The sequence below is a fragment of the Collinsella sp. TF11-5AC genome (assembly GCF_003436775.1).
GTDB lineage: Bacteria > Actinomycetota > Coriobacteriia > Coriobacteriales > Coriobacteriaceae > Collinsella.
The window spans coordinates 1-41,301 of sequence record NZ_QSQO01000023.1 but is presented as its reverse complement, the minus strand read 5'-3'; the positions used below and the strand labels follow the sequence as shown (position 1 = coordinate 41,301).

The 41,301-nt window shown below is 60.8% G+C and carries 35 protein-coding genes; 24 read left to right on the top strand and 11 right to left on the bottom strand.

Going from position 1 to position 41,301, the window contains the following annotated elements; translation table 11 throughout:
* Positions 1-415 precede the first annotated feature (415 nt).
* The 5 genes from DXD16_RS08905 to DXD16_RS08885 all read left to right on the top strand — a co-directional run bounded on the left by DXD16_RS08905 (position 416) and on the right by DXD16_RS08885 (position 8,891).
* Positions 416-1,939, top strand: coding sequence for a C69 family dipeptidase (locus DXD16_RS08905; RefSeq protein WP_117655842.1), 1,524 nt, complete (start codon positions 416-418; stop codon positions 1,937-1,939).
* Positions 1,940-2,038: 99 nt separating this feature from the next.
* The gene (locus tag DXD16_RS08900) at positions 2,039-2,455 is read left to right on the top strand and encodes a hypothetical protein (protein WP_117583986.1); all 417 of its coding nucleotides are present in this window, start codon (positions 2,039-2,041) and stop codon (positions 2,453-2,455) included.
* Between the two features lie 8 nt (positions 2,456-2,463).
* Positions 2,464-4,227, top strand: coding sequence for an AarF/ABC1/UbiB kinase family protein (locus tag DXD16_RS08895; protein ID WP_117655841.1), 1,764 nt, complete (start codon positions 2,464-2,466; stop codon positions 4,225-4,227).
* Between the two features lie 431 nt (positions 4,228-4,658).
* Positions 4,659-8,006 (top strand): DUF4430 domain-containing protein, encoded by a 3,348-nt coding sequence (locus tag DXD16_RS08890; protein WP_158606183.1) that lies wholly within the window; start codon positions 4,659-4,661, stop codon positions 8,004-8,006.
* A 9-nt stretch (positions 8,007-8,015) separates the two neighbouring features.
* Complete coding sequence (locus tag DXD16_RS08885) at positions 8,016-8,891, top strand: DUF4430 domain-containing protein (protein WP_233502691.1); 876 nt, start codon at positions 8,016-8,018, stop codon at positions 8,889-8,891.
* A gap of 160 nt (positions 8,892-9,051) precedes the next feature.
* On the opposite strand, the gene DXD16_RS08880 is transcribed toward DXD16_RS08885, so the two are convergent.
* The 3 genes from DXD16_RS08880 to DXD16_RS08870 form a co-directional block, all read right to left on the bottom strand.
* Complete coding sequence (locus DXD16_RS08880) at positions 9,052-9,459, bottom strand: GtrA family protein (RefSeq protein ID WP_055250894.1); 408 nt, start codon at positions 9,457-9,459, stop codon at positions 9,052-9,054.
* Positions 9,460-9,678: 219 nt separating this feature from the next.
* The gene (locus tag DXD16_RS08875) at positions 9,679-10,074 is read right to left on the bottom strand and encodes a GtrA family protein (protein WP_117655839.1); all 396 of its coding nucleotides are present in this window, start codon (positions 10,072-10,074) and stop codon (positions 9,679-9,681) included.
* A gap of 78 nt (positions 10,075-10,152) precedes the next feature.
* Positions 10,153-12,069: a fructose-1,6-bisphosphatase gene (locus tag DXD16_RS08870; protein WP_117655838.1), complete on the bottom strand. Its 1,917-nt coding sequence runs from the start codon at positions 12,067-12,069 to the stop codon at positions 10,153-10,155.
* Between the two features lie 320 nt (positions 12,070-12,389).
* Here DXD16_RS08870 and DXD16_RS08865 point away from each other — a divergent pair, with 320 nt between their 5' ends.
* A complete protein-coding gene (locus tag DXD16_RS08865) occupies positions 12,390-13,280 on the top strand; it encodes a DegV family protein (protein WP_117655837.1) in 891 nt (296 codons plus the stop codon).
* Positions 13,281-13,360: 80 nt separating this feature from the next.
* Here the strand turns inward: DXD16_RS08865 and DXD16_RS08860 are convergent, their stop codons facing one another.
* Entirely contained in the window at positions 13,361-14,452 is a 1,092-nt protein-coding gene (locus tag DXD16_RS08860) for a hypothetical protein (RefSeq protein WP_117655836.1), read from the bottom strand.
* 190 nt (positions 14,453-14,642) lie between these two features.
* Between DXD16_RS08860 and DXD16_RS10310 the strand changes: the two genes are divergently transcribed.
* A complete protein-coding gene (locus DXD16_RS10310) occupies positions 14,643-14,813 on the top strand; it encodes a hypothetical protein (RefSeq protein WP_156333777.1) in 171 nt (56 codons plus the stop codon).
* A 24-nt stretch (positions 14,814-14,837) separates the two neighbouring features.
* Here DXD16_RS10310 and DXD16_RS08855 read toward each other — a convergent pair whose 3' ends face one another.
* Positions 14,838-15,941: an RsmB/NOP family class I SAM-dependent RNA methyltransferase gene (locus DXD16_RS08855; protein ID WP_117655835.1), complete on the bottom strand. Its 1,104-nt coding sequence runs from the start codon at positions 15,939-15,941 to the stop codon at positions 14,838-14,840.
* 36 nt (positions 15,942-15,977) lie between these two features.
* A complete protein-coding gene (locus DXD16_RS08850; protein ID WP_117655834.1) occupies positions 15,978-18,128 on the bottom strand; it encodes a methionine--tRNA ligase in 2,151 nt (716 codons plus the stop codon).
* A 132-nt stretch (positions 18,129-18,260) separates the two neighbouring features.
* On the opposite strand from DXD16_RS08850, the gene DXD16_RS08845 reads away from it, so the two are divergent.
* From DXD16_RS08845 to queA, 3 genes are all read left to right on the top strand, one after another.
* Positions 18,261-18,830: a DUF3267 domain-containing protein gene (locus tag DXD16_RS08845; protein ID WP_089572110.1), complete on the top strand. Its 570-nt coding sequence runs from the start codon at positions 18,261-18,263 to the stop codon at positions 18,828-18,830.
* 62 nt (positions 18,831-18,892) lie between these two features.
* Positions 18,893-19,468, top strand: coding sequence for an epoxyqueuosine reductase QueH (locus DXD16_RS08840; RefSeq protein ID WP_089572108.1), 576 nt, complete (start codon positions 18,893-18,895; stop codon positions 19,466-19,468).
* A gap of 70 nt (positions 19,469-19,538) precedes the next feature.
* Complete coding sequence (gene queA / locus DXD16_RS08835; RefSeq protein WP_089572106.1) at positions 19,539-20,750, top strand: tRNA preQ1(34) S-adenosylmethionine ribosyltransferase-isomerase QueA; 1,212 nt, start codon at positions 19,539-19,541, stop codon at positions 20,748-20,750.
* Positions 20,751-21,083: 333 nt separating this feature from the next.
* Here the strand turns inward: queA and DXD16_RS08830 are convergent, their stop codons facing one another.
* On the bottom strand, positions 21,084-22,847 hold the full coding sequence (locus tag DXD16_RS08830) for a hypothetical protein (RefSeq protein ID WP_089572104.1): 1,764 nt from the start codon (positions 22,845-22,847) through the stop codon (positions 21,084-21,086).
* A gap of 294 nt (positions 22,848-23,141) precedes the next feature.
* On the opposite strand from DXD16_RS08830, the gene DXD16_RS08825 reads away from it, so the two are divergent.
* From DXD16_RS08825 to DXD16_RS08805, 5 genes are all read left to right on the top strand, one after another.
* The gene (locus DXD16_RS08825) at positions 23,142-23,942 is read left to right on the top strand and encodes an SDR family NAD(P)-dependent oxidoreductase (protein ID WP_006235414.1); all 801 of its coding nucleotides are present in this window, start codon (positions 23,142-23,144) and stop codon (positions 23,940-23,942) included.
* A gap of 454 nt (positions 23,943-24,396) precedes the next feature.
* Complete coding sequence (tgt, locus tag DXD16_RS08820; RefSeq protein WP_055250876.1) at positions 24,397-25,536, top strand: tRNA guanosine(34) transglycosylase Tgt; 1,140 nt, start codon at positions 24,397-24,399, stop codon at positions 25,534-25,536.
* A 213-nt stretch (positions 25,537-25,749) separates the two neighbouring features.
* A complete protein-coding gene (locus tag DXD16_RS08815) occupies positions 25,750-26,508 on the top strand; it encodes a TIGR00730 family Rossman fold protein (RefSeq protein ID WP_117655833.1) in 759 nt (252 codons plus the stop codon).
* A 113-nt stretch (positions 26,509-26,621) separates the two neighbouring features.
* A complete protein-coding gene (locus DXD16_RS08810; RefSeq protein WP_055250873.1) occupies positions 26,622-26,921 on the top strand; it encodes a type II toxin-antitoxin system RelB/DinJ family antitoxin in 300 nt (99 codons plus the stop codon).
* 2 nt (positions 26,922-26,923) lie between these two features.
* On the top strand, positions 26,924-27,232 hold the full coding sequence (locus DXD16_RS08805) for a type II toxin-antitoxin system YafQ family toxin (protein ID WP_055250871.1): 309 nt from the start codon (positions 26,924-26,926) through the stop codon (positions 27,230-27,232).
* Positions 27,233-27,325: 93 nt separating this feature from the next.
* Here the strand turns inward: DXD16_RS08805 and DXD16_RS08800 are convergent, their stop codons facing one another.
* Positions 27,326-28,186, bottom strand: coding sequence for a DegV family protein (locus DXD16_RS08800; RefSeq protein ID WP_089572101.1), 861 nt, complete (start codon positions 28,184-28,186; stop codon positions 27,326-27,328).
* 156 nt (positions 28,187-28,342) lie between these two features.
* On the opposite strand from DXD16_RS08800, the gene DXD16_RS08795 reads away from it, so the two are divergent.
* The 9 genes from DXD16_RS08795 (at position 28,343) to DXD16_RS08755 (ending at position 37,904) form a co-directional block, all read left to right on the top strand.
* A complete protein-coding gene (locus DXD16_RS08795; RefSeq protein ID WP_089572099.1) occupies positions 28,343-29,005 on the top strand; it encodes an HAD hydrolase-like protein in 663 nt (220 codons plus the stop codon).
* A gap of 54 nt (positions 29,006-29,059) precedes the next feature.
* Positions 29,060-30,496, top strand: coding sequence for a M20 family metallopeptidase (locus tag DXD16_RS08790; protein ID WP_089572097.1), 1,437 nt, complete (start codon positions 29,060-29,062; stop codon positions 30,494-30,496).
* A gap of 319 nt (positions 30,497-30,815) precedes the next feature.
* A complete protein-coding gene (locus DXD16_RS08785) occupies positions 30,816-31,754 on the top strand; it encodes a phosphate ABC transporter substrate-binding protein (protein ID WP_117655832.1) in 939 nt (312 codons plus the stop codon).
* A gap of 24 nt (positions 31,755-31,778) precedes the next feature.
* The gene (pstC, locus tag DXD16_RS08780) at positions 31,779-32,687 is read left to right on the top strand and encodes a phosphate ABC transporter permease subunit PstC (protein ID WP_117629066.1); all 909 of its coding nucleotides are present in this window, start codon (positions 31,779-31,781) and stop codon (positions 32,685-32,687) included.
* On the top strand, positions 32,680-33,606 hold the full coding sequence (gene pstA / locus DXD16_RS08775; protein WP_117564462.1) for a phosphate ABC transporter permease PstA: 927 nt from the start codon (positions 32,680-32,682) through the stop codon (positions 33,604-33,606). Before pstC ends, pstA begins: the two co-directional genes overlap by 8 nt.
* A complete protein-coding gene (gene pstB, locus DXD16_RS08770; RefSeq protein WP_117564461.1) occupies positions 33,603-34,478 on the top strand; it encodes a phosphate ABC transporter ATP-binding protein PstB in 876 nt (291 codons plus the stop codon). The genes pstA and pstB overlap by 4 nt, the downstream gene beginning before the upstream one ends.
* A 203-nt stretch (positions 34,479-34,681) precedes the next feature.
* Entirely contained in the window at positions 34,682-36,541 is a 1,860-nt protein-coding gene (locus tag DXD16_RS08765) for an ABC-F family ATP-binding cassette domain-containing protein (RefSeq protein ID WP_117655831.1), read from the top strand.
* A 6-nt stretch (positions 36,542-36,547) separates the two neighbouring features.
* Positions 36,548-37,318 carry a Cof-type HAD-IIB family hydrolase gene (locus DXD16_RS08760; RefSeq protein ID WP_117655830.1) on the top strand — a complete coding sequence of 257 codons (771 nt, stop codon included), beginning with the start codon at positions 36,548-36,550 and terminating at the stop codon, positions 37,316-37,318.
* Positions 37,319-37,526: 208 nt separating this feature from the next.
* On the top strand, positions 37,527-37,904 hold the full coding sequence (locus DXD16_RS08755) for a metal-dependent transcriptional regulator (protein ID WP_117639714.1): 378 nt from the start codon (positions 37,527-37,529) through the stop codon (positions 37,902-37,904).
* 225 nt (positions 37,905-38,129) lie between these two features.
* Here DXD16_RS08755 and DXD16_RS08750 read toward each other — a convergent pair whose 3' ends face one another.
* From DXD16_RS08750 to DXD16_RS08740, 3 genes are all read right to left on the bottom strand, one after another.
* Positions 38,130-40,082: a heavy metal translocating P-type ATPase gene (locus DXD16_RS08750; protein WP_199408198.1), complete on the bottom strand. Its 1,953-nt coding sequence runs from the start codon at positions 40,080-40,082 to the stop codon at positions 38,130-38,132.
* A 99-nt stretch (positions 40,083-40,181) separates the two neighbouring features.
* Positions 40,182-40,400 carry a cation transporter gene (locus tag DXD16_RS08745; RefSeq protein WP_089572082.1) on the bottom strand — a complete coding sequence of 73 codons (219 nt, stop codon included), beginning with the start codon at positions 40,398-40,400 and terminating at the stop codon, positions 40,182-40,184.
* 63 nt (positions 40,401-40,463) lie between these two features.
* Positions 40,464-40,829: a helix-turn-helix transcriptional regulator gene (locus DXD16_RS08740; RefSeq protein WP_055252065.1), complete on the bottom strand. Its 366-nt coding sequence runs from the start codon at positions 40,827-40,829 to the stop codon at positions 40,464-40,466.
* Positions 40,830-41,301: the final 472 nt, after the last annotated feature.

Sequence of the window (41,301 nt, the reverse complement as noted above, 5' to 3'; positions counted from 1 at the left end):
GGCATGCCCCGCCTCTTACACCACATCTCTGTGCGCTACCGCCGAGCGTGCATCGAAATAGGCGTTTTGGGCTGTTTGAGGGGTTAGCCATATACCACGTGGTCAAAAAATGCCAAATATGAGTACTGTTGCCAAGATAGTCACATATATTTTAGGTCAAATAGGCTCTCTAACGATATTTATTATCGATAGAGAGCTTATTTTATTGGACCTATGAGGAATTACATCATCTAATTTTTGAACAAATGTAGACTTTCGACACCCATACGTAGCAAAATTGCTGTTACTAAATTGGTGACAGTACTCATATTTGGCATTTTTTGACCACAGGGGTTGCCAGCGCCGCGGTTTCGCCCTTTCTGCGCCGAAGCGATACACTGTTATCGTTTGATTTCTTCGCTCAAGGAGGATGCGCATGCCGTGCACAACGATTTTGGTTGGTAAGAACGCGAGCTACGACGGGTCGACGTTGGTTGCTCGCAACGAGGACTCGTCCAACGGGGTGTTTGAGCCCAAGCGCATGCGCGTGGTGCATCCCGACGAGCAGCCGCGCGTCTACACGAGCGTCCTGAGTCACCTGACCGTTGAGCTGCCCGATAACCCCATGCGCTACACGAGCGTCCCCGATGTTGTCCCGGGCCACGGCATCTGGGCCGAGGCCGGTTTCAACGAGCTCAATGTGGGCATGTCCGCAACCGAGACGCTCACCACCAACGAGCGCGTTCGCGGCGCCGACCCGCTCGTCGACTACGTGCCCGCCAAGGGCAAGGAGGGCGAGGACGGCTATGTTCCGGCGCAGCCCGGCGGTCTGGGCGAGGAGGACATGGTGACCCTGGTGCTGCCATATGCCAAATCCGCCCGCGACGGCGTACGCATTCTGGGCGACCTGCTCGAGCGCTATGGTACCTACGAGAACAACGGCATCGCCTTTAGCGATGTGGACGAGATCTGGTGGCTCGAGACCATCGGCGGCCACCACTGGATCGCCAAGCGCGTGCCCGATGACGCCTATGTGACCATGCCCAACCAGCTGGGTATCGATAGCTTTGACCTGGATGACGCCGAGGGCGCCCAGGCCGATCACATGTGCTCCGCCGACCTGCGCGCTTGGATGGCCGAGTGGCATCTGGACTTGACGCTGGGCGTTGAGGGCGACGGTCCGGCCGCGGTCTTTAACCCGCGCGAGGCCTTTGGCTCGCACAGTGACAGCGACCACGTTTACAACACGCCGCGCGCCTGGTACATGCAGCGCTGCCTTAACCCCAGCGATGTGTGGGACGGTCCCGAAGCCGACTACACGCCCGAGAGCGACGATATCCCCTGGAGCCGCGTGCCCGAGCGCAAGGTGACCATCGAGGACATCAAGTACGTGCTTTCGAGCCACTACCAGGGCACGGAGTACGACTGCTACGGCAGCAAGGGCACGCCCGCTACGCGTGGCGCCTATCGCCCCATCGGCATCAACCGTAACAGCCAGCTCGCCGTGCTGCAGCTGCGCCCCTATGCGCAGCCGGCCTACCGCGCCGTGCAGTGGATGGCCTTTGGCTCCAACTCGTTTAACGCGCTGGTTCCGCTGTACGCCAACGTCGAGACCATGCCCGAGTATTATGCCGACACGCAGGCTCGCGTGACGTCCGAAAACTTCTACTGGGCCAACCGCCTGATCGGCGCGCTGGCCGACGTCCGCTTCCATGAGTGTGGCCGCGCTGTGGAGGACTATCAGGAGAAGGTCGGTGGCATGGGCCACAAGCAGATCCATGACGTCGATGCTGCCGTAGCCGCTCTGCCCGAGGCCGAGGTACCTGCCGAGCTTGCACGCGCCAACGAGGCCTTTGCCGAGCGTGTTCGCGTGGAAACCGATGCTCTACTGGGCAAGGTGCTCTACACCACGAGCTGCGCCATGAAGAACTCTTTCGCGATGAACGACAACGTGAGGTAGGGATTTCCCGGCGATCGAATAGCGCTAAAACGCTTTGTCGCTTTCACTCGATCTTGGGTACAAGAACGCCAATGCAGTTGTTTATGATTGGAGACAACCATGGTTATGAAACTCGATCAGCTTGTTAACGGCGCCATCAACGTTGGCTTTGGCGCTGCCGCCGTTGCCGTCGAAGGCGGCAAGAAGGTCCTCGACGACCTTAATACCAAGGGCGAACAGGTCCGCAAGGACACCGCCACCCCCGATATCGCCCGCAGTGTGTCCGACATGTTTGAGCAGGCCGGTGGCACCATCTCCGATCTGACCGAGCGCTTGGGCATGCAGGGCGAGACCGCGGCCCAGCGCGTGCTCGACGAGCTCATCCTTGCCCGCGTCCGCGTTATGACCGCCCCCGAGCGCACGGCCTTCCTGGCCCATGTGCGCGACATCGTCGATTCAGTCGAGGACAACGTGACCTCGGTGCCCGTCGAGTCCGTTGAGCCCGACGATGCGAAGGATACCGAAGAGGCCGAGTAGCAGCGCAGATGGCAGATTCCACCACCGATTACAACAATCTAGATCCTCTGGGCGACGAGGCGGCGGTTGTCGATGAGGTCGATGCCGCCGTCTCGGGCGCTCGCAAGAAGCCGCGTGCTGTCGATATGGTGCCCGAGGAGCCCGACGCGATGGCGCCGGACGAGGAATACCAGCTCACGCCGGCGGGTCGTCGCGAACGCATCGGGCAGATTGTTCGTCTGGTCAAAAAGTACCGCGTGTGGGATAACCTCACGCCGGTTCGTTTGCGCCGCCTGCTCGAGGAACTCGGCCCCATGTTCGTCAAGATGGGGCAGATTCTGGCCAACCGGTCCGAGATTCTGCCGCAACGCTTTTGCGACGAGCTGCGTCGTCTGCGCTCCGACGTGGAGCCTGTGCCGTACGAGGTCGTACTCAGTTGTCTGGAAGAAGAATACGGCCTGCGCCTGGGGGAGATGTTCGATGCGATCGACCCCAATCCGCTCGGTAGCGCGTCGCTCGCGCAAGTGCACCGCGCTCGTCTGGTGACGGGCGAGGACGTGGCCGTCAAGGTGCAGCGCCCCGGTGCGCAGCAGGTTATGGCGCAGGACATCGATATCATCCGCTCGGTGGTGCGTATCGTTTCCAAGTTCGTCAACACCGATCAATTCGTTGACCTGCACGGTGTAGTCGAGGAGTTGTGGACCTCATTTCGCGAGGAGACCAACTTTTTGGCCGAGGCCAAAAACCTCAACGACTTCTACGAGTTCCATAAGAGCGTTCATGGCGTGACGTGTCCTAAATCCTATCTGGACCTGTGCACCGAGCACGTGGTGGTTATGGACTACGTCGACGGCATTTCGATCGCCGATCCTGAACGCTTGGTGGCCGAGGGCTATGACTTGGAAAAGATCGGTGCCGCGATTGTCGAGGACTACTCGACGCAGGTGCTCGACGACGGCTTTTTCCATGCCGACCCGCATGCGGGAAACATTATTCTCAAGGACGGCATCGTTTACTTTATCGACTTGGGCATGGTCGGACGCATGTCGAGTCACGATCGCGGTATCGTCAAGGACATGATTTTCGCCGTGGCCGAGGGTGACGTGCCCAAGCTCAAGGATTCGCTCATGCGCTTTGCCGTGACGCGTGGCGATTCGGCCGAGCTCGATCATTCGGCCTTTTTGTCCGATTTGGACTTTATCGTTGCCGACTTTGCCGGACTCGACCTTAAAGACCTGGATATCGGCGAGTTTTTGACCTCGCTGCTCAATCTGGCGCGCAAAAATGACGTTGAGCTGCCGAGCGTGGTGACGATGTTCGCGCGCGGCATGGTGACGCTCGAGGGTTTGCTGACCGAGTATATGCCCAACGTCAACATGATCCAGATCATCCAAACCCACATTAAAAACGAGAAAAGCACCTATGCGCGCGTGCGTGATATGGGACGCGATCTGGCCGCGAGCAGCTATCGCGCGGCAAAAGGCTCGCTCGAGGCGGCCGAGTATTTGGGCTTGGCTTCGCGTATGCTCACGCGCGGCCAGCTTAAGGTGAACACGCAGATCATGAGCAGCGATAAGGCGCTGCGACAGCTGGGCGGAATTATCGACCGCATGTCGATGGCTATCGTGATCGCCGGTCTGTTTATCGGTTCGTCGGTGGTGTACTACGCGCGCATCGAGCCGGTTGTCCTCGGCATTCCAGTCATCGGCTTCTTTGGCTACGTGAGCGCGCTGGTGCTGGCGCTTATGCTGGGTCGCAATATCTGGCTCAACAGCCACGGCGGCAAGCACTAGAGGCTGCGGCCGTCACCGCATTCTCCTATCGCAAACAATAGCTTTTACCTTGGGCTTCGCCTGCGTGCGAGGCCCTTTTGCGTGATACCATACTGACGGTAATAATCGATGGCCTAGATGGTGGTGCGGAGACGCACGAATGCGCGGTTTTCCTGCGCGTTTGGGAGAATCGGGGTGCAAGTCCCCGGCTGTACCAGTAACCGTAATTCCTCTTGGCTCGGGATGTTCGCGTCGCAGATCGGACGGCGCCCCTGAGCCGTTAAGGTTAAGTCGGATCGCCTCCCATCTTGCATGCGGCTGCGGCGTATGCTGCCGGTGTGCATGGGGCTCTGGAGGGAAGAGAGATCCCGATGGGGGAACTCGAGCGCAACATGCGCGATGACGTGGGGCAGCCTCAAGGCAACGCTCCAAGTACAGACAATGGGGGACAAATGGATATGTTTGAGGACGAGCGCGAGTGCGCCTCGTTGCATCGCCGTGGCGCGATTGCACGCGGTGTAGCCAAGCGCGGCCCGGTGGCATTCCTGGCCTTCGCGATGGCCTTTGGCACCACGCCGGCTCAGCTGTGGGCCGAGGGCGCCGAGGGCATTGCCGAGGCTGTGGCTCAGGCTGCGACGCCGGACGAGGGTGCAGCGCCTGCGGATGGTGCTGCCGACGGTGCCGTTTCTGAAACCGGCTCTAACGCGAGCGATGCGTCGGTTAACGATGGCGCTTCGACGAATGCCGCAGATAGCAACGGCGTAGCGTCGGACGATTCTGTTGCAGCCGAGGCTTCTACTGCTTCGCCGGATTCATCCGAACAGGACGTCAAAAGTGTTGTAGCCGCTTCCGATGAGGCTGAATCTCAGCCTACCGAAGCCGCAGGCCAAGAGGTCGCGGCCACGTGCTCCGTCGTCGGCACCGACGCCGAGGGCGCCCAGCAGACCTGGGCCGCCGCGCAGCAGATCGCTCTGAAGGAGGGCTCGACCGCGGCCGACCTCTCCGAGCAGCTCTTCAAGCAGGCCGGCCTCAAAGCCGACTACGACCCCAACGGCTCCTGGGGCTGGGCGCTCAACTCGATCACGTCGCCCTTCGACGCGGGCCGCACGCTCGCCTACGACCCGGCGACCGGCGCGTACTGGCAGCTGTTCGTCAACGGCAGCGCCTCCGCGGTCGGCGCGGGCGGCTACACGCTCAAGGACGGCGACTCCGTCGTCTGGTGCTACTCGAAGTACGGCGACCCCGCACCCGCCAATCAGATTTCCGTTAGCTGCACCGTTATCGGCCAGGACACCTCGGGTGCTCAGCAGACATGGGCGCAGCCCACGACAGCTTTGGTGGAAGAGGGCGCGACCGCTGCTGATCTTTCCGAGCAGGCCTTTAAAAAGGCCGGCATTGGCGCCAAAACGGGGAAAGGCACGTACGGCTGGTATCTCGAGTCGCTGACTTCACCGTTCAACAAGACCGTGACGCTTTCGAGCGAGAAAGTTAACGAAAACACTTGGAAATTCTGGCAGTTCTTCGTTAACGGTCAGGCGGCCAATGTCGGCGCGGGCAATTACACACTCAAGGCCGGGGACAAGGTTACCTGGGTCTATGGCTTTGATGGAACCATGCCCGGCCAGGTTTCCGTTTCAATGGAGATCATCGGTAAGAAGGATGAGAAGGCACAGCGCTGGACCGATCCTTCGACGCAGGTGTTTGTCGAGGGCACGACGATCAAGGACGCTTCCGCTGCCTACTTCGATGCCATTGGCATTGAGTCCAAGATGTACGACCAATTTGGTTATTGGGGTGTTCATAGTCTTGTCTCCCCGCTTGATGGCACCGAGCTGTCGGGTGCATGGTCGTTCTTTGTCAACGGCGTTCCCGGGCCTCAGCTCGATAGCGATTACGTGCTCAAGTCGGGCGACAAAATCGTCTGGGCTTACGCCCCTGGCGACACCGTTCCTAATCCCGATGAAGTCGTAGTCGATCCGAGCGCTTCGCGCCCGACCGATTGGAAAGCCGACTGGAGTGGCAATTCCAATGCGGTGGTCAAGAACGTGTCCACACCTACGGGCGCGCTGGTAAGCTCTTGGACGTTCGATTGGAGGGCCTACTCGGGCGCCACGTATCCCAATGCGAGCGAGCCTATTGTCGTGAACGGCAACGTTTACCTTGCCGTGAACAAGCGTTTGCTTAAGATCGACGCCGAGTCGGGCAAGGTGCTTGCCGAGTCGAACCTTCAGACTGCGATTGGCTACACCACGCGTCCGATTTATACGAAAGGCTTGGTCATCGTCCCGCTTGACGGCGGTGCGGTCCAGGCTCTGACGGCCGATACGCTGACGACGGTTTGGGTCACTGACTCTGTGAGCAAATCTGCCCAGTCAAATTCCCAGTTGACGGTCGATGGCAACTATCTCTACGTTGGCACCGTTGATGTCGACTATGGAACGAGTACGTACAATAACGGTCATCTGACGCGTATTAATATACTGACCGGCGCTGTTTCTTGGCAGCATGTTAATGCTGATGAGGGCTACTACTGGACGAGCGCTACAGTGGGCGACGGCTATATTCTGGTTCCGACGAGTGCAGGTACCGTTGAGATGCTGAGCAAGTCGACGGGTGATGTGCTCGGCAGCGTTTCGGTTGGTGCCATCGTCAACTCCGGCTGTGTACTGTCCAAAGACGGCAAGCATGCCTATGTGATCTCGCGTGACGGCAAGCTCCACGTGCTGGCACTGTCGGACGCAAGCGCAAGGGCCTCTTCGCGCATTTCCGAAGAACGCGTCATCGATCTTGGTCTTACGGGTTGTGCCTGCATGCCCACGCTGTATGGCAATAAGCTGATTGTCGGTGGCGAGGTTTCTGGCGGTTCGGCGCTGGCGATTGTCGACCTTGATAATGACTTTGCTACGACGTTGGTTTCGTCTGCCGATGGCTCCGTGCTTCCTGCCGGTGGCATCAAGGGCGCACCGCTCGTGAGTGTCCAGGCGGATGACACGTACGTTTATTTCACTGTCAACTATGGTGCGACTTCCGACTATGTGAACTACACCTCGGGCGGTGGCGTGTATCGCTACAAGATGGGTGACGCACAGGCGACCGGTGCGTTTAGCGCAGCGGGACACAACAATTACTGTGACTCGCCGATTGTCTGCGATGCCAAGGGTAGCCTCTACTACATCAACGATTCCGGCACGCTTTTCAAGCTGAGTGGTGGCGTTAAGGTCTCGTTTGAGACTGGCGAGGGTTCTAAGGTCGACTTCCAGACTACGGCCGACGGCAAGCTGGTCAAGCCGGCCGATCCGACGCGCGATGGCTACACTTTCGGCGGTTGGTTCACCGATGAGGCTTGCACGCAGGCGTATGACTTCAGTACGCCGGTGACGGCCGATCTGACGCTGTATGCCAAGTGGACCAAGAATGCTGTTAACCCTGGCGGCAATGGCGGTTCTGGCACTAATGGTGGCAACGGTGGCGCTGGCAACGGTTCTGGTGCTGGTGCCGACACTGGCACGGGTTCCGGCTCCGGCTCTAAGGGCCAGCAGGCCGGCGGCGCTATCGCCCCGGGTCAGAAGCCGGTGACCAAGACGACGGTGTCGACCAAGACCGAGACCAAGGACAACAAGTCCGACAAGAAGTCCGATTCCAAGTCCGATACGGGTGCTGCTTCCACGACCACTGCTAAGAAGTCCTCTAGTGCCTCCGAGCAGGAGGCTGGCACCAACCCGCTCGCCATTGTTGGCGTTGCCGCCGGCGTCATCGGTCTCGCCATCGTCGGCGTGTTCGTGTTCACCAAACGTCGGTAGGTGAGGGCTGTGTCCAATAAATCCAAGGACGCTGACCCCAAGCAACCAGATTCCTCGTTCATTCAGTTCGACGATGCAAAGCAACAGGGCGCCGCTTCGGCGGCGTCCGCCCCTCGCCGCAAGGCGCTCCTCGGCGTTCTGACTGCCGCGTGCACCATTCTGATCGTCGTCTCGCTGGGTTTCGTCCATCCTTCCGCAAGCGGTGCCTGGTCCATCGACTGGATCATTCAGACCGTGACGGGGGAGAGCGTCGTCGCGAAGGACGCCAAGGTGTCTGGCTCGACTACGACTTCGGGCGAGGCCAGTTCCAAGGATTCCAAGTCATCGAATGACGCAAAAGATGAGTCCAAGTCCAAGGACGATTCCGAGTCTTCAAATAAGGAATCGGACAAGAACTCGGATAACAAGAAGTCCGAGGACCAGGACGGCAAGAAGTCTGGCGATAAATCCGCTGCCCAAAATACGGGAGCCGGTGATACTTCCAATGCGTCTGGCGGTGGCCAGTCGTCTGATGGAGCCTCATCCTCTAATGGTGGAAACGCCTCCTCGGGCGGCCAGAGCGGCTCGCAGGAGTCCAGCTACGTAACAGTGACGGTTTCGGTCACATCGAGCGCTGTGGGCAATCCTGTGTCTTCTGGTGGCACCTTTACCTTTAACGAAGGCGCTACCGTCTATGATGCCCTGTGCGCGCTGGGCCTTTCCGTTAACGCACATGGCTCGTCGTACGGCACGTATGTCTCCGCGATTGGTGGTTTGGCCGAGAAACAGTACGGTGGCACGAGCGGCTGGATGTACTCCGTCAACGGCACAACGCCCATGACGGCCTGCAGTAACTACGTTCTCTCCAATGGCGACAACGTGGTCTGGTATTACGTTACAGGCTAGGGACCTCGACATAGTGCGCCAGACGGGCGGTTCGGACAAACATCCGGGCCGCCCGTTTTTCATGCGAATGGGACTGGGTCGCCGGGTCTCTCGGCAAACAAAAAAACCGGTTGGAACGGGAATTCCAACCGGTTATACATTCAAGCAAATAGTGAATCGACTACGACCGTGCGCCCTCGAGAAAGAAGCGACGGCTGAAGTAGTTGTACCAGGTGACCAAGAACGTTGCGATTGCCTTCATGGCCTGGTAGCCGATGCTCAAAAACGTGACGCCCACAAACATGTACAGGTCGTTGAGACCCAGACCAATTACCGACAGGATGGTGAAGATCGTAAACTCGCGCTTGCGGCTCATGCCCTCGCGATGGTCGAACACGTACTTCATGCTGAGCCAGTAGTTAACCACGACGGAGGTGGTAAACGAGACTGTGGTGCTCATCAAAAAGTCGAGATGGAACAGCTCGACGAGCGCAATCAGCATGCCCCAGTCGATGCCAAAGGAGATAAGGCCCACGACAGCGAACTTGAGGAATTGCTTAGTATGAGGTTGTGCCAGTGCCTTGCGCACGTAATCACATCCAATGCGTTGACGAATCGAGCAGAGGATACTTTAGAGCTTTTGCATGGGAAACGTAAGGTCTTTGCCAAGAACTATACGAACTCGCCAAATTTGCAAGAGACAATCCGCAAACGTGCCAAATTTGCCCGTAAACGAGCAAGGCCCACGAACAACGCAGCGCTCGACGCACGTCGTTCGTGGGCCCCGTAGTGCAACGAGGAGGCCGAGCTATTTGGTCTCCTCGCCCTCCAGGAAGATCTTTCGGGTCACAAAGTTGTAGACCATGACCAGTGCGGTGGCGCAAATCTTGGCGATATTGGCCTCGAGCCCCAGACCGGCGTTGAGCGCCAGCACGATACCGTCGTTGAGCGCCAAGCCGATCACGGACAGCACGACAAAGATAATGAACTCGCGGCGGCGACTCATGCCCTCCTTGTGTGCAAACACGTACTTCATGCTCGCGACGTAGTTAAAGATGAGCGAGACGATAAAGCCGCTGGTGTTGGCGATCAGGATGTTAAGGCCCAGACCGTAGTGGAGCAGATTCATGATGCCAAAGTCGATGACCGTGGCGACGACGCCGACGACGCCAAACTTCATAATCTGCGCAAGGAGCTTTTGCATGGTACCTGCCTTAGGGTGGCGCTGGGGCGCCGTGGGGATGACAAACCCAGCAAGTTTAGCCAATCCCCGCGGGTGGAGCTAGGCGCGCTCCTCGATAGCACCGTTTCTATATGCATCGAGCAGTTGGCGTAGGTCCTGGATCTGGCTGCGGATCTTGGCGCCGGTATCGGTGTCGCTCACCATGCGGCGGCGGTCGGCCTCGTCAAAGCGGTTGGTCTCGCTTTCGATATCGATGTTGCGGGTGAGCGCCTCGGCAACGGTGGTAAAGGCCTGGTGCGACTTGAGGCGGCACCCTCGCGAGCTCGAGATAAGCGTGTAGCCGGCGATGCCCGTCTTGGGATGGTAAGCGCGGCAGAATCCGCCATCGATGACCAGCAGCTTGCCCTCGGCGCGGATGGGCTGCTCGCCCTTGGTGGTTTTAACGGGCGTGTGGCCGTTGATGATGTGACCGGTCGGTGAGCATGCCATGGGCGCGACGCCAAACTCGCGCATGATGTCGTCGCAGACCGAGGGCGACTTGGTAAGCGTAAAGTACGGGTCCATCGGCTCGACCCAGGTGCTCTTGTCGGCGATATAGGCGCGCTCAAAGGTACGCACCAGGCGTCCGCTGGCGGGTGAGTTAAAGCCAATCCACAGGTACCACATCCAGTCGAGAGCGTCGCGGTCGCCCACGCGCCAGGCGCGGCGGGCGATGTGGTCGCAAAAATCGAGATAATCGCGGCCAGCGTGCCAGGTGCCCAGGCAGTTCATGCTGCTAAAGGTGCCGTCTTCGTTGAGCGGCACGCAGCCATGGAACAGCAGGTTGCCGTTGGCGACCTTGTACATCGAGCCGTGGGAATAGAGGAAATCGATATGGCGATGCAGGTGATCGGCGGTGACAAACTCGGACACGAGCTTGTCGATGATGTGCTGCTCTTGGGGCGTGAGCGAATAGGGGTCCGCCGGGTCGACGGTGGGGAAGTCATTGGTCGTGAGCGGCCACACGCTGCCGTCGGCGAGCGTGACCGTGCCGGTGTCGTGATCGATTTTGTCGAGTAACAGGCGGTCGGTCATATCGAACTCGGGGTGGCGCTGGATAATCTGGCCCTCGAGCTTAAAGAGCAGCACGTTGATGGCCTTGATCAGCGGGGTGATGGGCTCACCGTCGGTGTAGGTGGCATCGGCAAAGGCGACAAGCTCACGCAGCGAGATGCCGTAGTCGTTCTCCAGGATCTCGTAATTGTCGTAGCGTAGGTTGTTGCGCAGCACCGTGGCGATGCAGGCGGGCTCACCGGCCGCAGCGCCCATCCACAGCAGGTCGTGGTTGCCCCACTGGATGTCGAGCGAATGGTAGGTGAGCAGGCGGTCCATAATCTTGGCCGCGCCGCCGCCGCGGTCGAAGATGTCGCCCACCAGGTGCAGGTGGTCGACGGCCAGGCGCTTGATGAGCGAGGCAAGCGACTCGATAAAGTCGTCGGCGCTGGCGGTCTCCAGTATGGACTCCACGATGCGCTCGTGATAGCGCACGCGATAGTTGTTCTCGTCCGGATGCGTGTGTAGCAGCTCGTCGATGATGTAGGCGTAATCGCGTGGGATGGCCTTACGCACCTTGGAGCGCGTATAGCGGCTCGAAAGCGAGCGGGCAACCATGATGAGCTGATCAAGCATCGTCTTGTACCAGGTGGGCGAGTCTTCGCGCTGGCTGCGGACCAGGTCGATCTTCTCGCGCGGATAGTAGATGAGCGTGCACAGCTCGCCCTTTTCGTCAAAGGTGAGCGTGTCGCCAAAGATCTCGTCGACATGCTCGCGCACGACGCCCGAGCAGTTGTTGAGGATGTGCATAAAGGCTTCGTACTCGCCATGCACGTCGCTCATAAAATGTTCGGTGCCCTTGGGCAGGTTGAGAATGGCCGAGAGATTGATGATCTCGGTAAACGCGGATTGCTCGGTGGGAAATTGTTTCGACAGCAGACGCAGATACTTGAAGTCTTGCGGATTGCGATCGAATGCGACCATGAAACACCTTCCGATGGGGTTGGTAAAACTGATAAACAGCGTCAAACGTTTATCAGTATGCGCCGCTTTTGTTTCGATTTTGCGCCAGCGGCTGAATTGTCGGCTGAACGGTTTGGTAAATCGATTTAGTTGAGGTAGATATGGCGGTTGAGTGGAGACGACAGAGGGTGTTTTCTCAGATATTTATGCGTGGGGCCGGTGGAGACGATGGTGGTAAAGATGTTCGCTATTTTTGGTTCGATTTGGTAAATAGTGGACATATGTACCGTATGTAGGCTCACTGTGCGATAATTTGCGCAGCAATGAGTAAGGAGCCTCATATGAGTGATTTTGTCCTGACCTGTGAATCTGCCGCCGACCGAACTCGGGAGTTCTTTGAATCGCGCAATATTCCCGTCGCGTATTTTCATTACGAGATCGACGATGTTGTCTATACGGACGATCTGTATCAGTCGATTACGCCGGACAAGTTTTTTGCCCAGATTGCCGCGGGCGCCATGCCCAAGACGTCTCAGGTGAGCGTGGGTGAGTACGAGGAGTTTTGGGAGCCGTTTGTTGCCGAGGGTAAAGACGTGCTGCACCTGACGTTGTCATCGGGTATTTCGGGCACGTATGGATCGGCCTGCGTTGCGGCGCAGATGCTCGCGGATTGCTATCCCCAGGGCGGCAAGGTGCGCGTCATCGATTCGCTGGCGGCGTCTTCGGGCTTTGGCCTGTTGCTGGAATATGCCGCCGACGTGCGCGATAGCGGGGCGTCACTCGACGAGACGGCTGCCTGGATCGAGGAGCACAAGCTCAACCTGCACCACTGGTTCTTCTCGACCGATCTGTCGAGCTACCTGCGCGGCGGTCGCATTTCGGCTGCGAGCGCGATCATCGGCACGGCGCTTAAGATTTGCCCACTTATGACGGTCGATTGCGACGGCAAGCTGTCGCCACGTGAGAAGATTCGCACTAAGAAGCGCGCGATTTCCGAGATGGCTAAGACCATGATGGCACACGTGCAGGACGGTGCGGATTATTCGGGTAAGTGCATCATGTCGCACTCGGCGTGCCGCGAGGATGCCGAAGCAGTTGCGGCGCTGATTGAGGAACAGGTTCCGCAGCTTAAAGGCAAGATTGAGATCAATAACATCGGTACTCTGATTGGCTCGCATACCGGACCTGGTACGGTGGCGCTCTTCTTTATGGGCGACAAGCGCGTGGATTAATTTGCCCCATCACATCGCTGCATGATTGCCCAAACGAAAACGGCCCGCCTCACGTTTGTGGGGCGGGCCAAGATGTTTTGCTAGCGTTTCTTTCCTCGGAAGAAAAAGCCGTGCAGTGAGGGCTTGAGCCCGCGGTTGGCGCGACGCTCCTCGACGCGCTCGTGGATCGAAGCGACGCGCTCGATGACCTCGTCGGGAATCGGCACGTCGGGATTCATGTTCTCGACCTGGCTGACTTCGGCGGCGGCGACCTGGTCGATAATGGGCGCATCGTCGCGCGAGATAACGGGCGTGGCGTCTTCCTTCATCTTGCGATAACGCTGCATCATGTCGGTCTGTAGCTGCTGTGCCGAAGGCGGCGTCCAGATGATGGCGTTGGCGCCGGCGGCGATGGTCTCGCGGATGCTCTCGGGCGTCTTGCCGCCCGGCGCGATGAGCGGCAGGTTGGGATAGTGCTCGCGCAGTTCACGCAGGACCTGCGGCGTGTTTTTGCCAGCGGCGATGTTAAGAATCTTGGCGCCGGCGCGCACCTTTGCGTGAGCATCGTCGTCGCAACGTACGACCGTGGCGATGACGGGGATGTCGGCGATGTTGGTGATGTGCTCGACCATCTCGGCGGTGGCGGGGGAGTTGACCACACAGCCCGCCGCGCCCTGCATCTCGGAGACGGCTGCCATCTGAACGGAGCGCTTGCCGGTGGTGGTGCCACCGCCCACGCCTACGAAGACCGGGCACTCGGCGACGGTCAGCAACGCCTGCGTAATGGCGGGCTGCGGCGTGAAGGGGTAGACGGCAAAGACGGCATCGGCGTTGGAGTTGCGGATGACCGCGACGTCGGTGGTGTAGATGAGCGATTTGATACGACGGCCGAAGAGCGTGAAGCCGCTGGCCTCCTCAATCTCGTCAGGCATGCGAAGGGCCGCCTTGCGCAGGCGCCCGTCGATGGGCAGCGGCTCCATAGGGAGCAGGCCGTTGGGCGTGACGGCTACCTGGGGCTCGGTGAACTCGTCTGCGAGCTCGACCTCGGAGAAATCGACCGAGGCGACGATGTCTTCGTGAACCTCGGCGGGCACATCGATGGGAGCTTGGTCGTTTGCCGCGGCAGGCGTGTCGAAGGAGCTGGTGCCGACGAAGGCGTCGACGCGCTCGTTTAGATCGTTGAGGGTATCCATGGAGGCTCGATTCTATGTGATGACGGCCGGCAGGGTACCGGCAGCGTTGTGCTTGCTAAATCGTTTGACGAGTTGATTTTTCCCCGCCGCGTCCTCCGTTAGACCGAAGGGCGGCGAACGTGAAGGAGCTGTGGTGGCGGGGATCGAGGTGCTATCTTGAAAGTCCCGTTTAAAAGAGAGGTGACGCGGTATGGAATTTTCGGCAATGTTGGGCTCGATTGGCCTATGCGTGGGCGCAATCGTAGCCGCCGCGGTCATCTACTTTGTGGTCACGGCCATTAAGGGAAAAAGGGCCGAACGCAAGGAGCGCACGATGCTTAAACAGCATCGCGACCAGCAGGGCAAACGCGCACGGAGATAGCTTGTTGAGTTTTGGATCCGTGCGCTAGCTGCGTTTTCGGATCAGGGCAATGTAGAAGCCCTCAAATTCGCGGCTGGGCGGAATGGTGAGCGTGCCGGGCAGGCCGTTGGCGATGGCCGATACCTGACCCGCGGCAATGGCCTCGGTCAGGGCGTTGGACTCGATGCGCGGCTCCTCACCAGCTTCCTGGGCACGGCGTGCCTCACTTTCGCTTGGCGTGCCGTCGAGGGGGATAAGCTCGCAATCCATGTGCTTGTCGAGGGCCTCTTGCAGGGCGTCCTCGTTTTCCTGCGGCAAGATCGAACAAGTCGAATAGACGAGCGTGCCGCCCGGTTTAAGGGCTCCCATGGCGCGGTCCAGAAGTGCTCGCTGCGAGCGGGCACACTTGCTCAGCAGCTGCTCGGTCAGGCCGCGCAGGCTTTTCTCGTTGCCGCTGATGACGGTGCCCGTGCCGGTGCAGGGGGCGTCGAGCAGGATGCGGTCAAAGCGGAAGAACTCGTCGAGCTCGCGTGCGTCGATGCGCATGACGGGCACGTTTTTTGCGCCTTGGCGGTGGAGGTTGGCTTCGAGCTTCTCGGCGCGGGGAATGCTCATCTCGCAGGCGGTAAGGTGCGCCTGCCCCTGCGTGAGGGCGGCGATCTGCGTCGTCTTGCCACCGGGGGCTGCGCACATGTCCAGGATGTCCTCGCCTGCCTGTGCGCCCAGGACCAGCGGCGGCATCATGGACGACAGGCTCTGCAGGTAGATTTTGCCGTCGCGGTAGATGTCGAGATCCCACAGATCGGAAACCTGGGCCTCGGGCAGGATAAAGGCGTCCGGGTACCAGGCGACAGCGTTGTGGGCGATGCCGGCGGCATCGAGCGCCGCAGCGATGTCCTCGGCGGTTGCCTTGAGCGTGTTGGCGCGCAGCGTGACCGGGCGTGTGGCCGCGGCGCCGAAGCCCTCGATCATGAGCTCGGCATCGGCGGGCGCATAGGCGCCGGCGACCGTGTCGACCATAAAGCGCGGCAGGTCGGCGGCGCAAGGAAGGGCGGCAAGCTGGTCGGAAAGCTCGGTGGCGGCAAACTGCCTGAGCTTGAGCTCGGCCTTGACCTGCTTTTTCTGCTTACGACGACGCGGCTTGGACATCCGTCTTTCCTTCCCATTCCATTACATGTCGAGTGTTTAGTACTGGCTCTCGTGCTTGCTAAAGAAGTCGAAGCGCGGGGGCAGCGGCTTCACGCGGTGCTCGCCGGGCTTCTCGCCCAAGCTCTCCACAAACTCATCCGTGGAGGCGAAGATGTTATCCCAGCTAAAGAAGGCGACCGGGTCGATGTCGAAGTACTCGCAGATGAGCTCGCAGCCGGCAGGGACGATGCCGTGCATGAGCACGGTCGCCACGCGCAGCTCGGTAAAGGCGTCGACGAGCGCCTGCGTCATTGCGGCGTTTGCCTCGTTACCCTCGAGCTTGTTGGCGGCCTTGGAAGCGTCGCTCCAGCGCTTGTTGGCGGCGCGCAGGTAGTCGTCGCACACGGCAAGCGCGCGGTGCGTCTCGAACTTGTACATAGCCTGCTCAAAGGCGAGAGCTGCCTGCTCAGCGGCTTCGACCACGGTGTCAGAAGCGGCACCGGCGGGGATGCAGCCGTTGCGGTAGGGGCTCTCGTCGCCTTCCTTGACGGCGACGCCGTAGAAGCAGCTGCGGGCCAGACGGTTGAACACGCCGGTCAGCAGCGCGCTCTCCTTAAGGGCCGGGTCGATAACGCGCTTGTCGTCGCAGGCGCGTACCTCGTTGCCGTCCTTGTCCTTGCCGGTCACACGCGTGTCGTATGCCTTGGGGCTAAAGCTTACCGGCTTCTCGGACAGACCGAGCGACAGCCAGTGCGCACGCATCTGCTCGCAGGTGTAGTGGTTGAGCAGGTCGTCTGCCGGCGGGGGAGGCGTCTGCGAGGACGAGCTGGCCTTTTTGCCCATGTAGAGCAGGTGGTAGCAGGCGCTGACGGTGCTCTGCGTGAGGTCCCAGCCCAGGGCCTCCCACATGGCGGTCTGCGCGATGCAGTAGAAGTAGATGTTGTCCTGACCGATAAACTGGTAGATCTGCGCGTCGTCCGAGCACCACCAGTCGCGCCAGTCGAGCGAGCTGTGCTGGTAGGTGGGCGCGGGGACCTGCGTGGAGTCGGCAGCGGGCTCGCCCATGAGGGCGGCATCCTGGGCGGCGACGCCCTCGGTCACGCCGGCTGCCTTGGCATCGCGCGCGAGCACGGTACGCGTATAGCTGATGGGCGCCCACAGGCTCTCGGGCCAGCACCAGCAGGTGACGTCGGTTACGCCGTCGACCTCGGGCACCGGAACGCCCCAGTCGATGTTGCCGGTGATGCGGAAGGGCACGAGCGCCTTGCCGCTGCGGAAGCGCACGCCGCCGTTGGCGAGCACCGCGTGGGCGTCGTCGCGCTCCTTCCAGCTGGGGAAGGTGACGGTAAAGCTGCTCTTGTTGCCCTCGGGCTCCAGCACGGTGTGCTCGGGAAGCTGGTCCTCGACGGCGTCGAAGGCCTCGCGAAACTTGTTCTGGATGTAGAGCTGAGCCGGCAGCAGCCACTCCTCCATGGTCTTGGAGACCACGGAGCGAACCTGCGGGTTCTGGGCGAGCTTGGCGGTGTAGGTTTTCATGAAGTCGAGGTAGGCCGGCAGGTCAAAGTAGAGATTGTCGACCGGACGCAACTCGGGCACCTCGCCGGTGAGCTGGCTTTTGGGCGCGATGAGCTCCTCGGGCTCAAACTGGTGGCCCAGATCGCACTCGTCGGCATAAGCCTTCTCGGACTTGCAGCCCTGGATGGGGCAGCGGCCGATGACCTGGCGGCCGTTGAGGAATGTGCCGGCCTTGGCGTCGTAGAACTGCAGCGTGGAGCGCTTGGAGATGGTGCCCTGCTCGTGCAGGCGCTCGATAATCTCGGCAGTCACCTCGTTGTGGATCTGGGCCGCCGGCTCAAGGCCCGAGCCGCCGTAGATATCGCAGCTGATGTTGTAGTTGTTGAGGGTCGCGGCCTGGCGGGAGTGATTGGACTCGACATACTCGCCGATGGACTTATCGTAGCCTTCGTTCTCCTTGAGCTTGCGGTAGCTCTCCATGATGGGCGAGCCGTAGCAGTCGGTGCCCGAGGTGAAGATGACGTTTTCGCGGCCCAGGCGGTCGCGCAGGAAGCGGGCGAAGAAGTCGGCCGGGACAAAGACGCCGCCAACGTGGCCAAAGTGCAGGCCTTTGTTGCCGTAAGGCTCGCCGGCGGTAACGATGGCGCGGCGCGGCCAGCTGGGACGGTCGTTCATGGAGTATTTGGATGCCATGGGACTCCTTCGCATATGGTGGGAGCGCGGCCGGGCGCAAGGCCTGGCGACGCGGTGGTCAATTCGTGCATATCGTTCGACATTATCGCACATGCGGGCGGGTGCGTGGCAGGGGCGCTATCCTAAGATGCTATGAATGAGATTTCCAACATACATGCGTTTGAGGACGAGGATTTTCTGCACGCCTGCTTCGTGTGGGGGATGGCCGTGCTTGGCGTATTTGCCGTGTGCCTGGTGCCGGTGTTTATGCTGCTGGGCGGGCCTGCGGACTTGGATGCGGCTGAAGCGGGCGGCTGGACGGCGGTCTTGGGCTGGATAGTCGGCTTGGCTGCGGTCTCAATGGCGTCGTTTGCCGTGCACGAGCTGGTGCACGGTGTGTTTTTTAAGCTGCTGGCGCCCGCGAGTGCGCACGTGACTTTTGGAGCGAACCGTGAGACGTGCATGATCTATGCCTGCGCCGAGGGGATTGTGTATTCGCGCCGGCGGTATATGGCGGTTTGCCTGGCGCCGACGGTTGTTGTGACGGCGGCGTTTGCCCTGGGATTTGCGTTTTCTGGGTATCCGCTGCTGTGCTACCTGGCGGCTGGTTTGCACCTTTCGGGATGCACGGGCGACTGGTATTACGTGCGGACGATCCTGCGCGACCGCCGCATTGCCGCCTGCGAGGACACGTCCTTTGGCGTGCGCTTTTTCGCAAGGTAGTCTTTTTGGGATGATTTTTCTGGGACGGGGATTAAAAAATCATTGCGGGGGAGGAGATGTCGATGAAGTCGTTGTTGCTGCATGCGTGCTGTGCACCATGCTCGCTTGAGCCGGTTCGCCTGCTGCGCGAGGAGGGGTTTGAGCCCACGATTTGCTGGACCAATCCCAATATTCAACCGCGCGATGAATGGCGGCGGCGTCTGGACGAGCTGCGCCGGTGGTGTGCCGATGGCGACATCGAGCTCATCGAGGCGGGGGAGGACCGCGAGCGCTGGGAGGCCGGCGTGGCTCCGCTGGGTGCCGATCGGCCCCGTCGCTGTCGCTCGTGCTATGCCCTGCGCTTGGCCGAGGCGTGCCGCGTGGCCCAGGAGCGCGGGTTTGAGTTTGTGGGCACGACGCTCGCCGTCTCGCCGTATCAGCTGTTCGATACCTGCAATGATGTTTTGGAGCGTCTGGCTGCCGCCCGCGGTCTCACCCCGGTGATTCGCGATTTTCGCCCGTATTATCCCGAGGCTACGCGCCGTTCGCGTGAGCTGGGCATGTATCGGCAGAATTACTGCGGCTGCCGTTTCTCGGCGGTCGAGGCGGCCATGGATCGCGCCCGCATCCGCGACGAGCGCAAAGCCGCCAAAAAGTAGTTCGTTTGGGACGTCAGCCTGCTAGGATGTAGAGCGGACTTTAGCTATATAAGGAGTATCCGACGTGTCTATGCGTACCGATGATTTTGACTACAACCTTCCTGAGGAACTGATTGCCCAGGCTCCTGCCGAGCCGCGCGACTCCTGCCGCCTGCTGGTGGTTGATCGCAAAGGCTCCGAGACAGGAACGCCGCTAGAGCATGGCGGTACCGTTGAGCACTGCATCTTCCGCGACATCATCGACTATATCGAGCCGGGCGATGTGCTCGTCATCAACCAGACGCGCGTGATGCCGGCCCGTCTTATCGGTCGCAAGGCTGGCTCGGGTGGCGTGGTCGAGACGCTGCTGCTCAAGCGCCGTGAGGATGTTGACCCGCTGGGCCACGTTTGGGAGTGCCTGGTCAAGCCGGGCAAGCGCCTGAAGCCCGGTGCTCAGATTGAGTATCGCGCCGGTGGCGCCCATGCGCCCGAGGGGGCTCCCGTGGTGCTGACGGCCGAGGTCATCGACTTTGTCACCGATAGCCGCGGAGGCCGTCTGGTGCGCTTTGAGCCGGCCGGCTGCAATGCCGCCGGCGAGCCGCGCACGCTCGACGAGGCCATTCATGCTGCCGGTCACGTGCCGCTGCCGCCCTACATTACCGATTACGAGGGCGATCCCGAGAAGTACCAGACCGTCTACGCCATGAAGGAGGAGCACTCGGCTGCCGCTCCTACGGCGGGTCTGCACTTTACCCCCGAGCTCATGGCCGCTATCGAGGCCAAGGGCGCGAAGTTTGCCGCCGTCGAGCTCGAGGTGGGTATTGATACCTTCCGTCTGGTGGAGGAGGACGACCCCACGCAGCACGTCATGCACACCGAGCGCTACCACGTGTCACAGGAGGTTGTCGACGCCGTGCATAAGGCGAAGGCCGAGGGGCACCGCGTGATCGCCGTCGGCACCACCGCAGTACGCTCGCTCGAGAGCGCCTTTGACGCTGAGGCACCGGTGTCCGATCCGGCCGTGACGGCGCGCTATTTTGAGGGCCGCGAGGATGGGGCCGATACGCTCGGCCGCGGCGACATCGTGGCGCGCGAGAACGCTACGACGCAGCTCTACCTCATGCCCGGCTCGACCTATCACGTGGTCGACGCGCTGATCACGAACTTCCACGTGCCGCGCTCCACGCTTATGATGCTCGTAAGCGCGCTTGCCACCCGCGACCAGATCATGGATGCCTACGCCGCTGCTATCGAAGAGCGCTACCGCTTCTTCAGCTTTGGCGACGCGATGCTCATTTTGTAGGTTACGGCGTTTTACAAACGCCGTAACCGGCCGACGCTGCAAACCCCCCTAAGCGGCAATCTGACGTTCAATCGTCGGGCATGACCAGAAGGTCAATGCCCCCCCTCTTTCACGTCACCTTGCTCGCTTAGGGGCGTTTTCGCTGACTTTGCCAAAGCATCGGCAGGTACTCATTGGGGACGTACTTAAATGAGTGCCTGCAGAATGAGAGTGGATAATCTCCCGTTTTTGGCCTGCTTGGGGGCTCAAAGTGGGAGATTATCCACTCTCGTCATTGGGCTAGTCGTTGGGGACGTTCTTGTTTGACTAGTCGTTTAAGAACGTCCCCAATGACTACTTGCTTGCGAACAGCCAGACTAGGATGATCACCAGGATTGCGGCGACGATGCAGACGATGGCGCCGGTGAATTTGATGCGTGAGTCGCGGGTGCGCTCTCGTACGTCGTCTTCGGCGGCCTCGAGCTGGTCGACTTCTTGCTCGGTCTCGGCGTGTTCGGCTTTGTCTCGGGCCAAGGATCCTGCAAGCGACTCAGTGATTTCTGGGTGGTCGTGCACCTCGGTCGCCTGTTCGATGATCGACTGTGCATGTGCGGCATCTGCTTGGGCGTTGGCGATGGTCTGCTCCTGCTCGCGGCGTGCCTTGTCCTCCGCGGCGATCTTCTCGCGCAGTTCGCGCTGACGAGTCGCGGCGGCGGTCTTCGCCGTCTGCAGCTCGTCGCGCGCGGCATCGGCTTCGGTCGTCACGGCTTGGTGCGCGCGTTTTGCGTCGGCGATAGGGGCTTGAGCCTGCTCGACGGCCTGCTCGGCTGCGGCAAGCGAGTGCTCAAGGTCGGCGGTGATGCGCGGGACATCTTCTTCGGCTTTACGCAGGGCATCTGCCGTGTCGGAAATCTGCATCGAGAGCTCGCTGGTGCGCACCGTATAGTTGGCGGGATTTGCCGAGGGATTGCGTTGCAGCTCGGCATACTCATGACGCAGCGTCTCGAGCTGGGCGCGCGTGGCGTCGACGGTTTGTTGTGCGGCGGCAATGCCGGCGTCTCGCTCTGCCTTCACCTTGTCGCGGATGCGCTTGGAATCCTCAAGACGTCGAACGAGGCGGTTGCCGGTCTCGCGTGAGCTCGCCTCGCGGGCCTCCACGGCGTCGAGCGCGGCCTTCAGACGGAGCTCAGTCGCGTCATCCTCTGTCTTCATTTGTTCGAGCTGACCCTTGAGCTCTGTCGCTTTGGAGGCGTGGGCATCACGATCAATCTCGGCGGCCGCTGCAGTCTTTTGGGCCGTGGCAATCGCCTGGCGCTGGTCGGCGACGATCTGATCGTAGCGGCCTGCGATATCCTGGCGCGTCTCGAGTTCCTCGGCCTGATCGGCAATGCGCTGCTCAAGTTCGGCCAGGTGGGCGCGGGCATCGGCAAGTGCCTTTTTCGCGGCGTTCATCTCGCGCATGGCCGAGGCACCCTGGGCGATAAAGGTGCCCACGGCGTTCGCAGTGTTCGAGACAGCGGTCCCCAGATCGCGGCTCGCGGCGGAGGAGTGCGGGGCGGTCGGGCGAGCGGTGTCGGCAGCGTCCGCATCGGCAGTCTGCGGCACGGCGATATTGCCGGTACCGCCTTCGATCACAGAAAAGCCTGCTGCGTGCGGGTCGACCGCATCGGTGCCAATCGTGGGATGCTCGAGCTGCAGAAACGAGGGCATGGTGCTGCCCTGGTCGGCAACCGGAGTCTCGCCGGGTACGAAGGTCGAGGCTGCCTCGGCGGCCTCCTCTTCCTCGGCGTCAACGTCAGCGTCGGCCACGGCGTCTTTCATCGCTTTGACGGCATCCATCATGGAGTCCATGACGGCGTCGAGCTCTTCTTCCGAAGAAACCTCGATAGGGCCCGCAGCTTGCGGAGCAGCATCCTGTACGGGGCGGTCGTCCTGAGCGGGCGCATCGTCGTTTTGCTCGTCTGCATCTTCGGCGCCAGGGGTTTCCGCCGTAGCGCTTTCGTCCAAGAATGGGCCGTCGAGGTCAATATCATCGCAGGTCACAGCGTCGGCATCTGCAGTGACGTCTGCGGAATCATCAATATGCTGTTGAGTCTGGGGGTCCAGCTCGTCTGTCATAGGCATGTGCTCCTCATCGTTGTTTGTCACCCTATGATAAAGTCTCGCGCCGACATCCCGCGCGCTGCAGCAAAGTTTCAAAACGTGTTCGATGGCTCGCGTCGATAGCAAAAACTCGGCCACTTTATCCAGTTTGTACTTGACATTCCCTTCGCCGAAAGACGTTGCGCCGTTCGCCTGCCATGGGCTTTATTTTTCACTTGAACCCGCTAAAGTTGCATTTCAGCTTTTGGCGCGTGAAGTTGGATGCGCGCAGTCGACGGGCAGGCCCGTCGCGATTTGAAAGGACTTTATATGGGACTTTTCACTGGTAAGACCGTGATCGTCACCGGCGGCGGCAAGGCCACGCTCAAGGACGGCTCCGCTGGCTCCATCGGTTACGGTATCGATATCGCTTTTGCCAAGGAGGGCGCAAACCTCGTCATTACCGGCCGCAACGTTGCCAAGCTCGAGGCTGCCAAGGAATCCCTCGAGGCCGAGTACGGCGTCAAGGTTCTGCCTGTTCAGGCCGATGTCTCGGCTGGTCAGGACAACGAGGCCGTCGTCCAGAACGTCATCGACAAGGCCATTGAGGAGTTCGGCCGCATCGACGCCGTCGTCAACAATGCTCAGGCCAGCGCTTCGGGCGTGACGATCGCCGATCACACCATGGACCAGTTCAACCTCGCCATTTACTCCGGTCTGTATGCCACCTACCTGTACATGCAGAAGGCCTACCCGCACCTGAAGGAGACCAAGGGCTCCGTGGTCAACTTTGCTTCGGGCGCCGGCCTGTTTGGCAACTATGGCCAGTGCAGCTACGCCGCTGCCAAGGAGGGCATCCGCGGTCTGACCCGCGTCGCTGCCAACGAGTGGGGCAAGGACGGCATTAACGTCAATATCGTTTGCCCGCTTGCTTGGACCGCCGCGCTCGAGAACTTCCAGGATGCCTATCCCGAGGCGTTCAAGGCCAACGTCCACATGCCGCCGGCGGGTCACTACGGCGACGTCGAGAAGGAAATCGGCCGCGTTGTCGTTCAGCTCTGCGGTCCCGACTTTAAGTATATGAACGGCGAGACCGTCACCCTCGAGGGTGGCATGGGCCAGCGTCCGTAGGGTTACGCGGTTTTACCAAACCGCGTAACGGGTCGACGCTGCGCGGTCACCAGGGCGACAACTTGTCATTCAAAGAGGGCGGCATGACCAGAAGGTCAATGCCGCCCTCTTTTCATGCCAATTTGTTCGCCCTGGTGACCGCTCGCTGACGTTGTCAAAACATCGGCGTTGCCAAAATATCGGCGTTGCCGTGGCTGGTAAATAGCTCCACTCATCGGGGACGTACTTAAATGAGTGCCCGCAGAATGAAAGTGGATAATCTCCCGTTTTTGGGCTGTGCTTTGGGCAAAAGTGGGAGATTATCCACGCTCATCCGGTAAGCGTCCAAAAATCCACGCTCATTTGCCGTGTCCCTGCCGTATCCTCCTCGCACCAGTTTCTGTCGAGTCGGTGCTTCTTGCGGGTTGCCCGTATAATGGTTTGCGTATGAACCGCAACCAAGGAGTTCCAGTTTATGGACCAGAACCTTTTTAAATTCGACCTGATTGCCGAGGATCCGACGACGCACGCGCGCGCCGGCGTGCTGCACACCCCGCACGGCGACATCGAGACGCCGATCTTTATGCCCGTGGGCACCAAGGCAAACGTCAAGGGCATTCCTACCGAGACTGTCAAGAAGCTCGGCGCCCAGATCGTGCTCGCCAATACCTATCATCTGTCCATGCGTCCCGGCGAGGATACCATCGCCGAGCTGGGCGGCCTGCACAAGTTCATGAACTGGCACGGCCCCATCCTCACCGACTCGGGCGGTTTCCAGGTCTTCAGCCACAACGATGCCGTCAAGCTCACCGATGAGGGCGTGCGCTTTATCGTCAACGATTACGACGGCCGCCACGTGTTTTGGACGCCCGAGGACAACATGGAAATCGCCATGAAACTCGGCTCCGATATCTGCATGCAGCTCGACCAGTGCCCGGGCTATCCCGCCACGCGCGCCTACGTTGAGCGCGCCGTTGAGCTGTCGAGCATGTGGGCCGAGCGCTGCTATAAGGCGCATACCCGCGATGACCAGGCGCTCTTTGGCATCGTTCAGGGCGGCATGCACCTGGATCTGCGCCTGCGTTCGCTGCGCCATCTGGAGGAGTGCGGCGACTTCCCGGGCTATGGTATCGGTGGCTATTCGGTGGGCGAGGATCACGAGACCATGTTCGAGACCCTGGCGCCGCTCGTGAGTGAGTACATGCCCAAGCATAAGCCGCGCTACCTGATGGGTGTCGGCAACCCCACCACGCTCGTACGCGGCGTGGGCGTGGGCATCGACATGTTCGACTGTGTGCTGCCGACGCGCACCGGTCGCATGGGTACGGCGTTCTCCAGTGAAGGTCGCCTTAACTTCCGTAACGCGCGCTTTGCGCACGACGACGGCCCCATCGACCCCACCTGCACCTGCCCGGTGTGCACGGGCGGCTACAGCCGCGCGCTCATTCGCCACATGGTCACGCAGAAGGAGATGCTCGGCGGCATTTTGCTTTCGATGCACAATATCTACTACCTGCTCAACCTTATGCAGCGTGCCCGCCAGGCCATTATCGAGGGCCGCTACGGCGCATTCGTGAGCGATTGGATGAATAGTCCTGCCGCGGTGGATTACTAAGGGCGACAGACACGCTTGCAGAGCGTGGGCAACGGCAATGGTCGAGCGCCAGCCGGTCGTCACATTCGCTGACACCGGCTGCGCGACCGCTGGCCGATAGCTTGTAAGTGCTTGATGCATCGTGGGTACCATACCGAATAGTTGATGTTCGGGCGGGTGTTTGACGCATGGCGTCGACCTCGCCCGTTTTTCTTTTTCTCGATAGGAGTACCCATGATTAAGAATGAGAACGTCGAGGGCGAGCCTGCCTACGACGAGACGTACCGCCGCGGCCCCGTGGTCATGCGCGGCCCCATGATTCCTAAGGACAACACCTACGCCAACCTGCTGGCGCCCGAGGAGTCGACTGACTGGCTGCACGCCGACCCCTGGCGCGTGCTGCGAATTCAGGCAGAGTTTGTCGATGGCTTTGGCGCACTTGCCGAGCTTGGACCTGCGGTGACTATCTTCGGTAGCGCCCGCACGCCCAAGACCGATCCGCTCTACAAGGCGGCGCGCACCGTCGGGCGCAAGATCGCGCAACGTGGCGTGGCGGTCATCACCGGTGGCGGCCCTGGCATCATGGAAGCGGCCAACAGGGGAGCGGCGAGTGTCAACGGCAAGTCAGTTGGCCTAGGCATTGAATTGCCGCACGAGCACGGGCTCAACAAATACGTGAACCTCGGCATGGACTTCCGCTACTTCTTTGTGCGCAAAACCATGTTCGTTAAGTACAGCTCGGGCGCCATCGTATTTCCCGGCGGCTTTGGCACGCTCGACGAGATGTTCGAGGTTCTCACGCTGGTGCAAACGCACAAGGTCAAGCGCATGCCGCTCGTGTTGGTGGGCAGCGAGTACTGGCAGGGCCTGTTCGACTGGCTCAACGGCCCGGTGATGAGCACCGGTATGATTAGCCCGCTCGATCCGGATCTGGTACACATTATCGACGACCTCAACGAGGCCGTTGACATTGCGCTCAGCGGGCTGATGTAGATCAATCGTGCCCACGCGACATGAATACGCATGGCAATCTGATGTTATCTAACATCAGATTGCCATGCGTATTGGGTATACTGGTGTAAAAGACGAGGGCGAGGAGGTCGCAAATGTCTACAGCAACAGTTAAGCCTACGACGGTTCGAATCGAAGAGGGGCTCAAGGAGCAGGCGACTGAGTTCTTGGATTCGGTCGGCCTCAGCCTCAATTCCTATCTCAATCTTGCTGTTCGGCAGCTGGTAAATCAGCGAAAGATTCCTTTTGAGATTGTAGGAAGGGCGGAGGTGCCCAACGAGGTGACGAGGCGCGCCATGGTGATCGCCGAGGCTCATGAGCTGGGGATTTTGCCGGACGATAGCCTGTCATTCAATAACGCTGATGAGCTTATGTCATTCCTCGATGAGGAATAGCGATGTTCGAGATTAAAGTCGAGGCTCAATTTAAGGTGGACTACAAACGAACGATGCGCATGCATCCGCAGCTAAAAAGTGAGTTTAAAGCGGCGGTTGCAGAGCTTGTGGCTCATGGGTCACTTCCGGCGGAGTATGGCGCCCACGAGCTCTCAAACCCGGGCGGAAACTACAACGGCCACATCGATTTCCACCTATCCGATGGCTTGGTCGATGTGGTCGTTCTTTATCTTCCCCATAAGACTAACCCAGTGATTAGGCTGGTGAGAATGGGCACTCATCAGGAACTGTTTCAGGGTCCGCTGGGCTGATCGCCGATTTCTAAGTTGCGGTGGAATAGGGATTGATTTGCGGCTGATAAGCCAAAAACAGTTCCTATTCCACCGCAAGTGGTAAAGGTGCCCCTAGTGGATGGGCTGGTAACGAGGGCAGTAGCTGATGGCGATGGCGTCGACGCCTACATGGGTGGCGATGGTGCAGCCGATGGGGCCGGTGCCGGCGTCCACGTAGTCCCGGCCTGCGAGCGCTTGGCTGACGAGCTTTTGCTCCTCAGCGGCGCCGGTCGTGAGTACGCGCACGCTGGAGCCCGGATGCTCGGCCAAAAATGCGAGGCAATCGGTCATGGTGTTGGCAACGATGCGCTTGGCGCCGCGGCCCTTTTTGACGGCCTTGATCTCGCCCGATTTCCACTCCGGCGAAACGGCCAGGCGAATGTTGAGCATCTGCGTCAACTGGCCGGCGAGCTTGGGCGCGCGGCCGTTCTTAACGAGGTTCTCGAGCGTGCGCGGAATCAGCAACAGGTGGGCGGCGGGCAGGGTCGCGCGGATCTGCGCCTCGGTCTCGTCCAGGCTGCGGCCGTCCTCGCGCATGGCCAGCGCGTACTCCACCAGCAGGCCCTCGGCGCCCGAGCCGGTGCGCGAATCGATGCAGCGCACGTCGAGCTCGTGGGTTTCGGCCGTCAGGCATGCGTTGGCATAGCAGGCGGACCACTCGCTGCATAGCGAGATAAAGATCGCGCTATCGTGGCCGTCGGCGCGTACGCGGTCGAAGAGTGCCTTGAACTCGCCGGCGCTCGGCTGCGAGGTGTGCGGCAGCTGCTCGGAGCCGGCCATGCGGGCGACGTACTCCTCGGCGGTAATCTGCACCTGGTCGAGCAGGTCCTCGCCCTCGATAATCACATGCAGCGGAATCACGTAAATGCCGAGCTCTTGGGCGCGGGCGGGGGAGATGTCCGACGTGGAGTCGGTTATGATGGCAAAAGACATAATTGCACCTTTCGTTGGGGCGCGGCAGCGCCGCCTTCTGAAAGCAAGGTGCGACAAGTATAGTGGAGTTGCTCTACATTGCTAGGTTCAATTGTTGAATAGTCAACAGTTTGAAGCGGTGGTGTGGAAATCATCAACTGGGGAAGAAGGGTGCCGATGGCGGCATTGCAACTTTGCGAGCGGCCGGTTGTGCTGTTCGATTTTGACGGCACGGTGGCCGATACGGGTCGGGCAGTGATGACCTCGACGCGCAAGACGCTGGCTGCGCGCGGGTTTTCGGAGACGCAGATGGGTGATCTGCGCCGCATGATCGGGCCGCCCCTGTGGAAGAGCTTTCACGACTTTTACGGCTTTTCCCGCGAGGAGTCGCTTGTGGTGGCCGACGAGTACCGCGCCTTTTTTGATGAGCTGGGACCGGAGGAGTACCCCGTGTTCGATGGGATTCCCGAGCTGCTGGATGAGTTGGCCGCCCGGGGCAAGCGTATGGCCGTGGCGACGTCACGCATGGAGGCCAAATGCATCGACATGGTGCATGAGCTTGGTCTTTCTCAGTTCGAAGCCGTGGTTGGCATGAATCCGCCGCAGGGGCGCGAGACCAAGGCCGATTCGGTTCGCGATGCCCTGGCGGCGCTCGGCGCGACGGCGGACGATGCCGTGATGATCGGCGATCGCTTTAACGACGTCGAGGGTGCGCACGCGATGGGCGTGCCGTGCATCGGCATCTATTCGGGCGCGGCGGCGCCGGGTGAGCATGAGGCGGCGGGTGCCGATGCAGTGGTGCACTCGGTGGCCGAGCTTGCTAAACTTTTCTCTATCTAGGAACTAAATGTGAGGGGCGGGTACGCTTGCCGCTCATTGGTAAGGAGGCAGTCTATGAATCAGGTGGAGCAGAGCGTCGCTGAGTATGTCGACGAGGTCTGGGAAGATGTCGTCGCCGATATCGAGCAGCTGGTGAGCTATCCGTCCGTGGCAGTTTCTGCCGATGCAGAGCCCGGCGCGCCGTTTGGCCGCCCGGTCCGTGACGCGCTCGACTGTGCGCTCGGCATCGCGCAGAAGCTCGGCTATCAGACGAGCGACGACGAGGGCTATGTGGGCATTGCCGATATTCCTGGCCGCGGCGACAAGCAGCTCGCGACCATCTGCCACGTGGACGTGGTGCCCGCCGGCCCGGGCTGGAACACCGACCCGTTTGCGATGGAGCGTCGCGAGGGCTGGCTGCTCGGCCGCGGCGTTATCGACGACAAGGGTCCGGCGGTGCTGTCGCTCTACGCCGGCGCCTATCTGCTCAAGCACGGCATTGTTCCGCGCTACACCTTCCGCGCACTGCTGGGCTGCGATGAGGAAGTGGGCATGTCCGACGTTCACCATTATCTGGAGAACCACGCGAACCCCGACTTTCTGTTTACGCCCGATGCCGAGTTCCCGGTCTGTAATGCCGAGAAGGGCCAGTTTGGGGCGACATTTGTGAGCTCCAAGATCGACGGCGGGCGCATTGTGTCCTGGAGCGGTGCCGAGGCGAGCAACGCCATTCCGTCGCAGTCTATCTGCGAGCTTGCGATTGCCGCCGATGAGCTGCCGGCGCCGGTCGAGAACGGCGACCGCCTGGAGATCACGGCGCTCGATAACGGGCATGCGCAGATTTTCGCCCACGGCATTGGCGGTCATGCCTCGATGCCAGAGGGAACGATCAACGCCGTCGGGCTGATCGTGGCGTATCTGCGCGAGGCCGAGGACGCGTTTGGTGCACGCGACGAGCGCCTGCTGACGCCTGCCGAGCACGAGTTCGTCAAGTTCCTGGCCTTTGTGCATGCGGACGCCTATGGTCGCGGCCTGGGTATCGATGCGACGAGTCCGGCGTTTGGCCCGCTTACCTGCAACGCTGGCGTCATCCGCGTGGCGGATGGCCATATTGAGCAGGTCATCGACGTGCGCTTCCCCGACAGCACGAGTGCCGATACCATCCGCGAGCAGCTCGATCCGCTCGTGGGCCGTTTTGGCGTGACGTGCCGTGTGGGTCGTGCGAAGGTGCCGTTCTCGGTCTCTGCCGACGATCCGGCCGTGAAGGCGCTTATTGATACCTATAACGAGTTTACGGGCAAGCATGCTGAGCCCTTTGCCATGGGCGGCGGCACGTACGCGCGCAACTTTGCCCGCGCCGTCTCGTTTGGCCCCGAGGAGACCGGTCTGGAGCTGCCCGAGTGGGGCGGCCAGATGCACGGTCCCAACGAGTGCGCCAACGAGGAACAGCTCAAGCAGGCGCTCAAGATTTATATCGTGGCGATCTTACGTTTGAACGAGCTTGAGCTTTAAGGCTGCGGCGTTTTAACAACTTAGCACGCCTTTCGTCCGGGCTTTTTAAGTTGCGGTGGAATAGTTCCTAGAATGGGCCATTTGATGGCCAAGCAGGAACTATTTCACCGCAACTTTGTTTTTATTGGTGTAAAAGGCGGGTCATGCTTGGTGGCGGGTTTGTTATTCGTTTGTAAAGCCGAGCCGCGCTTGCGGTAAGGGTCTATCAGATGCCCGTAATAAAGCGCAGCTGACGCGGGCGCTGCCCGATCGAGACCGTATCTTTCCAAACAGCAAAGCGGGCAGGGTGCCCGCGAGTCGCTTGTATGAAAGGAAGATCATGCTCGATCAGGCTTATTCTCGTCGTCAGTTCCTCGGCCTCGCTGGTGGTCTTGCCAGTATCGTCGGTCTCGGTCTCGTTGGTTGCGGCGGCTCCAACGCCGCCAACACCGCTGCTGAGGGCAGCGCCGCTGCTGCCGAGTCCGTCTCCGGCGAGGTGACCTACGACGGCGCCTCCTCGTTCCAGGCTCTCGTCGAGGCTGCTGCCGAGAAGTTTATGGATGCCAATCCCGACGTCTCCGTCTCCGGTTCGGGCAACGGTTCGGGCAAGGGCCTGACCGCTGTTGCCGCCGGCACCGTTACTATCGGTAACTCCGACGTCTTCGCCGAGACCAAGCTCGAGGCCGATCAGGTCAAGAGCCTCGTCGATCACGAGGTCGCCGTCGTGGGCATGGGCCCTGTCGTCTCCAAGAACGTCAAGGTCGATGATCTGTCCCTCGAGCAGCTCAAGGGCATCTTCTCCGGCCAGATCACCAACTGGAAGGAGGTCGGCGGTGACGACGCCAAGATCGTCGTCCTCAACCGCAAGGCAGGCTCCGGCACCCGCGCCACCTTCGAGGCCGCCGTCTTTGGCGACGAGGCCGTCGACTTTAAGGGCGACGCCGAGCTCGACAAGTCCGGCGACGTCCAGACTCAGATGGGCAGCACCGACAATGCCATCTCCTACCTCGACTTCTCGCACTTCGACGACTCCAAGTTCAACGCCATCAAGGTCGAGGGCGTGGAGCCCAAGAGCGCAAACGTCACCGACGACTCCTTCAAGATCTGGGCTACCGAGCACATGTACTGCGCGAAGGACGCCGACGAGGCCACCAAGGCCTTCCTGGAGTTCATGCTTTCCGACGACGTCCAGGGCAAACTCGTCGAGGAGCAGGGCTTTATCCCCGTCTCTGCCATGAAGGTCGTCAAGGACGCCAGCGGTAAGGTCTCTGCTAAATAAGCAATCGCCCCGGAAAGGTTTGCAATGGCAAAACAGCTGCCAAAGCGCGAGCTTGAGAACGTGGGCCTGGGCGTCACGGGTGCGTGCGTAGCGCTCGTGACGCTTGTCGTTGCCGCGCTCATCTTTATGGTCGCCCAAAAGGGCCTCTCGGCTTTTTTCAAGGACGGCGTCTCGATCGTCGAGTTTTTTATCGGTACCAAGTGGGACCTGGCCAACACGGCCGAAAACGGCCTGCCCTACACTGGCGCCCTGCCCCTGATCGTCACCTCGTTTGCGGTCATGGTGCTCTCCACGCTCATCGCACTGCCCATCGCCATCGGCTCTGCCATCTTTGCGGTCGAGATTCAGCCTAAGTTTGGCTCCAAGGTTTTTCAGCCGCTCATTGAGCTTTTGACCGGTATTCCCTCGGTCGTCTTTGGCCTGATCGGTTTTCACGTGGTCGTCGGCCTTATGAAGAGCGTTTTCCACGTGAGCACGGGTCTGGGTATCTTGCCCGGCGCTATCGTGCTGGCAGTCATGATTCTGCCGACGATGACTACGCTTTCGGTCGATGGCCTGCGCGCCGTGCCCGATAGCTACCGCCAGGGTTCGCTCGCGCTGGGCTACACCCGCTGGCAGACCATCTGGCACGTGGTGCTCAAGTCCGCCATGCCCTCGCTCATGACCGCAGTCATCCTTGGCATGACCCGCGCCTTTGGCGAGACGCTCGCCGTGCGCATGGTCATTGGCGGCATCGAGGCCATGCCGACGTCGCTGCTGTCGCCGGCGTCTACCATCACCACCACGCTCACCACGTCCATGGCGGTCTATGCCGAGGGCTCGGCCCAGGACGACATCCTGTGGGCGCTCGGCCTGCTGCTGATGGGCATGAGCCTCATCTTTATCCTGATCATCCATCTCATTGGCCGCAAGGGGGCGAAGGCTCGTGGCTAGCACGCGCATCCATATCGACGAGGCGAGACTCGGGCGTGTCCAAAGGCAAGACCGTATCGCCACGGGCGTGCTGACGGCAATTGTCGCCATCGTCATGCTTATCGTCGTCTCCATGGTGGCCTACATCCTGTTCGAGGGTATCTCGACGCTGTTCCAGCCGGGCTTTCTCACGCAGCCCGCACGCGCCAACGGAACGCAGGGCGGCGTGCTCTACCAGCTGTTCGACTCGTTCTATCTGCTGCTGATTACCCTGATCATCTCGGTGCCCATCAGCCTGGGCGGCGCGGTCTTCCTAGTTGAATACGCGCCCGACGGTCCCATTCGCGACATCGCCTCGACCGCCATCGAGACGTTGTCTTCGCTGCCCTCCATCGTCGTCGGCATGTTCGGCTTTCTGGTGTTCTCGGTGCAGCTGGGCTGGAAGTACTCCATCATCTCCGGCGCCGTCGCGCTCACCATGTTCAACATCCCCATCCTGGTGCGCGTGATTCAGCAGGCGCTCGAGGACGTGCCGCAGGCCCAGCGCGATGCGTGCCTGGCCATGGGCCTCACTCGCTGGGAGGCCACACTGCACATCCTGATTCCCGAGGCCATGCCCGCCATCGTGACCGGCATCGTGCTTTCGGCCGGCCGCGTGTTTGGCGAGGCCGCGGCGCTGCTCTTTACCTCGGGCATGAGCTCGCCGGTCCGCCTCAACTTCTTGAGCTTTAACCTGTCGAGCCCCACCTGCGCCTGGAACGTGTTCCGTCCCGGCGAGTCGCTGGCCGTGCACATCTACAAGATCTATGGCGAGGGCAGCCCCGAGGCCCAGCAGATCGTCTGGGGCACCGCGGCACTGCTGATGATTTGCGTGCTGCTGTTTAACGTAGTCGCCCGTATCGTGGGCAAGCAACTGGCAAGGAAGATGACGGCCGAATGAGCGATATGAATGCAACGCCCGCAACCGAGGCGGCCACGTCCGACACCCCCCAGGACTTTCTGTCGAGCGTGGGGGAGAGCGAGAGGCGCGTGCGCGTGAGCGGCAAGGCCGTGAGCGACGAGGTCGTGCTCTCCGCCAAGGACGTCAACGTGTACTATGGCGACCACCATGCGCTGCACAATACGTCGCTCGACTTCCACAAGGGTGAGATCACGGCGCTCATCGGGCCTTCGGGCTGCGGCAAGTCGACCTTCTTGCGTAGCCTCAACCTGATGAATCGCGAGATTCGCCGCTGTCGCGTGGAGGGCGAGATCAACTACCGCGGGCGCAACGTGAACACCAAGACCGAGAACACGTACGAGCTGCGTCGCTCCATCGGCATGGTGTTCCAGCAGCCAAACCCCTTCCGCAAGTCCATTCGCGACAACATCACCTTTGCGCCCAAGCGCCACGGCATCACCGACCGTGACGAGCTCGACCGCATGGTCGAGGAAAGTCTGCGCGGTGCCGCGCTGTGGGACGAGGTCAAAGACAAGCTCGACAAGAGCGCCTACGCGCTTTCGGGCGGTCAGCAGCAGCGTCTGTGCATTGCGCGCACGCTGGCGCTCAACCCCGACGTAATCCTGTTTGACGAGCCCTGCTCGGCGCTCGACCCCATCTCGACGCTGGCGATCGAGGACCTCATGTCGTCGATCGTGGCCGACCGCGCCATCGTCATCGTGACGCACAACATGGAGCAGGCGTCGCGCGTGTCCAACCGCACGGCGTTTTTCTACATGGGCGATATGGTCGAGTACGACGAGACCGACGAGATTTTCCAACGGCCCAAGGATAAGCGGCTGAATGATTACCTCACCGGCATGTTCTCCTAGTCCGGGACATGCTTGAGGCCCGCGGCGGCCACGGTTGCCGCGGGACTGATTGGAGAGGCGGGTCATCTCTTGCGGGAGATGGCCCGCCTTTTTGTGTCGTGTGCTGGTGCGCTTGCCCAAAACCACCACGAAGGCGCCCGTCCCCTTTGTGGTGGTTTTCGCTATCATGGAGAACGTTGAATTTCTACGAAGGAGCAGGGCATATGGCGATTCTTTTGGGATGCGATTCCGTCAGCCTAGAGTTTCCCACCAAGCATATTTTCGATAGCGTGACGCTCGGCGTGGGCGAGGGCGACCGCATTGGTATTGTCGGTAAAAACGGCGACGGCAAGTCGACGCTGCTGAGCGTGCTCGCCGGCACGCTGGAGCCCGATGACGGACGCGTGACGCACCGCCGCGGCATCACGATCGGCCTGCTCGGCCAAAAGGACCAGCTTGTCGATACCGATACCGTGCATCATGCCGTTGTGGGTGACGCCCCCGAGTACGAGTGGGCGTCGAGCCCCCGTACGCGCCAGATCCTCGCCGGCCTCATTAGCGATGTGCCCTGGGAGGGCATGGTAGGCGAGCTCTCGGGCGGTCAGCGCCGCCGCGTGGACCTCGCGCGCCTGCTGATCGGCGACTATGACGTGCTCATGCTCGATGAGCCCACCAACCATCTGGACATGCGCACCATCAACTGGCTTGCGCGTCACTTAAAGGCCCGCTGGCAGCGCGGTCAGGGCGCGATGCTCGTGGTCACGCACGATCGCTGGTTCTTGGACGAGGTCTGCACCAGCATGTGGGAGGTTCACGACGGCCAGGTCGATCCCTTCGAGGGCGGCTATTCGGCATATATCCTGCAGCGCGTGGAACGCGACCGCATGGCCGCGGTTACCGAGGAGCGCCGTCGCAACATGGCACGTAAGGAGCTCGCGTGGCTGAGCCGCGGTGCCCAGGCGCGCTCCACCAAGCCCAAGTTTCGCGTGGATGCCGCTCGCGAGCTGATCGCCGACGTGCCGCCCGTGCGTGACGAGCTGGAGCTCAAGCGCCTGGCCGTGAGCCGCCTGGGCAAGCAGGTTATCGATGTGGTCGACGTGGACGCCGGCTATGCGGATACCGATGGCGCGCCCAAGCAGGTGCTCAACGACGTGACCTGGCTCATTGGTGCGGGCGACCGCTATGGTCTTTTGGGCGAGAACGGCGCCGGCAAGTCGACTTTGCTCGACGTGATCCAGGGCAAGATCGCGCCCCTGCGCGGCCGCGTGAAGATCGGCCAGACGGTGCGCTTTGGCGTGCTGTCGCAGCAGCTCGAGGAGCTCGAACCCTACATGGGCGACACGATCCGCGAGGTGCTCAGCCACTATAAGAAGTACTACGTCATTGACGGCAAGGAGACTTCACCCGAGAAGCTCTGCGAGCGTCTGGGCTTTACGACGCAGCAGCTCTGGAGCCGCATCGGCGATCTTTCGGGCGGCCAGCGCCGTCGCCTGTCGCTGCTGCTGACGATCCTGGACGAGCCCAACGTGCTCATCCTGGACGAGCCCGGCAACGACCTGGATACCGACATGCTGGCGATTGTCGAGGACTTGCTGGACGGCTGGCCCGGCACGCTGATTCTGGTGACGCACGACCGCTTTTTGATGGAGCGCGTGACCGACCAGCAGTGGGCGCTGCTCGACGGCCACCTGACGCATATGCCCGGCGGCGTCGACCAGTACCTGCGCCTGTGCAACGCCACCGCCGAGGGCGAGCCCGTGGGTGCACCGAGCGCCAAGACCGGTACGTTCGACACCGGTGCCGCGGCGGCTGCGGCCGAAAAGCCCAAGTCGAGCGGTCAGCCCAACGGCCTTTCCAATGCCGAGCGCCAAAAGCTCCGTCGTGAGGTGAGCTCGCTCGAGCGCAAGATGGAAACGCAGCGCGCTCGCGTGGAGGAGGCCGAGGCCGCCATGGCCCAGGTCGATCCCACCAACTACACGGCGCTGGGCGAGCAGCAGGCAAAGATCGACGAGGCCCACGCCGCCATGGACGAGCTGGAGATGGCGTGGCTCGAGGCGAGTGAAAAGCTCGAGGGCGAGGAGTAGGCGAGGATGATCAAGGCCGCGTTTTTTGATATCGACGGCACGCTGCTGAGCTTTGAGACGCACCGGATTCCGGCGTCGGCGCAGCAGGTGCTCGACAGCTTTCACGAGCAGGGGATTGCGTGCGTGATCGCCACGGGTCGCCCGACCTACCAGATGCCCGATTGGCTGTTCGATCTTGGTTGGGATGCGTACATTACGCTTTCGGGCCAGCACTGTTTTGATGCCGAGGGCGTTTACCGTAGCTGCCCGATCGATCCGGACGACGTTGCGGTGATTGTGGACCAGGTGGCCGAGGGGCGCTACGACTCGCTGTGCATGCAGGGCGAGAACTCGTTTGTGAACCGCCTGTCCGAGCGCGTGGTGACGGCCGGCAACAACGCGGGGATCGTCTACCACGAGGAGCCGTTTGAGCACGCCTTTGAAGCGCCGGTCTACCAGTTTTGCGCCTTTGTGGATCCTGCCGACGAGCATATCGTGACCGATGCGGTGTCGCATTCGCTCACTACGCGCTGGTGCGACCTGTTCTGCGACATTATTCCCGCTAACGGCGGCAAGGACCTGGGCGTGGCAGCGACGCTGGAGCGCCTGGGTGTCGACGCGAGCGAGGCGATCGCCTTTGGCGACGGCGAGAACGACCTGTCGATGTTCTCGGCCGTGGGCACAAGTGTGGCCATGGGCAACGCGCAGGATACCGTGAAGGCCGCAGCGACCTACGTGACGACCGCCGTAGACGACGACGGCATCTACAACGCCGCGAAGCACTTTGGCCTCGTGTAGCTGCGACCCGGCACTTGGGGACGCTCCTTATCTGCCGGCAGCTGGGGACACTCCTTGCGGGGCGTTCCCATTTTGTTTTCATCTCGCACGTTTTGTGAAACGCGGCTAACTTTTTGGTCAATGCAGTAAGACATGGTCAACTTTTGCGGTAAAGTAAGCCAAGGAAAGTATCCAAAGGCTAACTAGCAATCATCGCGAAAGGCGGCCCATGGCCCTACGTGAATCCGGAGAAGACTATCTCGAATCGATCTACGTCCTATCGGAACGTCAGGGCATCGTGCGCTCGATCGACGTTGCCGAATACTTGGGCGTAACCAAAGCAAGCGTCTCTAAAGCCATGGCGGCCTTGGAGAGCACCGGCTACGTGGAGATGGGCAAACGCGACGTGCATCTGACGGAACGCGGTCTTGAGGTTGCCCGTCAAATGTGGGAGCGCCACTGCTTTTTTGTAGGTCTGCTAGAGGACGCAGGCGTAACGCCCGAGGTCGCGTCGCAAGAGGGATGTCACATGGAGCACTGCCTGAGCGAGGAGAGCTTCGAGAAGCTAAGATCGATGCTGAGACGGGGTAGCGACCGGGATCAATAGCCCCGCCAACTAAGTCCAACTCAGACAAGGAACCCCGCCAGCAAGCGATGCCCTAGAACCGCCAGCAACGTCACCGCAGGCCGGGGCCGGGCTTGGTTTTTGAAAACACTCCGCAGACCAGAAGCGCCCCCGTTCGTAGCTCCGAAGGAGCAGAACGGGGGCGCTTCATTGGTCGAGGACGTTTTCAAAAACCAAGCCCGGTCCCGGCCGGAGGGACCACAGGCGCTACAGGTTCTTGACACCCATCGCGCGCATGGCGTTCAGGATAGCGATGATCGCCACGCCTACGTCGCCAAAGACGGCAAGCCACATATTGGCGATGCCCAGTGCCGCAAGCACCAGAATCAGCAGCTTAATGCCCAGCGCAAAGATGATGTTCTGCCAAACAATCGTCATGGTCTTGCGCGCCACGCGGATCGCGCGGGAAATGTTGGACGGCTTGTCGTCCATCAGTACCACGTCGGCGGCCTCGATCGCGGCGTCGGAGCCCATGGCGCCCATGGCAATGCCCACATCGGCGCGCGTAAGCACAGGCGCGTCGTTGATACCGTCGCCGACAAAGGCGAGCTTGCCCTTGCCACTTTCGGCCGCGAGTAGTGCCTCAACGCGCTCGACCTTGTCGCCCGGCAGGAGCTGCGCGTGGAACTCGTCGAGACCGAGTTGCTTGGCCACAGACGCTGCAACCTCCTCGCGGTCGCCCGTGAGCATGACGGTGCGGTTGATACCGGCGGCATGCAGGTCGCGAATCGTTTGCTCCGCATCGGCCTTAACGGTGTCTGCAATCACGATGTGGCCGGCGTACACGCCGTCAACGAGCACGTGGAGGATCGTGCCGACAACCTCGCAGTCCGGTGCTTCAACGCCGGCCGCGCCGAGCATCTTGGCGTTGCCAACGACGACGTGCTTGCCGTCGATGGTTGCCGTCACGCCGTGGCCCGCGTCGTTGGCGGAGTCGCTCACGCGCTTGGGGTCGACCTCGCCCTGGTAGGCGTCGCGCACGGACTGCGCGATGGGGTGATCGGAGAACGACTCAGCAAGGGCTACGACTTCGAGCAGCGACTGCTCGGTATAGCCAGCCTCGGGGTGCACCGCGACGACTGAGAACGTGCCGTTGGTGAGGGTGCCCGTTTTGTCGAAGACGATGGTGTCCACGTCGGCGAGCGTCTCGAGGTAGTTGGAGCCCTTGATGAGAACGCCCAGCTTGGACGCGCCGCCGATGCCGCCAAAGAAACTCAACGGCACGCTGATCACGAGGGCGCACGGGCAGCTGACGACCAGGAAGGTCAGGCCGCGCAGGATCCAATCGGACCAAGCGCCAGTCACCAGGCCGCCGCCAAGCGCGAGCACCGCGGCAGCGCCAGTGACGGCGGGGGTGTAGACGCGGGCAAAGCGCGTGATGAAGTTCTCGGTGCGCGCCTTCTTTTCGCTGGCATTCTCCACGAGCTCCAGAACACGCGCGACGGTTGACTCGCCAAAGGGCTTGGTGGTGCGCACGTGGATGAGGCCCGTCATGTTGATGCAACCGCTGATGATATCGTCGCCGGTCTTGGCCGGGCGGGGGACCGACTCGCCCGTGAGTGCGGCGGTGTCGAGCTGGGTTTCGCCCTCGACGATGACGCCGTCGATAGGCACGCGCTCGCCGGGCTTGACCACGATCACGGTGCCGACGGCGATGTCATCGGGAAAGACCTGTTCGAGTGTGCCGTCGGCTTGCTCGACGTTAGCGTAGTCGGGCGCGATGTCCATCATGGCACTGATCGACTTGCGGCTCTTGCCCACGGCGTATGCCTGGAACAACTCGCCGACCTGGTAGAACAGCATGACAGCGGCGCCTTCGGCCATGTGCGGGTCGGTGTCGGGGAAGAGCACCATGGCAAACGCGCCGATGGTCGCGACGGCCATGAGGAAGCTCTCGTCGAAGGCCTTGCCGCGGCGGATGTTATTGAATGCCTTTTGCAGTACGTCGTAGCCGGCAATCAAAAACGGCACGAGAAACAGCACAAAGCTGGCGTAGATGTTGCCGGGCTCCCCAAATGCGATAGCGAGGGCGCCGAGCTCGTCGAGGGCATAAACAACGGCAAAAATGCCCAGTGCTACCAGGATGCGGTTGCGCTTATGCTCAAGGGACTCTTTCTTCTTGCGCTTCTTCTTTTTCTTTTTGGGATCGGCGGCTGTCATGATTCAAACCTCTCATTTGAGTTTATGAACACTCGCTCATATAATTTCGCGAGCAAAGGCCGCGGCAAGCGCGGCCTCGCAGGTCAACGTATGCGCGGGTTAGAGAATGATCTCGCAGTCCGGCTCGGCGTCGGCGGTGAACTCAACGACGCGGTCCAGGACCTCGTCGAACTTGGCGTCGTCGGCCTCGAGCGTCAGCTTCTGGGTCATAAAGTTGACCGAAACGGACTTGACGCCCTCGAGCTTGGCAAGTTCGTCCTGAAGCTCGCGCGCGCAGTTGGCGCAATCGATCTCGTCGAGCTTAAACTGCTTTTTCATGGTGGGTTCCTTTCCCTGTGTTAGCGGTCTGGGTGCCGGCCGCGCTGATACCGTGGTTGATTGCTATTCGCAGATATGGCTCATGCCCTGGTTAAGCATGGTGTAGACGTGATCGTCGGCGAGCGAGTAGAGAATGTTGCGGCCGTCGCGGCGGAACTTGACCAGGTGCGACTGCTTAAGCGTGCGCAGCTGGTGCGATACTGCCGACTGCGAGGTTGCGGTCGCTTCGGCGATGTCAGCCACGCAGAGCTCGCGGCCCATGAGGGCATAGAGGATCTTGATGCGTGTGGTGTCGCTGAAGACCTTGAACAGGTCGGCCAGGTCGTACAACAGCTCCTCGTCGGGAAGGTCCTCGGGCGAGCAGGTGGTGGGGACGATCGGCTCGGTGGCCTCGATGCCAGTCTTTGTTTCATCAGCGTGGCTGCTCATTGCAACATCCTTTCATATGAACATGCGCTCATATAACTTACTTCCGATTATATGAGCGCATGTTCATATGTCAATACAATTTACGTTAATTTCGATGACTGCTTGCCGCCTCTGCGATTTTCTGCGGGTTGGGAGACATCGACGCAATGCTCGCCAACATATTTTGAGATGTTCGGCCAGCATGCTAAGAAAGCCACCTTGAGAAGCATTAGAACTGTTCATATTTGTACTTTATCGTGTTGAATACCGCGAGAATCAGTTCTTCCTCTACGGGAGTTCCTGCAGAATCAGTTTTATCTAAAGTTATATTGAGCATTGCTGCAGCCAATCTGGCACATCGGTGGCCGAATAAGTCGAAAAATGTAGGTGGACATGGTAGCGCGCAGAGATGTGGTGTAAGAGGCGGGGAATGCCCCGCCTCCGCCCTTTCTTGAAAGGGAGGGGACACCGCCTAGAATTCGTCGTTGGAGTA

Excerpts from the sequence above, each read along its gene's own strand:
- pstC (WP_117629066.1), top strand. The coding sequence starts at position 31,779 with ATGGCAAAACAGCTGCCAAAGCGCGAGCTTGAGAACGTGGGCCTGGGC.
- DXD16_RS08825 (WP_006235414.1), top strand. The coding sequence starts at position 23,142 with ATGGGACTTTTCACTGGTAAGACCGTGATCGTCACCGGCGGCGGCAAG.
- DXD16_RS08765 (WP_117655831.1), top strand. The coding sequence starts at position 34,682 with ATGGCGATTCTTTTGGGATGCGATTCCGTCAGCCTAGAGTTTCCCACC.
- DXD16_RS08740 (WP_055252065.1), bottom strand. The coding sequence starts at position 40,829 with ATGAGCAGCCACGCTGATGAAACAAAGACTGGCATCGAGGCCACCGAG.
- DXD16_RS08895 (WP_117655841.1), top strand. The coding sequence starts at position 2,464 with ATGGCAGATTCCACCACCGATTACAACAATCTAGATCCTCTGGGCGAC.
- DXD16_RS08870 (WP_117655838.1), bottom strand. The coding sequence starts at position 12,069 with ATGGTCGCATTCGATCGCAATCCGCAAGACTTCAAGTATCTGCGTCTG.
- DXD16_RS08785 (WP_117655832.1), top strand. The coding sequence starts at position 30,816 with ATGCTCGATCAGGCTTATTCTCGTCGTCAGTTCCTCGGCCTCGCTGGT.
- DXD16_RS08860 (WP_117655836.1), bottom strand. The coding sequence starts at position 14,452 with ATGGATACCCTCAACGATCTAAACGAGCGCGTCGACGCCTTCGTCGGC.
- pstB (WP_117564461.1), top strand. The coding sequence starts at position 33,603 with ATGAGCGATATGAATGCAACGCCCGCAACCGAGGCGGCCACGTCCGAC.
- DXD16_RS08750 (WP_199408198.1), bottom strand. The coding sequence starts at position 40,082 with ATGACAGCCGCCGATCCCAAAAAGAAAAAGAAGAAGCGCAAGAAGAAA.
- DXD16_RS08755 (WP_117639714.1), top strand. The coding sequence starts at position 37,527 with ATGGCCCTACGTGAATCCGGAGAAGACTATCTCGAATCGATCTACGTC.
- DXD16_RS08845 (WP_089572110.1), top strand. The coding sequence starts at position 18,261 with ATGAATGAGATTTCCAACATACATGCGTTTGAGGACGAGGATTTTCTG.
- DXD16_RS08790 (WP_089572097.1), top strand. The coding sequence starts at position 29,060 with ATGAATCAGGTGGAGCAGAGCGTCGCTGAGTATGTCGACGAGGTCTGG.
- DXD16_RS08840 (WP_089572108.1), top strand. The coding sequence starts at position 18,893 with ATGAAGTCGTTGTTGCTGCATGCGTGCTGTGCACCATGCTCGCTTGAG.
- DXD16_RS08800 (WP_089572101.1), bottom strand. The coding sequence starts at position 28,186 with ATGTCTTTTGCCATCATAACCGACTCCACGTCGGACATCTCCCCCGCC.
- DXD16_RS08875 (WP_117655839.1), bottom strand. The coding sequence starts at position 10,074 with ATGCAAAAGCTCCTTGCGCAGATTATGAAGTTTGGCGTCGTCGGCGTC.
- DXD16_RS10310 (WP_156333777.1), top strand. The coding sequence starts at position 14,643 with ATGGAATTTTCGGCAATGTTGGGCTCGATTGGCCTATGCGTGGGCGCA.
- DXD16_RS08890 (WP_158606183.1), top strand. The coding sequence starts at position 4,659 with ATGGATATGTTTGAGGACGAGCGCGAGTGCGCCTCGTTGCATCGCCGT.
- DXD16_RS08865 (WP_117655837.1), top strand. The coding sequence starts at position 12,390 with ATGAGTGATTTTGTCCTGACCTGTGAATCTGCCGCCGACCGAACTCGG.
- tgt (WP_055250876.1), top strand. The coding sequence starts at position 24,397 with ATGGACCAGAACCTTTTTAAATTCGACCTGATTGCCGAGGATCCGACG.
- DXD16_RS08815 (WP_117655833.1), top strand. The coding sequence starts at position 25,750 with ATGATTAAGAATGAGAACGTCGAGGGCGAGCCTGCCTACGACGAGACG.
- DXD16_RS08745 (WP_089572082.1), bottom strand. The coding sequence starts at position 40,400 with ATGAAAAAGCAGTTTAAGCTCGACGAGATCGATTGCGCCAACTGCGCG.
- DXD16_RS08855 (WP_117655835.1), bottom strand. The coding sequence starts at position 15,941 with ATGTCCAAGCCGCGTCGTCGTAAGCAGAAAAAGCAGGTCAAGGCCGAG.
- DXD16_RS08810 (WP_055250873.1), top strand. The coding sequence starts at position 26,622 with ATGTCTACAGCAACAGTTAAGCCTACGACGGTTCGAATCGAAGAGGGG.
- DXD16_RS08900 (WP_117583986.1), top strand. The coding sequence starts at position 2,039 with ATGGTTATGAAACTCGATCAGCTTGTTAACGGCGCCATCAACGTTGGC.
- DXD16_RS08760 (WP_117655830.1), top strand. The coding sequence starts at position 36,548 with ATGATCAAGGCCGCGTTTTTTGATATCGACGGCACGCTGCTGAGCTTT.
- queA (WP_089572106.1), top strand. The coding sequence starts at position 19,539 with ATGCGTACCGATGATTTTGACTACAACCTTCCTGAGGAACTGATTGCC.
- DXD16_RS08905 (WP_117655842.1), top strand. The coding sequence starts at position 416 with ATGCCGTGCACAACGATTTTGGTTGGTAAGAACGCGAGCTACGACGGG.
- DXD16_RS08795 (WP_089572099.1), top strand. The coding sequence starts at position 28,343 with ATGGCGGCATTGCAACTTTGCGAGCGGCCGGTTGTGCTGTTCGATTTT.
- DXD16_RS08805 (WP_055250871.1), top strand. The coding sequence starts at position 26,924 with ATGTTCGAGATTAAAGTCGAGGCTCAATTTAAGGTGGACTACAAACGA.
- DXD16_RS08850 (WP_117655834.1), bottom strand. The coding sequence starts at position 18,128 with ATGGCATCCAAATACTCCATGAACGACCGTCCCAGCTGGCCGCGCCGC.
- DXD16_RS08830 (WP_089572104.1), bottom strand. The coding sequence starts at position 22,847 with ATGACAGACGAGCTGGACCCCCAGACTCAACAGCATATTGATGATTCC.